The sequence below is a fragment of the Streptomyces sp. 142MFCol3.1 genome, from assembly GCF_000424945.1.
In the GTDB taxonomy this organism is placed as follows: Bacteria; Actinomycetota; Actinomycetes; order Streptomycetales; family Streptomycetaceae; genus Streptomyces; species Streptomyces siamensis.
Window position 1 is genome coordinate 1 of the sequence record NZ_AUKV01000004.1, and the last position, 56,132, is coordinate 56,132.

General features: G+C 71.4%; 55 protein-coding genes, 1 tRNA gene and 1 pseudogene (1 of these 57 running past the window's edge). 31 read left to right on the forward strand and 26 right to left on the reverse strand.

The window, feature by feature from the left end:
* Positions 1-463: pseudogene (locus tag H305_RS0106360) on the reverse strand (lytic transglycosylase domain-containing protein); the annotation flags it as partial.
* A gap of 864 nt (positions 464-1,327) precedes the next feature.
* On the opposite strand from H305_RS0106360, the gene H305_RS0106365 reads away from it, so the two are divergent.
* From H305_RS0106365 to H305_RS0106420, 11 genes are all read left to right on the forward strand, one after another.
* Positions 1,328-2,254 (forward strand): GNAT family N-acetyltransferase, encoded by a 927-nt coding sequence (locus H305_RS0106365; RefSeq protein WP_037762797.1) that lies wholly within the window; start codon positions 1,328-1,330, stop codon positions 2,252-2,254.
* A 185-nt stretch (positions 2,255-2,439) separates the two neighbouring features.
* Positions 2,440-4,782, forward strand: a complete 2,343-nt coding sequence (locus H305_RS0106370) for a molybdopterin cofactor-binding domain-containing protein (RefSeq protein WP_028799684.1) — start codon at positions 2,440-2,442, stop codon at positions 4,780-4,782.
* Positions 4,783-4,790: 8 nt separating this feature from the next.
* Positions 4,791-5,267: a (2Fe-2S)-binding protein gene (locus tag H305_RS0106375; RefSeq protein ID WP_028799685.1), complete on the forward strand. Its 477-nt coding sequence runs from the start codon at positions 4,791-4,793 to the stop codon at positions 5,265-5,267.
* Positions 5,268-5,459: 192 nt separating this feature from the next.
* On the forward strand, positions 5,460-5,882 hold the full coding sequence (locus tag H305_RS0106380) for a PPOX class F420-dependent oxidoreductase (RefSeq protein ID WP_028799686.1): 423 nt from the start codon (positions 5,460-5,462) through the stop codon (positions 5,880-5,882).
* Between the two features lie 285 nt (positions 5,883-6,167).
* Positions 6,168-7,205, forward strand: coding sequence for a sigma-70 family RNA polymerase sigma factor (locus H305_RS0106390; protein ID WP_420708027.1), 1,038 nt, complete (start codon positions 6,168-6,170; stop codon positions 7,203-7,205).
* A gap of 56 nt (positions 7,206-7,261) precedes the next feature.
* On the forward strand, positions 7,262-7,831 hold the full coding sequence (locus tag H305_RS0106395; RefSeq protein ID WP_028799688.1) for a dihydrofolate reductase family protein: 570 nt from the start codon (positions 7,262-7,264) through the stop codon (positions 7,829-7,831).
* A gap of 200 nt (positions 7,832-8,031) precedes the next feature.
* Positions 8,032-8,631, forward strand: coding sequence for a sulfite oxidase-like oxidoreductase (locus tag H305_RS0106400; RefSeq protein ID WP_028799689.1), 600 nt, complete (start codon positions 8,032-8,034; stop codon positions 8,629-8,631).
* On the forward strand, positions 8,601-9,356 hold the full coding sequence (locus H305_RS0106405) for a ferredoxin reductase (RefSeq protein WP_028799690.1): 756 nt from the start codon (positions 8,601-8,603) through the stop codon (positions 9,354-9,356). The genes H305_RS0106400 and H305_RS0106405 overlap by 31 nt, the downstream gene beginning before the upstream one ends.
* 1 nt (position 9,357) lies before the next feature.
* A complete protein-coding gene (locus H305_RS0106410; protein WP_028799691.1) occupies positions 9,358-9,642 on the forward strand; it encodes a DUF6510 family protein in 285 nt (94 codons plus the stop codon).
* 93 nt (positions 9,643-9,735) lie between these two features.
* Positions 9,736-10,716 carry a DUF1731 domain-containing protein gene (locus tag H305_RS0106415; protein ID WP_028799692.1) on the forward strand — a complete coding sequence of 327 codons (981 nt, stop codon included), beginning with the start codon at positions 9,736-9,738 and terminating at the stop codon, positions 10,714-10,716.
* Positions 10,717-10,923: 207 nt separating this feature from the next.
* The gene (locus H305_RS0106420; RefSeq protein ID WP_234020637.1) at positions 10,924-11,838 is read left to right on the forward strand and encodes a hypothetical protein; all 915 of its coding nucleotides are present in this window, start codon (positions 10,924-10,926) and stop codon (positions 11,836-11,838) included.
* 168 nt (positions 11,839-12,006) lie between these two features.
* Here H305_RS0106420 and H305_RS0106425 read toward each other — a convergent pair whose 3' ends face one another.
* Both H305_RS0106425 and H305_RS0106430 read right to left on the reverse strand, forming a co-directional pair.
* A complete protein-coding gene (locus tag H305_RS0106425) occupies positions 12,007-12,474 on the reverse strand; it encodes a hypothetical protein (protein WP_028799694.1) in 468 nt (155 codons plus the stop codon).
* 216 nt (positions 12,475-12,690) lie between these two features.
* Positions 12,691-13,365 carry a class I SAM-dependent methyltransferase gene (locus tag H305_RS0106430; RefSeq protein WP_028799695.1) on the reverse strand — a complete coding sequence of 225 codons (675 nt, stop codon included), beginning with the start codon at positions 13,363-13,365 and terminating at the stop codon, positions 12,691-12,693.
* A gap of 304 nt (positions 13,366-13,669) precedes the next feature.
* On the opposite strand from H305_RS0106430, the gene H305_RS56300 reads away from it, so the two are divergent.
* The gene (locus tag H305_RS56300; RefSeq protein ID WP_420708031.1) at positions 13,670-14,017 is read left to right on the forward strand and encodes a hypothetical protein; all 348 of its coding nucleotides are present in this window, start codon (positions 13,670-13,672) and stop codon (positions 14,015-14,017) included.
* On the opposite strand, the gene H305_RS44645 is transcribed toward H305_RS56300, so the two are convergent.
* Positions 13,927-15,126, reverse strand: coding sequence for a PP2C family protein-serine/threonine phosphatase (locus tag H305_RS44645; RefSeq protein WP_234020638.1), 1,200 nt, complete (start codon positions 15,124-15,126; stop codon positions 13,927-13,929). The two genes, H305_RS56300 and H305_RS44645, sit on opposite strands and share 91 nt — an antisense overlap.
* 314 nt (positions 15,127-15,440) lie before the next feature.
* Entirely contained in the window at positions 15,441-16,457 is a 1,017-nt protein-coding gene (locus tag H305_RS44650) for a SecDF P1 head subdomain-containing protein (RefSeq protein WP_051370396.1), read from the reverse strand.
* Between the two features lie 252 nt (positions 16,458-16,709).
* On the opposite strand from H305_RS44650, the gene H305_RS53240 reads away from it, so the two are divergent.
* Complete coding sequence (locus H305_RS53240) at positions 16,710-16,862, forward strand: hypothetical protein (protein ID WP_158690479.1); 153 nt, start codon at positions 16,710-16,712, stop codon at positions 16,860-16,862.
* 75 nt (positions 16,863-16,937) lie between these two features.
* Here H305_RS53240 and H305_RS0106455 read toward each other — a convergent pair whose 3' ends face one another.
* From H305_RS0106455 to H305_RS0106465, 3 genes are all read right to left on the reverse strand, one after another.
* A complete protein-coding gene (locus tag H305_RS0106455; protein ID WP_028799696.1) occupies positions 16,938-18,626 on the reverse strand; it encodes a multicopper oxidase family protein in 1,689 nt (562 codons plus the stop codon).
* 144 nt (positions 18,627-18,770) lie between these two features.
* Positions 18,771-19,271, reverse strand: coding sequence for a cysteine dioxygenase (locus tag H305_RS0106460; RefSeq protein WP_028799697.1), 501 nt, complete (start codon positions 19,269-19,271; stop codon positions 18,771-18,773).
* A 40-nt stretch (positions 19,272-19,311) separates the two neighbouring features.
* The gene (locus H305_RS0106465) at positions 19,312-20,202 is read right to left on the reverse strand and encodes an amidohydrolase family protein (RefSeq protein WP_028799698.1); all 891 of its coding nucleotides are present in this window, start codon (positions 20,200-20,202) and stop codon (positions 19,312-19,314) included.
* A gap of 144 nt (positions 20,203-20,346) precedes the next feature.
* On the opposite strand from H305_RS0106465, the gene H305_RS0106470 reads away from it, so the two are divergent.
* Complete coding sequence (locus tag H305_RS0106470; protein ID WP_028799699.1) at positions 20,347-21,351, forward strand: LacI family DNA-binding transcriptional regulator; 1,005 nt, start codon at positions 20,347-20,349, stop codon at positions 21,349-21,351.
* A gap of 187 nt (positions 21,352-21,538) precedes the next feature.
* On the opposite strand, the gene H305_RS0106475 is transcribed toward H305_RS0106470, so the two are convergent.
* Both H305_RS0106475 and H305_RS0106480 read right to left on the reverse strand, forming a co-directional pair.
* On the reverse strand, positions 21,539-22,021 hold the full coding sequence (locus H305_RS0106475; RefSeq protein WP_028799700.1) for an HIT family protein: 483 nt from the start codon (positions 22,019-22,021) through the stop codon (positions 21,539-21,541).
* 95 nt (positions 22,022-22,116) lie between these two features.
* Entirely contained in the window at positions 22,117-22,788 is a 672-nt protein-coding gene (locus H305_RS0106480) for a VOC family protein (RefSeq protein WP_028799701.1), read from the reverse strand.
* Positions 22,789-23,010: 222 nt separating this feature from the next.
* On the opposite strand from H305_RS0106480, the gene H305_RS0106485 reads away from it, so the two are divergent.
* Both H305_RS0106485 and H305_RS44655 read left to right on the forward strand, forming a co-directional pair.
* Positions 23,011-23,406: a hypothetical protein gene (locus H305_RS0106485; protein ID WP_028799702.1), complete on the forward strand. Its 396-nt coding sequence runs from the start codon at positions 23,011-23,013 to the stop codon at positions 23,404-23,406.
* Positions 23,407-23,773: 367 nt separating this feature from the next.
* Entirely contained in the window at positions 23,774-25,219 is a 1,446-nt protein-coding gene (locus H305_RS44655) for a S28 family serine protease (protein WP_078628904.1), read from the forward strand.
* Here the strand turns inward: H305_RS44655 and H305_RS0106495 are convergent.
* The 4 genes from H305_RS0106495 to H305_RS0106510 form a co-directional block, all read right to left on the reverse strand.
* The gene (locus tag H305_RS0106495; protein ID WP_028799703.1) at positions 25,183-25,833 is read right to left on the reverse strand and encodes a hypothetical protein; all 651 of its coding nucleotides are present in this window, start codon (positions 25,831-25,833) and stop codon (positions 25,183-25,185) included. The two genes, H305_RS44655 and H305_RS0106495, sit on opposite strands and share 37 nt — an antisense overlap.
* A gap of 59 nt (positions 25,834-25,892) precedes the next feature.
* Complete coding sequence (locus H305_RS0106500; RefSeq protein WP_028799704.1) at positions 25,893-26,450, reverse strand: hypothetical protein; 558 nt, start codon at positions 26,448-26,450, stop codon at positions 25,893-25,895.
* Positions 26,451-26,651: 201 nt separating this feature from the next.
* A complete protein-coding gene (locus tag H305_RS0106505; protein ID WP_028799705.1) occupies positions 26,652-27,836 on the reverse strand; it encodes a GDSL-type esterase/lipase family protein in 1,185 nt (394 codons plus the stop codon).
* A 313-nt stretch (positions 27,837-28,149) separates the two neighbouring features.
* Positions 28,150-28,722 carry a TetR/AcrR family transcriptional regulator gene (locus tag H305_RS0106510; RefSeq protein WP_028799706.1) on the reverse strand — a complete coding sequence of 191 codons (573 nt, stop codon included), beginning with the start codon at positions 28,720-28,722 and terminating at the stop codon, positions 28,150-28,152.
* A gap of 71 nt (positions 28,723-28,793) precedes the next feature.
* On the opposite strand from H305_RS0106510, the gene H305_RS0106515 reads away from it, so the two are divergent.
* Together H305_RS0106515 and H305_RS0106520 are read left to right on the forward strand one after the other, a co-directional pair.
* Positions 28,794-29,285, forward strand: a complete 492-nt coding sequence (locus H305_RS0106515; RefSeq protein ID WP_028799707.1) for an FBP domain-containing protein — start codon at positions 28,794-28,796, stop codon at positions 29,283-29,285.
* A 144-nt stretch (positions 29,286-29,429) separates the two neighbouring features.
* Positions 29,430-29,783 carry a DUF1330 domain-containing protein gene (locus tag H305_RS0106520; RefSeq protein WP_028799708.1) on the forward strand — a complete coding sequence of 118 codons (354 nt, stop codon included), beginning with the start codon at positions 29,430-29,432 and terminating at the stop codon, positions 29,781-29,783.
* Between the two features lie 191 nt (positions 29,784-29,974).
* Here the strand turns inward: H305_RS0106520 and H305_RS0106525 are convergent, their stop codons facing one another.
* A complete protein-coding gene (locus tag H305_RS0106525) occupies positions 29,975-31,192 on the reverse strand; it encodes a saccharopine dehydrogenase family protein (RefSeq protein ID WP_028799709.1) in 1,218 nt (405 codons plus the stop codon).
* A 117-nt stretch (positions 31,193-31,309) separates the two neighbouring features.
* On the opposite strand from H305_RS0106525, the gene H305_RS44660 reads away from it, so the two are divergent.
* Entirely contained in the window at positions 31,310-32,044 is a 735-nt protein-coding gene (locus H305_RS44660; RefSeq protein WP_037762699.1) for a TetR/AcrR family transcriptional regulator, read from the forward strand.
* A gap of 322 nt (positions 32,045-32,366) precedes the next feature.
* On the forward strand, positions 32,367-32,987 hold the full coding sequence (locus H305_RS0106535) for a TetR/AcrR family transcriptional regulator (protein ID WP_028799710.1): 621 nt from the start codon (positions 32,367-32,369) through the stop codon (positions 32,985-32,987).
* 177 nt (positions 32,988-33,164) lie between these two features.
* On the opposite strand, the gene H305_RS44665 is transcribed toward H305_RS0106535, so the two are convergent.
* Positions 33,165-34,328 carry a YbfB/YjiJ family MFS transporter gene (locus H305_RS44665; RefSeq protein WP_051370432.1) on the reverse strand — a complete coding sequence of 388 codons (1,164 nt, stop codon included), beginning with the start codon at positions 34,326-34,328 and terminating at the stop codon, positions 33,165-33,167.
* A 335-nt stretch (positions 34,329-34,663) separates the two neighbouring features.
* Positions 34,664-34,966: a muconolactone Delta-isomerase family protein gene (locus H305_RS0106545; protein ID WP_028799711.1), complete on the reverse strand. Its 303-nt coding sequence runs from the start codon at positions 34,964-34,966 to the stop codon at positions 34,664-34,666.
* 167 nt (positions 34,967-35,133) lie between these two features.
* Here H305_RS0106545 and H305_RS0106550 point away from each other — a divergent pair, with 167 nt between their 5' ends.
* The 3 genes from H305_RS0106550 to H305_RS0106560 all read left to right on the forward strand — a co-directional run bounded on the left by H305_RS0106550 (position 35,134) and on the right by H305_RS0106560 (position 37,532).
* A complete protein-coding gene (locus tag H305_RS0106550; RefSeq protein WP_028799712.1) occupies positions 35,134-36,057 on the forward strand; it encodes a LysR family transcriptional regulator in 924 nt (307 codons plus the stop codon).
* 282 nt (positions 36,058-36,339) lie between these two features.
* Positions 36,340-37,053 carry an SDR family NAD(P)-dependent oxidoreductase gene (locus H305_RS0106555; RefSeq protein WP_028799713.1) on the forward strand — a complete coding sequence of 238 codons (714 nt, stop codon included), beginning with the start codon at positions 36,340-36,342 and terminating at the stop codon, positions 37,051-37,053.
* A 113-nt stretch (positions 37,054-37,166) separates the two neighbouring features.
* Positions 37,167-37,532 carry a hypothetical protein gene (locus H305_RS0106560; RefSeq protein ID WP_420708028.1) on the forward strand — a complete coding sequence of 122 codons (366 nt, stop codon included), beginning with the start codon at positions 37,167-37,169 and terminating at the stop codon, positions 37,530-37,532.
* A 204-nt stretch (positions 37,533-37,736) separates the two neighbouring features.
* Here the strand turns inward: H305_RS0106560 and H305_RS53245 are convergent.
* From H305_RS53245 to H305_RS0106570, 3 genes are all read right to left on the reverse strand, one after another.
* Positions 37,737-37,805: transfer RNA gene (locus H305_RS53245), tRNA-Ser, on the reverse strand.
* Positions 37,806-37,885: 80 nt separating this feature from the next.
* Positions 37,886-39,457, reverse strand: a complete 1,572-nt coding sequence (locus H305_RS44670) for an MFS transporter (protein WP_051370397.1) — start codon at positions 39,455-39,457, stop codon at positions 37,886-37,888.
* 424 nt (positions 39,458-39,881) lie between these two features.
* Complete coding sequence (locus H305_RS0106570; protein WP_028799715.1) at positions 39,882-40,520, reverse strand: TetR family transcriptional regulator; 639 nt, start codon at positions 40,518-40,520, stop codon at positions 39,882-39,884.
* 172 nt (positions 40,521-40,692) lie between these two features.
* On the opposite strand from H305_RS0106570, the gene H305_RS53930 reads away from it, so the two are divergent.
* Positions 40,693-41,271, forward strand: a complete 579-nt coding sequence (locus tag H305_RS53930) for a hypothetical protein (RefSeq protein WP_051370398.1) — start codon at positions 40,693-40,695, stop codon at positions 41,269-41,271.
* Between the two features lie 313 nt (positions 41,272-41,584).
* On the opposite strand, the gene H305_RS0106580 is transcribed toward H305_RS53930, so the two are convergent.
* Complete coding sequence (locus tag H305_RS0106580; protein WP_158690480.1) at positions 41,585-41,746, reverse strand: hypothetical protein; 162 nt, start codon at positions 41,744-41,746, stop codon at positions 41,585-41,587.
* A 125-nt stretch (positions 41,747-41,871) separates the two neighbouring features.
* Positions 41,872-42,774 (reverse strand): helix-turn-helix transcriptional regulator, encoded by a 903-nt coding sequence (locus H305_RS0106585; RefSeq protein ID WP_028799718.1) that lies wholly within the window; start codon positions 42,772-42,774, stop codon positions 41,872-41,874.
* Between the two features lie 219 nt (positions 42,775-42,993).
* Here H305_RS0106585 and H305_RS0106590 point away from each other — a divergent pair, with 219 nt between their 5' ends.
* The 6 genes from H305_RS0106590 (at position 42,994) to H305_RS44675 (ending at position 48,357) form a co-directional block, all read left to right on the forward strand.
* Positions 42,994-43,971, forward strand: a complete 978-nt coding sequence (locus tag H305_RS0106590; RefSeq protein WP_028799719.1) for an aldo/keto reductase — start codon at positions 42,994-42,996, stop codon at positions 43,969-43,971.
* Positions 43,972-44,022: 51 nt separating this feature from the next.
* A complete protein-coding gene (locus tag H305_RS0106595) occupies positions 44,023-45,051 on the forward strand; it encodes a zinc-binding dehydrogenase (protein ID WP_028799720.1) in 1,029 nt (342 codons plus the stop codon).
* A gap of 37 nt (positions 45,052-45,088) precedes the next feature.
* Positions 45,089-45,940, forward strand: a complete 852-nt coding sequence (locus H305_RS0106600) for an aldo/keto reductase (RefSeq protein ID WP_028799721.1) — start codon at positions 45,089-45,091, stop codon at positions 45,938-45,940.
* A gap of 90 nt (positions 45,941-46,030) precedes the next feature.
* On the forward strand, positions 46,031-46,729 hold the full coding sequence (locus tag H305_RS0106605) for a flavodoxin (protein WP_028799722.1): 699 nt from the start codon (positions 46,031-46,033) through the stop codon (positions 46,727-46,729).
* Positions 46,730-47,421: 692 nt separating this feature from the next.
* Positions 47,422-48,018 carry a nucleotidyltransferase family protein gene (locus H305_RS0106610; RefSeq protein WP_028799723.1) on the forward strand — a complete coding sequence of 199 codons (597 nt, stop codon included), beginning with the start codon at positions 47,422-47,424 and terminating at the stop codon, positions 48,016-48,018.
* A 99-nt stretch (positions 48,019-48,117) separates the two neighbouring features.
* The gene (locus tag H305_RS44675) at positions 48,118-48,357 is read left to right on the forward strand and encodes a DUF937 domain-containing protein (RefSeq protein ID WP_051370399.1); all 240 of its coding nucleotides are present in this window, start codon (positions 48,118-48,120) and stop codon (positions 48,355-48,357) included.
* A 114-nt stretch (positions 48,358-48,471) separates the two neighbouring features.
* Here H305_RS44675 and H305_RS44680 read toward each other — a convergent pair whose 3' ends face one another.
* A complete protein-coding gene (locus H305_RS44680) occupies positions 48,472-49,131 on the reverse strand; it encodes a hypothetical protein (RefSeq protein WP_051370400.1) in 660 nt (219 codons plus the stop codon).
* A 783-nt stretch (positions 49,132-49,914) separates the two neighbouring features.
* Here H305_RS44680 and H305_RS0106625 point away from each other — a divergent pair.
* On the forward strand, positions 49,915-54,018 hold the full coding sequence (locus H305_RS0106625; protein WP_028799724.1) for a discoidin domain-containing protein: 4,104 nt from the start codon (positions 49,915-49,917) through the stop codon (positions 54,016-54,018).
* A gap of 141 nt (positions 54,019-54,159) precedes the next feature.
* Here the strand turns inward: H305_RS0106625 and H305_RS0106630 are convergent, their stop codons facing one another.
* The 3 genes from H305_RS0106630 to H305_RS0106640 all read right to left on the reverse strand — a co-directional run.
* Entirely contained in the window at positions 54,160-54,720 is a 561-nt protein-coding gene (locus H305_RS0106630) for a CGNR zinc finger domain-containing protein (protein ID WP_028799725.1), read from the reverse strand.
* Between the two features lie 114 nt (positions 54,721-54,834).
* The gene (locus tag H305_RS0106635) at positions 54,835-55,731 is read right to left on the reverse strand and encodes a class I SAM-dependent methyltransferase (RefSeq protein ID WP_051370401.1); all 897 of its coding nucleotides are present in this window, start codon (positions 55,729-55,731) and stop codon (positions 54,835-54,837) included.
* Between the two features lie 53 nt (positions 55,732-55,784).
* A protein-coding gene (locus H305_RS0106640) for an alpha/beta fold hydrolase (protein ID WP_028799727.1) crosses the window boundary here: on the reverse strand, positions 55,785-56,132 show its end. 726 nt of this gene lie beyond the right edge of the window; the window shows 348 of its 1,074 coding nt (coding positions 727-1,074); its start codon lies beyond the right edge, outside the window; it ends in the stop codon at positions 55,785-55,787.

Consider the following 56,132-nt stretch of genomic DNA (forward strand, 5'->3'; position numbering starts at 1 on the left):
CCATCGCCTGGATCTGCGCAACGGTGTACGAGCTCTGGACGGAGAAGCTGGAGGCGTCACGCGTCGCGGAGCGGCTGGCCGCTTCCTGCGCCGCCTTGCGCTCCTTGGCTTCCTTCTCCGCCTTCTCCGCCGCCTTCTCCGCTGCCTGCTGCTTCGCGACGGCGTCCTCGGCGGCCTGCTTGCGGGCAGCCTCCTCGGCGTCCTTCTTGGCGCTCGCGTCGGCGGCGATCGCCTGCGCGTCGGCCTGCTGGGTCAGCGATGCGGTCTGCACCTGGGCCTGCTGGCCCGCGGGTATGTCCGCGAGGAGGGTCGAGTCGCTTGCCGTCGCCTCGGCGTCGTTCGAGGGCTGAGCGGTGCTGCCCGAGGCAACTCCGACGACGCTTCCGACAGCGGTGACCGCGGTGGCCGAGGCCACTGCGAATCCCCGGACCGAAATCCGGCTCACACGGTTTCCTTCCAGCATCGCCCGCTTGGGTGACCCTCGCGGACGCAATCGTGCCGCTTGGTTGCCCCTTGGTGCCGGCCTCCCAACTGCGGGGTCACGGGAGGCACGGGCCCGGTGGGCAACTCCCGCGAGGGGAGCGCCGCGTGGTGCGTGGGCGGCATACGACGGCTCTATGGAGTTCTGGGGTTCCTGTTGTGCCGTACCGCTGGGGGTACAGGTGTGTCGTATGCGGGGCCTGACAGGAGTGAGACTCTGCCGTAACCGGATGTTGCCATGCAATTGTGTGTTGCGTGTGAAAGCTCACACCTCGTTTGCCCCGGAAGTTTTACGGAAACGATCACCCGCCAAGACGCCGCCCGGCTAGGATTTTTGCCTTTGCCGGAGGTGCTGAAGCGGCTGGAGGTGTCGGCAGCGCGCTGACGGCCGGAGTCGTTCTCCTCGTGACCGATACGCCGCGCAAGGCCTTCAGGAACCGGTTTCGACGCCGAGGCGCACAAGCAGCGCGACGCACTGCGTCTGCGGTGGAGGCCACCAACAGGGTTCAGCCGATGGCGTCGTCAGCGTCAGCCGCTGCCGGACGGCGGCGAAGGGGCGGCACGGACGGCAGGGTGTCGGGGCGACCGGCCGGCACACACCCATAGCCGCGCCCCACGCACCGGGCCGCCGAAACTCCGTTGCGGGCACCACCTGCGTCGGCTACAAGTGATAGCCGGATCCCGGCCGGCAGGGCCGAGGATCGTGACGACGAGAGGAGGGATAAGCCGATGAATCCCATGACCATCGCGCTTGTCGTCTCCCGGGGCACGCGACGCGGCTGACCCCAGGACGGGACAGGCACTTTCACCGGAGTGTGCCGAGACCGTGGAACCGAACGAACCGACCATGCGCCCGATCACCGGACGCGAGGAGATCGACCTCTTCAACCGACTGCCGTACACCCTCAACGACGAACTGGCGGACGACCTGACCCACGGCCGCCGCCGGCCCGAATGGATGTGGGTCGCGCTGCGCGGCGACCGACTGCTGGCCAGGACCGCGTGGTGGAGCCGCCCGGGGAGTGACACACCGCTCCTTCTCGACCTCGTCGACGTCGACGACGGCCTCCCGGACACCGACCGGGTCGACGTCGGCGTCCGCCTGTTGCGCACCGCGATGGCCGCCACCCTGCCCGAGGGCTCCCGCCCGCCCGAGTACACACGCTACGTCCCGCCCGGCTGGCGCGACGGGGGCGACGCCGCCCGGAGCGTCGTCGAGGACCGTATGACGATCCTGGAACGCGTCGGTGCACGGCTCTTCGTCGAGCGGCTCCGCCTGGAGTGGCGGCCGGGCACCCCGGTCCCCGAGCCGAGCGGACGACTGGTGTTCCGGCCGGTCCGGGACGGCGAGGAACTGCTCGCCCTGATGACCTCGGTGCTGGAGGGCACACTCGACGCGCACAGCCGCGACGACCTGACCCGGATGTCCCCGCGCGAAGCCGCCGTCTCGCACCACGAAGGGGAACTGGCCAAGTACGCCAGCCCGAAGGACTGGTGGCGCGTCGCCACCCTGCCCGGGGGCGATCCGGTGGGATTCGTGGTCCCGGCCCACAACGGCTACAACCCGATCATCGCCTACCTCGCCGTCCTGCCCGAACACCGCGGGCGCGGCTACATCGACGACATCCTCGCCGAGGGCACCCGCATCCTCGCCGGGCAGGACGTCCCCCGCATCCGGGCCTCCACGGACCTCGGGAACATCCCCATGGCGAACGCCTTCAGGCGCGGCGGATACGCCGACTTCGGAGGCGAGATCAACATGACCTGGCGATGAGAGGAGCCCGGCAGGCGGGGCCGCGAGGCCCAGCCTGCCGGGCAATTCCAGGAGCTTCACGTATGCGGCACCTCATGGTCCTTGCGTGCGGAAACACGCGAGGGATCTTCCGCATCGCCCCCCGGCCGTGCACAGTCGGGAGCCGTCGTGAAACGGCGTGTGCTACTTCGTCGGGAGGACGGTTGATGGGAGCTCACCACCGCGCGCGGGCGGCATCGGAGGCGGCGGGGCCCGCGGCGGACGGGATCGGCCGTCGAAAATTCCTGGGCTATGTGGTGGCCGCGTCGACGCTGACCGCCGCCGCCCAGCTCGGGGAGTCGGTCCTCGCCCCCGACGAGGCCGCGGCCGTGGTCCCCTCGGTGCCGGGTCCGGCGGAGATCTACGACCTCAACGACATGCTCACCCATGCGACGCTGCCCACGGCGAACCTGATCACGATACGCGTCGAAGCCGACGGAACGGTGTCCTTCGCCCTGCCCCGGGCCGAGGTCGGGCAAGGCATCACCACGTCCAGCGCGATGCTCATCGCCGAGGAACTGGACGTGCCGCTGGACCGCGTCCGCGTGACGCTCGCCGACGCGCGCCCCGAGCTGCTGTTCAACCAGCTCACCGGCGGGTCGAACACCACCGTCTCCACGTTCACCCCGATCCGGGTGGCCGCGGCCGTCGCCCGCGAGCGGCTCCTGAAGGCCGCCGCACTCGAACTCGGTGAGGCCGTCGGCGTCCTGACCACCAAGGCGGGGGCGGTCATCTCCTCCGTGACGGGCAGGAGCCTGAGCTACGGCGAACTGGCGGTGAAGGCAGCCTCGGTGAGCACGGGTCAGGTGTCCGTCGCGCTCAAGAAGTCCGCCGAGTTCAAGGTCGTCGGGACCGCCCAGCGGCGCATCGACGCCCTGGAAGCGGTCACCGGCCGCAAGAAGTTCGCCATGGACCTGCACGTCCCCGGCGCCCTGCCGGCCATGGTGTGCCGACCGCCGACGATCAACGGCACGGTCCGGTCCGTGGAGAACCTCGACGAGGTCAGGTCAATGCCCGGCATCACCGACGTCGTACCGATCTCCAGCGGTGTCGCCGTCCGCGGCCGCACCTTCGGCCAGTGCATCGACGCGGTCCGCGCGCTCAGGGCGAGCTGGGGCCCGGGTACCGCCGACGGCGCCTCCGACGACACCGTCCGCGACGAGCTGCGCCGGGCCGAACTGCCGCTGCCCGCGCTTAACTTGCTCACGAAGGCCGTCGACGCGCGTTTCACCTTCCACTTCGCCAGCAACAGCGCCCTGGAGCCCAACTGCGCCGTCGCCGACGTCCGCGCGGGCTCGGCGGAGATCTGGGCGAGCCTGAAGTCCCCGATCGTGGCCCAGGAGGAGATCGCGCTGAAGCTCGGTCTGCCCGTGTCCGCGGTCAAGGTGCATGTCACCGAGGGCGGCGGGTCCTTCGGGCGGAAGCTCTTCCACGACGCCGCCGCCGAGGCCGCCGAGATCTCCAAGGCGATGGGCAAGCCGGTCAGGCTGATGTGGCACCGCACCGACGACTTCCGTCAGGGCCGCACGCATCCGATGTCCACATCCCGGGTGCGCGCCACGTACGCGCTCGGTGAGGTGCTCGCCTACGACCAGCGGCACACCTCCGTGGCCACCGACTTCGGGCACGGCGTCGGCGAGATCATCACCGCCGAGGCCGCCCGGCTGCCCGTCGGCGACCTCACCTTCTCCGAGACGATCTTCACCCTCACCCAGCAGACCCCGTACCATTTCGGCCTCGTCACCCAGCTGCTGAGCGAGACCGACAAGCGTTTCAACACCGGCTCCATGCGCAACATCTACTCGCCCAATGTGCGGTGCGCGCAGGAACTGGTCGTGGACGAGCTGGCCAGACGCATGGACAAGGATCCCTACCGGTTCCGCCGGGGGCTCCTGAAGGACGAGCGGGGGCGGGCGGTCCTCGACAAGGTCGCCGAGGTGGGGCGCTGGGGCCGGAGCATGCCCGCAGGCACCGCACAGGGCATCGCGATCCACCCCGAGTACCACTCCTACGTCGCGGTCCTCGCCGAGATCGACTGCCGGCCGGAGACGACCGGCCGGCGGATCCCCGACGCCTTCACCGGACCGCGCGTCACCAAGGTCGTCTGCGCCGTCGACGTGGGGCTCGCCGTCAACCCCCGCGGCCTGGAGGCCCAGATGATGGGCGGCATCATGGACGGCATCGCCATCACCCTCACCTCCGGACTGCACCTGGAGAACGGTCACTTCCAGGAGGGGAGTTGGGACAACTACTTCTACACCCGTCAGTGGAACACGCCTCCGCAGCTGGAGATCGTCGTGATGCCCCCGACCAGCGGTGAACCGGGCGGCGCCGGGGAACTCGCCGTCGCGGGCGCGATGGCGGCGGTGGCCTGTGCCTACGGCCGTGCGACCGGCAGCATGCCGACCGTCTTCCCGGTCAACCACGCGGGGCCGCTCGGATTCGAACCGCTGCCCACCGCACCGCCGATCCCCGCGTCCCCCACCGACGGCCTGAGCCGCGCCTTCTAGGAGTCACCGTGCCCGAACGCACCTTCATCCTCAACGGCAAGCCCGTGACCGTCGACATCGAGGACGACGTCCGCCTGCTGTGGGTGCTCCGCGACGTCCTGGGAGTCACCGGGCCCAAGTACGGATGCGGGCTCGGCGTGTGCCAGGCCTGCACGAGTCACATCAACGGCAAGGCGTTCAACCCCTGTTCGGTGCCGGTGAGGGACATCGGACCGGACGACGAGATCACCACCATCGAGGGATTGCCCGCCACCGTCGGCAAGGACCTGCATCCGATGCAGGAGGCCTGGCTGGAGTACGACGTCGCGCAGTGCGGCTACTGCCAGCCCGGCCAGATCATGACCGCCGTCGCCAAGGTCCGCCAGGCCAGGGAGGAAGGCCGCGACATCTCGGAGGCGGACCTGGACGAGATCCGCAACATCTGCCGCTGCGGCACCTACCACCGCATTCGGGAGGCGATCGTGGCGGGTGCGAAGCGGTATTGAGCCGGCGGCCGACGGGCGACCGCACGGCCCCGGCGTGCGCAGGTGACGGAATGCGCGTACTCGGATGCCCAACAGCCGTGGCGCGGGGACCTGTTGGGCCAGGAGTGTGGCAGCGTGGGGTCATCGCCCCGTGGATCACAGGGGGCGATCCGCCACCACGCGGACCGGAACACGACGACGAAGAGGTGACTCATGTCGAAGCCCCCCTTGCCCGAAGGTGCCGTAGAGATGCTGAAGAAGCCCAATCCGGCCGTCATCGCCACGGTACGGTCCGACGGGCAGCCGGTGTCCGCCGCCACCTGGTACCTCTGGGACGACGGCCGGGTGCTCGTCAACATGGACGAGGGCCGCAAGAGGCTGGAACACCTGCGCAACGACCCCCGCGTCACCCTGACGATCCTCGACGCCGACAGCTGGTACACGCACGTCACCTTGATCGGACGCGTCGTGGAGATGCGCGACGACGAAGGACTGGCGGCCATCGACCAGTTGTCGCAGCACTACGTGGGACACCCGTACGTGCAGCGGGGGCGCAAGCGCGTCAGCGCCTGGATCGAGATCGACCGCTGGCACGGCTGGGGCGGTTTCCGGGACAGCGGACAGGTGTCCGGCTGAGACCGGCGACGGGAGTTCCGCTCGTCAGCGCGGCGAATCCGGCGGAGCCGGAGAACGGCCCCTCGCCGAGCCGACCTCCCGGGCGCCGGGACCGGGCCCGGAGGCCGCTTCGAGTGACCTCCGGCTTGAGGTATGGTTGTTCCAGAGCAGGTCACCGCAACTGTCGGTGACAGGCCATGCGTTGGTGGTCCAAGGAAAGACGTCCCGCTTCCTGCGGGGAGATGCAGGTGCAAGGCCTGCCCGGCGCTCCAGAACACACCCCACCGTCCGACAGGGCGGTGGGGTGTGTGCGTTGCGGCGACGGACGCGGCACCCGGACACCCTCGCCGCACCCGGCGGCCCGCCGCCGGCCCCCCTCGCCCGGCCCAGGGCATGATGTGTGCCGTGGAATTCGAACCGTACCGGGGTGAGTTGGTGGCGTTCTGCTACCGGATGCTGGGCTCGTTCCACGAGGCCGAGGACATGGTGCAGGAGACGCTGCTGCGTGCCTGGAAGGCCCGTGACCGGTATGACCCCGCCCGCGCCTCGATGCGGACCTGGCTGTACAGGATCGCGACCAATGTCTGCCTGACCTCCCTGGAGGGCCGCGGACGGCGGCCGCTGCCCTCGGGACTGGGCGCGCCGGACCAGGACCCGGAGGCGCCGCTCACGCCCGCGACCGACATCCGCTGGCTCCAGCCGTTCCCCGACGGACGGTTCGACACGGAGTCGCGGGCCGATCTGCGGCTGGCCTGGATCGCGGCGACCCAGCTGCTGCCGGCGCGCCAGCGCGCCGTCCTCGTCCTCCGGGACGTCCTGGAGTTCACCGCAGCCGAGGTCGCCGGGCAACTGGACACCACGGCCGCCGCGGTCAACAGCGCGCTGCAACGTGCCCGCGCCGCCCTCCGCGACGTCCGCGACGCGGCCGCCGTCGGCGAACCTGCCGACCCTGAGGTGCGGGCGGTGGTCCAGCGATACGTGGCGGCCTTCGAGGCGGCCGACGTTCCCGCGCTCGTACGGCTGCTCGCCGAGGACGCGGTGCTGGAGATGCCACCGGTGCCGCTGTGGTACCGAGGGAGCCGGGACTACGGCCGGTTCATGGAGCGCGTGTTCCGGATGCGCGGCCGGAGCTGGGCCGTGCGGCAGCTGACCGCCAACGGACAGCCCGCCCTCGCCGCCTACGTCGCGCAGCCGGGCGGCGGACACCTGCTGCACACGGTGCAGGTCCTCACCGTCGCCGGGGGCCGCGTCACGCACAACGTCGTGTTCGCCGACCCGGGCGTACTGGAGACCTTCGGCCTGCCCCCGCACCTTCCCGCCGGCCGATCGCGTCCGCGGCGATGAATCGGGCCGGTGTCGCCGGTACGTACTGGTGACACCGAATCGAAGGGCTTCGCACCATGAGCGTCATCGTCATCGAGTTCATCACCCTGGACGGAGTCGTGTCCGACCCGGACGGATCCGCGGGCACGCCGTCGGGCGGCTGGGCGTTCCGGTACGGCCCGGAACCCGTCGCCGGGGACAAGTTCCGTCTCGGCAGCGCGCTGGACGACGGGGTTCTGCTGCTCGGGCGCCGGACCTGGGAATTGTTCTCGCGTCTGTGGCCCGGCCGGGACGACCCGTTCTCCGCCCGAATGAACGCCGTACCGAAGCTGGTCGCGACCCGCACGCTCACCGAGGTCTCCGCGTGGCAGAACTCGCGGGTCCTCGACCAAGACCTGGCGGACGCCGTGCGGTGCGAACGGCGTGACGTCGTCGTCACCGGCAGCCTCGGCCTCGTGCGCCGGCTGATGTCCCACCGACTCGTCGACGAATACCGGCTGTTGACCTTCCCCGTCGTCCTCGGCACCGGACAACGCCTCTTCCCCGCCGACGGGCCGCCCGCGGAGCTGGAATGCGTGTCGGTGGAACAGGTCGGCGCCGCCGTCCTCACACGCCACAGGAGCACCGGCCGCCCCCTCGCCCGGTAGAAGGCCCCACGAGCCGCGCCGGACCGCCCGCGTCCAGTCACCTGACGGATTCCGCGCCGGTGCGGATCCCTCCGCTGTCGACGCGGGCGGGAACCGCGCCCCTGCGCGAAGGGGCGCGGTGGAGCGCTCAGGAAGCAGCCCGGCACGGTGCGGGTGGACAATTGGGGCAGAGCACCGCTCCGGAACGGAAGGGGAAGCACGTGGCCATCGTCTCCCGCGGCTTTCACGGACGACCGACGCCCCAGGCCGGGCGGCTGCCACCGGGTCAGTACGAGACGCACGACTTCCCGGTGCTCTCGGCGGGGCCGACCCCCCGGATCGAGCAGGACGCGTGGGAGTTCACGGTCACCACGGAGGCCGGTGAACGGCACCGGTGGAGCTGGGCCGACCTGATGGGGCTCCCGGCCGAGCGGCCGACCGTCGACCTGCACTGCGTCACCAAGTGGTCCAAGTTCGACACCACGTGGCAGGGCGTGTCACTGGACCTGCTGCTGGAGGACGTGGAGACGGCCGCCGACTACGCCCTGGTCCACTCCTACGGCGGCTACACCACCAACCTGCCCCTGGAAGACCTTCTCGACGGGAAGGCCTGGATCGCCTACGGCTACGACGGCGACGACCTGCACCCGGAGCACGGCGGCCCGGCCCGCCTGCTGGTCCCGCACCTGTACCTGTGGAAGTCCGCCAAATGGGTGCGCGGCATCCAGCTGCTGCTCGACGACGAACCGGGCTTCTGGGAGAGCGCCGGCTACCACGACTACGGAGACCCATGGCGCGAACAGCGGTATCGGGGAGACTAGGCGACCGTCTGCGCTGGCGCGTGGGCACGCTCGTCGAACGGCGCCCGGAGACGCCCGCCGCGCGCACCCTCGTCCTGGACGTGCCCGGCTGGCCCGGCCACCTGCCGGGTCAGCACGTGGACGTACGGCTGACCGCCGAGGACGGCTACAGCACGCAACGCAGCTACTCGCTCGCCTCTGCGTCGGACACCGGCCGCATCGAACTCACCGTCCAGCGCGTGCAGGACGGAGAGGTCTCGCCGTATCTGGCCGACGACTGGGCCGTCGGCGACGCGGTGGAACTGCGCGGACCCGTCGGGGGCTGGTTCGTGTGGCGCACCGACCAGAAGGAGCCCGTCCTGCTGGTGGCGGGCGGCTCCGGCATCGTCCCGCTCATGGCGATGATCCGCACCCGCCGTGCCGTGGGCAGCCGGGTCCCCTTCCGGCTCGTCTACTCGCTGCGCACGCCCGAGGACCTGATGTACGCGCGGGAGCTGCGCCGGGGCGATCCCGGAGTGGACACCGCGTACGTCTACACACGCAGCGCACCGGACGGCCTGCGGCGCCCGCCCGGGCGGCTGGACATCCGGGACCTGGCCGCGGCGGGCTGGCCCGCGGAGTTCGAACCCGCCGTCTACGTCTGCGGACCCACCGGCTTCGTGGAGCACGCCGCGGATCTGCTGGTCGACCTGGGCCACGACCCCGGGCGCATCCGTACCGAGCGCTTCGGCCCGAGTGGAGGCTGACATGGACGCAATCCCCGGCTCCGACGCCTACCAGGACGGGAACGTCCTGGCCGGGCCCCTCTCGGAGATCTTCACCGTGGACCTGACCGCCGCGACCGGCCGTTGCGCCGGCTGCGGCAGCACCGGTCCGCTGGCCGAGCTGCGGGTGTACGGGCCCGCCCCGGGCCTGGTGGCCCGCTGCTCGCACTGCGAACAGGTCGTCCTCCGCCTGGTCCGCGGTCCCCAGGAGGCCTGGCTCGACCTGCGCGGCGCGGTCTCCCTGCGCATCCCGCTGCCCGACGTCTGACCCCCTCGGCCCGCGGCGCGCTCCTTTCGACGAAGGATTTGAACGTGTTCAAGTCTTGGGCGTAGGCTCGCACCGTACAGGGAGGGGAGGCCCGTGAAGGTCGTCATACCCGGTGGGACCGGGCAGGTGGGTACGGTCCTGCGGCGCGCGCTGAGCGCCGCAGGACATGAGGTGGTCGTCCTGACGCGACGGCCGACGCGCCGGGGCGAAGTCCCGTGGGACGGAAGGACCCTCGGGCCCTGGGCCGACGTGATCGACGGCAGCGACCTCGTCATCAACCTGGCCGGGCGCAGCGTGAGCTGCCGCTACACCGCGCCCAACCTGCGCGCCATGATGGACTCGCGCGTGGACTCCGCCCGTGTCGTGGGAGAGGCCATCGCCGCGGCCGCCGCGCCTCCCCGCGTCTGGATGCAGATGAGCACCGCCACCATCTACGCCCACCGCTTCGACGCGCCCCACGACGAGCGGCGCGGCGTACTGGGCGGAGCGGAACCCGGCGTCCCCGGATACTGGGCCTACAGCGTCGACATCGCCAAGTCCTGGGAGCGGGAGCAGGAACGGGCCGAGACCCCCGGCACCCGCAAGGTCGCCCTGCGCTCGGCCATGGTGATGAGCCCCGACCCGGGCGGCGTCTTCGACGTGCTGCTGCGGCTGGCACGGCTCGGCCTGGGCGGCCCGGTCGCCGGCGGCGCGCAGTACGTGTCCTGGATCCACGACCGCGACTTCGTCCGCGCGGTCGAGTTCCTGGCCGACCGGGAGGACATCGCCGGACCGGTGAACCTCGCCTCCCCCGCCCCGCTGCCGCATCGCCTGTTCATGCACGCGCTGCGCACCGCCTGGGGCGTGCCGGTGGGCCTGCCCGCGACCAGATGGATGGCCGAGATCGGTGCCTTCGTGCTCCGCTCGGACACCGAACTGCTGCTCAAGAGCCGGCGCGTCGTCCCGGGCCGCCTCATGGAGGAGGGCTTCACCTTCGACCATCCGGAGTGGCAGCCGGCCGCCGGCGATCTCGTACGACGGGTACGCGGCCGGCGCGGCGTCGGCGTACGACGGCCCGGCGCGGCCGCACGGTGAGCCCATCACCACGTGCCCGGTCCGGCGCCTCCCACGGTGCGCGGGCCGGGCCGAGCACGCGGGCGCGTCCCGGCGGGCGAAGACCCGGCCGCCCGATACGTCAGCGCAAGCGCTCGACGCGCCGTGACTCCGCTCGCTACGGCTCACACGCGCCACGACGACCGGGACATGGCACGCTCGAACAGGGGCGTCCGCGCGTGGAGAGGGATGCCGGTGGAGCTGGACGCGATCGCCGACGAGCTGTACGGCCTGCGGCCGGAGGACTTCGTGGCCGCCCGCGACGCCCGCGCGGCCGAGGCGCGCAAGGCCGGAGACAGAGCCCTCGCGGACGCCGTCCGCGCACTGCGCCGCCCCGGCCTGTCGGCCTGGGCCAGCAACCTCCTGGTGCGCGAGCACCCCGACGAGATCGAACCGCTGCTCCGGCTGGGCGAGACGCTGCGGCAGGCGCACCGCGCACTCGACGGCGCCCGGCTGCGCGAGTCGAGCCGTCGGCAGCGGGTACTGGTCGGCGAGCTGGCGCGGCAGGCGCAGCAGTTGGCCGCACGGACGGGCCACCCGGTCGGCGAGGACGTCCGACGCGAGGTCGAGGACATCCTGCACGCCGTCCTCGCCGATGCGCAGGCCGCCGAGGAGTGGCGGACAGGCCGGCTCGTCAGACCCTTCGGCCAGGTCGTCGGCTTCCCCGCCGTCGGCGAAGCGGCCGTACCCCGTCCCCCGGCCCGACCTGCCGCCGCGACGCGGCACCGGGTCGGGGACGACAGCGACGGCGCCGCCGAGGAGCGTCGCCCTCTCGCTGAGGCACGCAAGGAGGCGAAGGCGGCCGAGCGGGAGCTGCGCGCCCTGGAGGGCGAGGCGGCCACGGCGGCGCGCGCGGCGGACGAGGCGGGAGCGCGCGCCGACCGGCTCAGGCACCGCGTCGCCGAACTGACCGCGGAGCTGAAGAGCCGTAAGGACGAGGAGCGACAGGCCCGCGCCGTCGAGCGGAGGGCGTGGGAAGAGGCGCGCGCGGCCGACCGTGGCCTGCGCTACGCCCGGCGGCGCGCCGAGGACGCCACGGCGCGGGTGGCACAGCTGGGCGGAGGAGGTCGTGGAAGCACGGGTGCGAAGCGCCGGCGGACGTGACGCCGAGCCGCCCCCGCCTCGGCGTCAGCGGCGACCCCGCTCGGCGGCCGGCACTGCTTCAGCCCTTCGCGATGGCTCGGACGGAGGCACGGCGGGCCGTGACGGCGCGGATTCCGGTGGCGCCAACGCAGCCCCGGCGGGGACCGTCCCGCAGAGAGGGCACGTGGGTCAGTTCCACAGGGGGTACGTCATCACCTGCGTGTAGCCGTCCGGCCGGCTCTCGGGGTAGTGCAGGCTCATCTTCGTGTAGTGCTGCATCTCCGGCTGCTTCTTCCACGACCGCGGGTTCTCCAGACGCACGATCACCTCGTAGGCGTGGAACTTGCCCGCCGCGCAGTACGGCTTGCAGTCGTTCACCATGTTGAGGCCCTTGGCCGTCGCCGAGTTCGCGTCCCACTGGGTCCAGCGGAGCGAGGTGAGACGGCTGTTGCCGTCGCCGCAGGCGAGGATGAAGTCGGCGGGGCGCACCTGGGGCTGCCAGAAGCAGTCGACGATGACGGGCCGGGTCGGCGGCCGGCCCGTGGGGCTCGCCGAGGGAGACGGCTCCGGTGCGGCGGCGGAGGCCGTCGCCAACACCGCGACCCATGACGCGGCGGCACAGAGCGCGGCCGCTGTCCTTGCTGTGTGTCTGCGCATCCGTACACTCCCGGCCGTTCGTCCTTGGCCCCCTGGCCGGTGTCCGGTCCCGCGGTCGCCGGCCCCGTCGACCTCTGTGCGGGCCACCGTGCGGGGCGGACTCCGGGCAGCCCTGCCGCCCTCGTTCGCCGGCGATCGTCTCTTTGTCGACGCTACGACCACGTCCTGTGATGCGCCACTCGTACGGAGTAACTATGGCGTGACGCCGCGTGAGGATCAGACCCCGTCGGTCCGGACGGTCTGGGTGACCCGCCACAGACGGCGCGGCAGGTCGCCCTCCTCGAAGGCGTGCACCTCGTCGAGGGTCCAGCCGTCGGCCAGGGCGTCGACGAGGACCTGGTCGAAGAAGTGCACGGCGAATCCGCCGTGTTCGAAGACGTCGTCGCCGTGGGCCGTGCCGGCGCCGAAGTGGGCGTCGCCGGTGTGGCGGACCGTGTAGACCAGGACGCCGCCGGGCCGCAGCACTCGGCGGACCTCGTCGACGACCGCATGGATCTCCTTCGTGGACAGAGCCATGCACAGCAGCATGTGCGCGAAGACGGCGTCGACACACGCGTCGGGGAGGGGGAGCGGCTCTCGGACGTCGTGAAGCGTGGTCGTCACACGTTCCTCCATCCCCTGTCCCCGGGCGGCAGCGCGCAGCTGCTCGAGGCCGGCGGCGGAGAAGTCGGTGGCGCGGACGGTGAAGCCTTCACGGGCGAAGTACAAGGTGTCACGGCCGTGCCCCGCGCCCAGTTCGAGCACGTCCCGGGCACCCGCTGCCCGGAACGCCGCGGCGGCGTGGACGGCGGGTGCGGACGGGGCCTCGCCGTACATGCCGGGATGATCGCTGTACGTCCGCTGCCAGTGCCGTCGCTGCGCGTCGCCCAGTCCCTGCGGGTCTGCTGCCACCTGCGGTCCCTTCACCTCGTGCGGCCCGGCGGCCGCACGTCACCGTCGCTGAGGTCAGCGTAGGCGAGCTGCCTGAGGCCGGCCGCCCCGCGTTGTCGGTGCCGCCTCGTACAGTGGGGGACATCCATCAGCCCATGCTGGCTGCGTGAGCTGGACCGCCCCGTCCCGGCGTGATGCACCGGGACGGGGCGCGGTACGGCGACGCGATCGACGCGCTGCCGGCCGACGCCAGGCAGGAGGTTCCACTGTCGCCCGCCGAGGCGCGGCGGCCCTGCGCGAAGAGCTGAACCTCTCCCGCACCCAGGTGGCGCAGGCCCTCGGCGTCAGCCCCTCCACGGTCGGCGGCTGGGAGTCGGGGCGAGGCCCGAGCGGCGAATTCCGCGAGAAGTACGCGTACTTGCTCGAAGGCGCGCGGGCCAGGCTCCACGCCCGGGCCGAGGAGGCGGCGCCGTCACGAACTTCGGGTTCGCGGCCCGGCAGCCCAGCGGCCCGACAGCTCGCCGGCCTCTTGACGCGGCGGCCGTGTACCCCGGCAGCCCGACCGCCACAGCGGCGCCCCCCTCAGCGCTCGCGAAGGCCCGTACCGTCCTCGGCCTCCGCATGGTCGGGGAGGCGATACGCGGTGAGGGCGGCAGTGTCGTCGTGTAGGTGATTGTCGCTGTGGACGAGCAGATCGCGGTGCAGCCGCTCCAGGAGCCGGTGGGGCGGCAGCGGGCCCCACGAGCGGATGCGATGGACGAGGGGATAGAAGGTTCCCGAGGCGTCGCGGGCCTCGGTGACACCGTCGGTGTAGAGCAGCAACTGGTCCCCGGGACCGAACGGGTGCTCCTCGACGTGGTAAGTGTCCCCGAGCAGCATGCCCAGGTTCAGGGGTGGTGCGGGGTCGTTCGTCTCCAGCTCGACGACCTTGTCGCCACTGATGAGGACGGGCGGCGGATGGCCGCAGTTGACGATGCGCACCACGGAGTCGCCGTCGGGGATCTCCGCGAAGACCGCCGTGACGAACCGCTCCGCCATGTCGCTGCCGGGGAGCTCGGCGGCCCTGCGGCTCATGCTCGTCTCGACACGGCGCGCGAGGTCCGCGAGGTCCGCTTCGTCATGAGCGGCCTCGCGGAAGGCACCGAGCAGCGTCGCGGCCGTCTCCACCGCGAGCAGGCCCTTGCCGCGGACGTCACCGATCAGGAGACGGAGGCCGTGCCGGGTGGGCACGGCCTCGTAGAGGTCGCCGCCGATCCGTGCCTCGGCCGCGGCCGCCAGGTAGAAGGTGTCGACCAGAATGCGTCCGATGCGCTGCGGGACGGGCCTGACCAGGAGCCGCTGCGCGATCTCGGCCACGAAACGCACGGTCGCGAGCGTCCGTTCCCGTCGCTCCCGGTGGGCGGCGAGGATCGTGCCGAGTGCGCCGACGACGGCGGTGCACACATAGGTGGCGACGTAGTGGCGGTCCCATAGGTAGCCCACCTCGCGGCCCGCGCAGCAGGGAGTGCCGGCCAGGATCCCTTCGAGTCCGATCGCCGCGAGAGTGATCGCGGCGACGGCGATGGGGCCGTGGGCGAAGGCGGCGATGACCGGGAGGGCGATGATCAGGAAACTCACCGGCCACTGCACCGGCGTGAGGGGTTCGAGGATCAGGACGAACGCGACGTAGAGGGCGGGCAGCCAGCGCATCCACGCCGGTGGTGCGGGCACCCGGAGCCGGTCGATGCCGCCGGGCTGGGCCGAGCCGGGCGTCGCGGTCCCGGCGCGTCCCCGCCACCTCACAGCCCCCTCCGGCGGGGGGCGGACATGAGAAGAAGGGGCACCGCCGCACCGGTCGGTTCCGCCCGGGCGTGGCCCGCGTGTCCACCGCACCCGGGACGGCTCCACTCTTGTGGCCTGTGCACGCGGACTCCCGGCGAGAAGTGATCAGGGCGACCAGCCTGCTGCGCCCGGCCGCCGCATCGCCTTGATTGCTCCAGATCAGGGCATGTCAGGCGCCGTACGGCCGTCATCGAGTACGGATGTCCCGGGGCCCGGTGGCTCGCCCCGGGCCCCGCGGCGCTCGCGGGGCGGTCCGGGGCCGGTCGCTCGGGGCGTCAGCCCGCAGGCAGGGTGGACACCTCCGACACCTTCAGGTCGACAGGCAGCGCACCGGTGTCGAGTGTGGCGGCGAGCTGCTCGGCCGAGCGCCGGTCGAAGCTGCCGGAGATCTGGGCCTTGCCGCCGGTGATGCTCTGGGAGACCGAGGGGGCGCTCACCACCGCGCCGTCCAGGACGATCGCGAACCGGTTCTGCGGCGCCTGTTCGGCGGAGAGCCGGGCGGTGACATCGGCGAACTTGGCGCTGCCGGCCGAGGTGAAGTCGAGCTGTACGAGCCATCCGGAGGAGCTGTTCTTGTCGAACTCCGCCTTCGCCGACTTGACGTCCGCGCCGCCCAGCGCGGCAGGGCCGAGCAGGTACTTGGAATCCCGGCCGGTGGCGTCGTCCTCGTCACCGCAGGCGACGACGGAGGCCTGAGGGCGGTCCTCCCGGTCCTCCCGGTCCACCGGGTTCTGCTTCCCGGAGCAGTCCAGTGCGGTGAACCGCTGCTGGAGCGCGGCGTCGGCCGCCCCGCTCGCATCCGCCCCGGTGCTCGGGACGGCCGAGGGATCGGTGCGCAGACCCAGCCCCCGGGTGAGGGCCCGGCCCTGAGAGGGGGTCGGACTGCCGGACGGCTGAGGCAGGCTGGGGACGTCCACGGCCAGGACAGGGCGGAAGAGGAGTTCACCGGTGTCGCCCAGCGCTTCCAGACGTGTCCTGTCGGCTGCTCGCCCCGTGACGACGATGGAGTCGCCCCGCTCCTCGATCTCGGCGCCGACGAGGTGTTCGGCGCGCTTGCGCATGCGGTCGGCGGCCTGGCGTACCGCGCCGGTGTTCAGTGGTGACGTCCCGGTGAAGGTGACCACCACGCGTCCGCCGCCCGCCGTGTCCGACGGCAGAGCGCTGCCGGAGCGTGCGGGGCCCGCAGCGGAGGCCCCGTCCTTCGAGCCGGTCGCGGATCCGGCGCAGCCGGAGAGAGACACCATCGCGACACAGGGGATGACGGCCGCATGCCAGGGACGAAAGGGACGCATGCGCGGATGGTCTCAGGACCGGAATACCCGATGTGCCGGAAGTCGCAGATTGTTCCTTTTCCTTCTGTGGCGTTTCCGCGGCTCGCTTTGTGTCCGAGTGCCCGAGCGCCGAGGTGGCCTGGGACGTTGCGTTTCGATCACCGGGCGGACCGCACGGGGAAATCCTCTTTTACCGGGGGAGGACCGCATGATCAGCTCTCCCTTCGTCATGTCTGCGACCTCTGGGGAGGGGTCGCGAGGGAGGGGAATTCCATGCGGACCGCCGCAGGAGAGACGGCACAGCCGTGCCCGGAGTGCGGGGCCGAGATACGTTGCGACAGCCGGTTCGCCGTCTGGTGCGCCGCCTGCGACTCGGCGCGCACCGCGGTGGCCCGACGGCTGATCCGTGACGGCTTCGACGGCTGAGGCACTCCTCGCCGGGCGCCCGCGCAGGTTTGCGCGGGGCGTCCCGGGCCACCTCGGCGGCCCGGGACGCGGCCGTCAGGTGCGGTATCCGAGGATGGTCATCATGCCGCTCTCGGAGTGGTACTGGTTGTGGCAGTGCAGCATCCACAGGCCGGGGTTGTCGGCATTGAAGTCCACGACGAGCTTGCGGTGCGGGTGCACGATCGCGGTGTCCTTGCGGGCCCTGGCGGAGTCGATGCCGCTGACGGCGAAGGTGTGGCCGTGCAGATGCAGCGGGTGCCACATGTTCGTCGCGTTGATGAGGGTGATGCGGACGCGTTCGCCCTCACGCACGGGGTGGCGTTGCGTGATCGAGTAGGGGTGGTGGTCGAAGCCCCAGTTGTACTGGCGCATGTTGCCGGTGAGCGTGATGCGCATCTCCCGGTCCGGCTTGCGGTGGCACAGGGCGACCGAGTCGTCGGGCACGAGCCGGCGGGCGGGCACGATCCGTCCGTCGAGCTCCTTCGGGTGCACGTCGGCCTCCGGCAGGGACTTCCTGCCCTGCCCCGTGCGCAGTACGGCAAGGGCCCTGGCCTTCTTGCCCTCCGCGAGCGCGACCAGCGGGAACACCCCGTCCTTGACGGTGACCAGGACGTCGTACCGTTCCGCCATGCCGAGCAGCAGGGCGTCCGTGGTGGTGTGCTGGACGGGGTAGCCGTCCGTATGGGTGATGGTCATCTTGTGGCCGCCGAGCGCCACCCGGAACGGGGTCTCGGCCCCGGCGTTGATGATCCGCAGCCGGATGCGCTCGCCGGGACGGGCCCGGAAGACCGAGGGAGCGCCGGGAAGGCGCCCGTTGATCAGGTAGAACGGGTAGTCGATGCTGCCGCCCTCGCTCTCCAGGATGCGGCTGTGGCTGCCGTGCAGGAGACGGTCGGGGCCGCTCGACCGGTCGCCCTCCCCTTCGTGGCCCGAGTGCTCGTCCCCGCTGCCGGTGCCCATGTCCATCGGCGCCCGTTGTTCGTTGCCGTGCAACTGCCTGAGCACCTTGTCCGGGGTGGAGCCCTGCACTCCGTCGAGCCAGTCGTCCAGGACGACGACCCATTCCTTGTCGTAGGACAAGGGCTCTCGCGGGTCCTCCACGATGAGCGGGGCGTACAGGCCGCGGTCGAGCTGCATGCCCGAGTGGGAGTGCAGCCAGTAGGTGCCCGGGTGGTCCACGGCGAAGCGGTACCGGAAGTCGGCACCGGGCCGGATCGAGTACTGGGTGAGCCCCGGTACGCCGTCCATGTCGCAGCGCATGCGCACGCCGTGCGAGTGCAGGGTCGTCTCGGTCGGCAAGTGGTTGGCGAGGGTGAGGTCGAGGATGTCGCCCGACTTGATGCGCACCTCTCTGCCCGGCAGATCGTCGCCGTACGCCCATGTTCTGACCGATCGTCCGCCCAGGTCGACGGTGGTCTCGGTGGCGGTCAGCCGGAAGGTGCGGACGGGACCCTGCCCGCGCCGCTTCTCCGCGGCGATGACCTCGGGACCCGACGGGTCCACGTATCCACGTGGCCCCTCGGGGACGAAACCGCCACCGCCGCGTTGGGCGGATCCATGGCCGTCACCGGTTCCCGGCTGTGAGGTGGGTCCCGGGCGGGCGACGGTCCTCGGTGGTGACGCGGGCCTCGGACTTTCGACGGTCTGCGGGCGCGAGTCCGACCCGGAACAGGCGGCCAGGGCTCCCGACGTGGCGGCCGCGATCGAGGCACCGAGCACGGTGCGGCGCGAAGGTGTGTGCATGGGTGAATAACACACTTTTTGGCATGATATATGCGGGAATTCCGACGGCGCGTCTGATGAATCACGCGCGGTGTGCGACGAATGGCCCGGTTCGAACGTGTGTGTTTCACCCTGACGCGCCGGTCGTCGCGGCGCGGACGGGTGTCAGGCGGCCGGGTTGCCCAGGGGGCGCAGCTCGTCCGCGTACGAGACGGAGATGCGACGCATCAGGCCGTCCTCGGTGATGTCGTACTGGCCAAGACGCCACAACGGCGGCGAGTACGCGTGGATGGACACCGCGTCGTCCGTGGCCCCGGTGAGCCGGTGGATGTGCTCGGGGCCGAAGCAGAAGGACTCACCGGCCCCGACGGTGACGGACAGATGACTGCCGCCTATGCGCGGATTGGACTCGCTCAGTGCGCCCTGCACCACGCTGACCGCTCCGGACGAGATGTCGTGGTCGTGCCAGCCGGTGTCGTTCGCCCGGGTCCAGCACAACAGCCACACGTCGACGTACTCGTCACGGTGCAGGGAGGCGTAGTGCCGTGCCTCGTCGGAGAAGGCGACCTGCTCGCGCCAGAGGTCGGGGCGGGCCGCGAGGGTGTCGACGAGTTCCTGGAGCTCGCGCTTGTCCAGTGTGCGGTCCGGGAGGGAGTCGTACGTCATGGTGTTCCTCCTTCGAGGTGTCGTCCGTCCCGCGCGGGGCTCAGGAGCTCCCGTGCAGCAGACGGAGGGGGTTGGTGGTGCGCAGGGCGTGCCGTGCGGCGTCCGCGCCGAGGTCGGGTACGACGGGCGCGGCGTAGGGGCGGTCGCTGCCGTTGACGATCACGTCGATGCCGACGGCCCGGACGAGGGCGTCCACGGCGCGCGTGCCGTACGAGGACGTCTCGTAGAAGACGCCGAAGTCGACCTCGCCGCGCCCGCCCCCGCGCGACGCGAACCGTTCGCCGTGCAGGGGAGCCAGGCCGGCCAGTGCGGCGAAGCAGACACGCAGGCGCGGATGGCGCGCGCGGCCGAAGGCGCGGAAGGCGAACCAGGAGGCGTGCATCTGCTGGAGGTACGGGACCAGGGCGGGCCACCAGGGTGGGGCCTCGGCGCCGGGCGGAGCCTGGCCCGGGTGGACGAACAGGGGTTTGTCCAGGCGGACGAGGGTGTCCAGGAGCGAGGCGCGCTTCCGCCAGCCCGCCGCGTCGAGCAACGCGGTGGCGGGCAGCTGGAGACCGACGCAGCCGCGGCGCAGCGCGCGCTCGACGGCTTCCGGGTCCGGGTCGGAGATACAGGCCGAGGCCCAGACGCCGAAGGGTGCGGGCAGGGCGAGGGCGCCGTCGTGGAAGGCGTCCAGCAATGGCGTGGCCTCCGCCGGCGGCAGCTGCTCGATGCCCAGCGGGCTGGAGAGCGAGACCAGCGCCAGATCGAGGCCGTCGGCGCCGGCGAGAGCGGCGCGGGTCGCGAGGTCGTGATCGGCCGGGGCGACCTCGTACGGCGGCTCGCCCGTCAGGTGCAGGGTCCAGCCGTCGAGGCGCGGTGGCGTGGTGCGGGCCCGCAGCAGCTCGACGAAGGCGGGCGGCCAGAAGTGCTGGTGGACGTCGATGAGCACGCTGGATCCTCGGGAAAATCCTTGCGGCGGCCGGGTGAGAGGCGAGGTTAAGCGCTTCAGTGATGCGTTTAACTTAATCGCTTAACAAGAAGGCGTGTCAAGCCTGCGCCCACGGATCGGACAGGTCCCGGTAGGCTTCCCGGCATGGCCAGGCCCAACAAACGCACCACCCTCAGGGAGGTGGCCGAGGCCACGGGCCTCTCCACCGCCGCCGTCTCCTACGCCCTGCGGGGCCAGCACGTATCCAAGGAGACCGAGGAACGGGTGCGCAGGGCCGCCGCCGAGCTCGGTTACGAGGCCGACCCCATCGCGCGCGCCCTGGCGAGCGGCCGTACCAGCATGGTCGGGGTCCTCGCGGGTGACCTTCAGGACCTCTGGCAGCAGCAGTTGATGGCCGCCATCGGGCGGGAGCTGCTGGTCGGCGACCGGTACGCGCTCATCGTGGACGCGGGCGGCGACCCCGACCGGGAGCTCGCACTGGCCAAACAGCTGCGCGACCAGCGCGTGGACGCGCTGCTCGTGTCTCCCGTGAACCCCTCGGCGGAGGACTGGGCGGCGATCGCCGACGCGCTGCCCGTGGTGGCCGTGGGGGATTCGCTGAGCCGGGCCCGTACGGCCGGGCAGGTCATCTTCGACAACAGGGCCGGCATCGACGCCGTACTGGAGTATCTGCACCGGCTCGGCCACCGCAGGGTGACGGTGCTGACGCCCACCCGGCCGAGCACACCGGACCGGCCCGCCGACGTCTATGTCGGCGAGGCGGCCGACCGGCTCGGTCTGGAGGCCGAACTGGTCCCTTGTCCACAGGAGTTGAGTGAGGCGACGGCGGTGGCGCGGGGCGTCCTGGACGGGGGGCGGCGCAACACCGCCGTCTTCTGCTTCTCCGACTCGCTGGCCTACGGGGTGTACGCGGCCGCGGCGGAGGCCTCGCTCACGGTCGGGCGGGACGTCTCCGTGGTCGGCTTCGACGATCACCCCGTCTCCCGCGTGCTCACACCGCCGCTGACCACCGTCGACTGGGGGCTGGCCGAGATCGCCGCGGAGGCGGCACGGCTGACCGTCGCGGCGATCGAGGGCAAACGGGTGCGCCGGAAGCGGATCCTGTGCGCGCCGCGGATGAGCGAGCGGGGCTCTGCGGTACGGGCGTGAGGAAGGCCCGGCGGCGGTCCTGACCGGGCGCGGCCGGGTCGTGCCGTACCTGAAGGCTGTCCGGGGTTGCCGGATCTGATCCCCGTCCGGTGGTGCCGGACCTGGCCTCGTCTACGGCGGCGGACCTGATCATTGCCTGACGGCGGCGGACCTGGGCTGTGCGGGGCCGGTGGTGCGGGCTCGGTGCTCAGCTGGGCGAGGGTGCCAGACGGTCGAGTTCGTCACCGATCGCCTCGCGCAGGTCGGCGTGCCGCGGCCCGAGGGCGTAGTCCCCTTCGCTCCACATCTCCCGCGGGTAGAGCCACACCGGCAGGCCCACCAGGTCCGCGGGCTCCCACTCGAACCGCGGCCACACGTGAGCGTGCAGGAATCCGTCGGTGTTGCCGAGGATCTCCAGGTTCACCCGGCGGAAGGCCGGGTCCAGCCGTCGGCAGGCACGCTCCACGGCCTCGCCGAGACGGTCCATGTCGGAGAGGAAGGCCAGCCGCCTGCCCTTCGGCAGGTCCGACAGCCGCTGCACCGCGGGATCGTCCGCCAGGAGCACCGAGTATCCCGGCAGGAACTGGACGTCCCCGATCACCGCGAATCCCGCGTCCAGCCGTCGCAGTACCGCGGGGTTCTCACCCCGCAGTGCGCTGCCGATCCGGTCCTTGCGCCACTCGTCACCCATGTGCGGCGACTCTACCCACAGGCCGGTGCCGTACCGGGTGACCGCGGCGGTCGGTGCGAGGAACGGCCAAGGTGCCCGCGCGTCTTTCGCGGGACCTAGTCGCGGTCGAGAGCGGTGCAGACACACACCTTGTTGCCGTCGGCGTCGGCGAGCACGGTGAAGGACGGTGCTTCGGAGGCGTCGACCACCGTGCCGCCCGCGGCGACGGCGGCCGCGATACGCTCCCCGGCGACCTCCGGAGCCAGCCACAGGTCGATGTGCCAGCGCTGGCGCGGGGTGTCGTGGGCGTCGGTCCGCTGGAACCACACGTTGGGCACGCGGTTCGTGGGGTCGAGGACCGTGTCGAACACGAGGTTGTCCGGGTCGCCGGTCAGGAGCGCGGACCAGAACGGGCCCACAGCCGTGTCGTCGGCGGTGTCGAGGCCGAGTTCCACCTGCGCCACCGCACCCGGGGTGGCGGTGAGGTCGTGCTCCTGGGCGATCCTGCTGATCGCGCGGGCCAGTTCGAGGTCCTGCGCCGTGATCCACCGACCGCCCCGGGTGTCGTCCCTGGACGACAGGGCCACGTCGACGCATCCGTGGCCCAGCCGCACCTCCGGGTCGCGCCCCGCGGCGACCGCCGCCTGCGCGACGGCGGTCACGAACGCGGCTCCTCGAACGATGTCCGCGACCGGATAACGGGTGGTGAGGGACTGGGCCAGCTTGCGCCAGTCGCCGAGTCCGTCCGCGATGGCGGCGAGCACGGCCGGGGTGCTGAGCGTCTCCATGGCGTCGATGATCCCAGTGGGGGCGCGCGTACACCATGTCGGTAAGGGCGGATGCGGTCGTGACCTGCTGCTGTGCGGTGGGGTGGGAGGGGCTGTCGGAGGTGCCGAGGATGCCGGGCGGAGAGAGGTGCGGCGGGCCCGAGGTGTCTCGCCGCGGCGGACACCGGGTGTGCGCTCGGCGGACCGGTGACAGTGGGCGGTGTGCCGTGAGAGGGTCCGGGGGTGACCGATGCTGCGGGTGGGGGAGCGACCTCGGGACGACCGGACGACCGGACGGCGTCCGTGCTGCGCTTCGCGACGGAGATCGTCGCCTGGGTGGCGACCCCTTGGGCGCTGGCGGGTCACTCCTGGCTTCTGGCTGTGGTGTCCGTCGTCGTGCTGATCGGTCTTCCGACGGTGTTCTCCACCCCGGGCGACAAGGCGAACGTCATCGTCGCGGTGCCGGGTCCGGTCACCATCCTGCTCGTGCTCCTCCAACTGGCCGCCGCCGTCGTATCGTCCTGGGCGGCCTGGCCTCTCTGGGCAGCGGTCCTGGTGAGCGCGATGGCAGCGGCCACGCTGCTTACGGAGCGTGGACGCTGGCGGTGGCTGATCTCGCCCGAGCGGGGCGCCGCCTGAGACGGCGCCGATTCGGTACGGCCGCCACTCGCCCGTCCTCACGGCCGGGTCGGCGCGGAGCGACCGGCCGACGCGGTTCGGGCGAGAGCGCGTCGAGCCGAGGCGCACGGCAACGCCGTCGAGGCGGAGGCGCGCCGAGACCGAGGCGCTCCCGTCACCCCGGGTCGTCCGGCGTGCGTTGCGCAGCCGTGCGCTCGTGGCCGGTGCGGCGGCGCCGTCTCCCCCGTCAGGGGGAGGCACTTCCCCTACGAGCGGGATCTTCGCGCACCGGTCCGGCGGATGTACTGAAGCGGTCGGCGACACAGACCGTGGCGCCGCGCCGGGGAGTCGGTGACACCGGCGCTGCCCCGCTCGGGAAGGACTCAGGATGCGTACGTGGACGAGACGGCATCTGCTCGCTTCGACGGCCTCCGCGGCGGCCCTCACCGCCGCGGCGACCGTGACCGCGAACCAGGCGGTCGCGGCCGCACGCCCGGCCGGTCGCACGGACGACGGGGTACTGGACGCCCTGCGGGCCCTGCCGGGACTCAGGGTGATCGAGGAACCGGCCGGGGCGGAGCCGGGCTACCGCTTCTTCGTTCTGGGCCTGCGCCAGCCCGTCGATCACACGGACCCCTCGGCAGGCACCTTCGAGCAGCGCCTCACGCTCCTGCACACCTCGGTGGACCGGCCCACCGTGCTGTTCACCACCGGCTACGAGGCCGTGCTCAAGCCCCGGCGGACGGAGCCGGCCGCACTGCTCGGCGGCAACCAGATCCAGGTGGAGCACCGGTACTTCGGCACCTCGCGCCCGGCGGCACACGGCTACAAGTTCCTGACCATCCGTCAGGCTGCTGACGACCATCACCGCGTCGTGCGCCTCTTCCGCGGCCTGTACCGCGGAGCGTGGATCTCAACCGGTGGCAGCAAGGGCGGTATGGCCACCGTGTACCACCGCCGGTTCCACCCCCACGACGTGGACGGCAGCGTGGTCTACTCCGCCCCTGACAACGTGGACGACCGCGAGGACTCGGCGTACATCCGCTTCCTGGAGACCGTGGGTACCCGCGAGTGCCGCGACGCCCTCAAGGAGGCGCAGCGGCAGATCCTGCTGCGCCGCGAGGACATGGTCGCCCGGTACGAGGCCTGGGCCGCCTCCACCGGCAGGACCTTCCGTATCGTCGGTAGCGCGGACAAGGCCCTCGAAACCGCCGTCCTGCGGGCGCCGTTCATGTTCTGGCAGTATTCCGACGCCCCGGACGCGGCCGACATCCCCACCGCGACCGCGACCACCGACGAGTTGTACGCGTGGCTGGACGACGTCGCCGGGCTGGCCCTCTACACGGACACGGTCGCACAGGACTTCATCCCGTACTTCTATCAACTGGGCACCCAGCTCGGCTACTTGGACGTCCCGCAGGAGCATCTGTCCGGTCTCCTCCGCCACCCCGGCGCAGTCGAACCGCGCAATTTCGTCCCCCGTGACATCCCCATGACCTTCGACGCCGAGGCCATGCCCGACATCGACCGCTGGGTCCGCCGTCACGGCACCCGTCTGCTCTTCGTCAACGGCACCCAGGACCCCTCCGTCGCCGAGGCCTTCCGCCCCGGCCCCCGCGACTCCCGCGTCCTGTGGGCTTCCGGCGGCAACCATCACGCGACCATCGCGCAACTGTCCCCGGCAGACCGGGCCGATGCCACCGCCGCCCTCTCCCGCTGGGCCGGCACCCCTCGCACGGGTCGCCCCGGCGACGCGGGGGCCACGGGGCACCCGCGTCGCCGAGGCGACGGGACGATTCAGGCGGCCAGGAGACGGTTGAAGAACGAGCGGTAGTGGCGCAGGGCCAGCCGCAGATCCTCGGTGTCGGCCTGCTCACCCCGATTCCACTGGTCCTCAAGCTCCCGCTTGTGATCGGCGAACGTCGAGGCCAGCTCCTGCATCACGTCGGCCACGAGGGCGTCCGCGCTGTGCACGGCATCGCGCGGGTCGTCGACGAACTGACTCTGGGTCTCCTGCCAGCGCGCGCGGAACCCTTCCTCGTCCCGCGGGCTCAGGAGCTGTACGTCGTCGTCGCCCCGGGCGTCGCCGCTGGGTGCGTGTGTCTCTTCGGGCTGCGTGCGGGTGTCGGGGCGTGCGGCAGGGTCCGTCGCCGTGGGCGCGGTCCCCGAGTCCGCCGCGTCCGTCCCGGAGCCCGGGGTCCTGTCCGCCGCGGTGTCCGGGGGCGTGCGCGTAGGTGTTTCCGAGCGCGTGGCGGCAGGTGTGTCCGAGGACCTGCCCGCCGGGGTGCCGGGGGCGCTGCCCGCCGAGCCCGTGCTCTCACCGGGGAACATGGGCGCGTCGCGTCGGGCGTCCGTCGCCTCCTCGGCGTTCCCTTCGCGGGGCCTGGCGAGATCCTCGGTCGACAGACCGCTCTTTCGGGCGCTGTCAGGTTTGTGTGCGCGTCGCATGTCTTCTCCGTTCCACAAGCCTCGGTGTCTCGGACGGTGGCGGGCCGTGCGGCGGGTGCTCAGACCCGGGCGTGGCGGGCGCCGCCGCCGTCGGAGAGCAGCTCCTCGAACAGGGCGCGATAGTGGACCATTGCGCCCCGCAGTTGTTCGGTGGTCGCCCTGTGCTCGGTGCTCAGCTCGTCGACCTCGTGAGCGGCCCGGTAGTGCTCGAGTGTGCGCCCGTGTTCGACCGAGAGGTCCTTGAGCTGCTGGTCGAAGTCCTGGGTGGGGTAACCGCGTTCGTGCATCAAGGACGTCACCAGGCGGTCGGCGTCGTGCACGGAGTCCTCCGGACGGTCCACGAACTCCTCCTGCACGCTGGTCCAGTCCCGCGCGTAGCGGTCCCGGACGTTTCGGTCCAGGGGCTTGATGTCCAGCGAGTCGTGGCGCTTCTCGCGGGCCTTGAGCTCGCGCTCGGCGGCCGTGCGGCTGTCGGCCTCCTCCACCGTGCGTTCGTACTCCGGGCCGAAACGCTCGCGCAGCCGGTTGCGGCGCATGAGCATCGACACCACCACGGCGAGCAGGGCGATCACCACCACCACGGGAATGACGATGGCGAGGATTGTCCCTGTTGACATGGGGTCGCACCTCCCTCTTGGTGTCCCTGATGTCCGACTTGTAACGACTTCCCAAGGGTCTCCGGCTGAAACACGGGCGGCGCACGGCCGGGCCGACCTCCGCTCGCCGACGGCGCGGCACGGAGTTCCGGAAGCCCCGGCCCGCACGGGACGCCGCGCGCGCGACGCGGAGCCGAACGCGTGATCGACGGCCCGCCCGTGTCAGGCGGTGCCGTCCGCGAAGGCTCCGCCGCCGGTGAAGGCCTGCCGGGCGAAGCGCTCACCGATGAGCCGATGCGTGGCGGCGTCCGGGTGGAGCCGGTCGGGCAGGGGCAGTTCGGCGAAGTCGGCCTCGCCATAGAGGTCACGACCGTCGAGGTAGTGCAGATGCGGGTCCTCGGCCGAGCGTTCCCGTACGATCCGCGCGAGTTCCGCGCGGATGACGGTGAGGGTCAGCTTCCCGCTCGCCGTCTCCGCCGGGTCTCCCATGGCCGCGAACCGGAGCTGTCCGGTGCCGAGCGTGCTGAGGTCCGGGGCGCACGGGCCGGGGGTGTCCTCGTGGATGGGGCACAGGATGGGCGAGACGACCAGCAGCGGTGCGGTGGGGTGACCCTCCCGGATCGTGTCGAGGAAGCCGTGCACGGCCGGGGTGAACGCGCGCAGCCTCATCAGGTCCGCGTTGACGACGTTGATGCCGATCTTGACGCTGATCAGGTCCGCGGGGGTGTCCCGCAGGGTGCGGGCGGTGAAGGGGTCGAGCAGCGCGCCGCCGCCCAGACCGAGGTTGATCAGCTCCACCCCGCCGCGCGCGGCGGCGAGCGCGGGCCAGGTGCCGGTCGGGCTCTGCGCGTCGGAGCCGTGGCTGATCGAACTGCCGTGGTGCAGCCATACCTTGCGGCCCGCATCCGGCGCCGGCTCGACGGGGGCGTCGCTGCGCAACGCGACGAGTTCGGTGCTCTCGTTGTGCGGGAGCCAGATCTCGACGTCCTTGACGCCGTCGGGCAGTCCGGTGAAGGCGAGCGTTCCCGCCGCGCCGGGCCGGTGTCGGACGGTTCCGGTGGTCAGGTCGATGGTCAGGACGTTGCCGCCGCTCACCGACGCCTGACTCGTCAGGCGTCCGTCGACGAGCAGGTCGTACACCCCGTCCGGACGGGCCGGGGCGCCCGTGTACACCCGCTTGGTGGGCAGGACGTCCAGCTCCAGGGCGGTGGCCCGGGTGCGCAGGGCCAGCCGGACGCCGGACGGCTGGGACTCGGCCATGGCGAGCTGCCCGTCCGAGCACTGGGCACGGGCCCAGCCCGGCAGCCGGTGAGGCAGCACACCGTGCGCGGTGTGCTCAAGTTCGAGGGCGCCGCGCACGATCTCCGTGGTGATGGGCGTGGTGATCCAGTGGTGCTCGCTGTTCATGGTTCCTGCTCGGTGGTGTGGATGTCGGGATCTGCGGCACGGCACGGCACGGCGCGGGGCGGGCGCGCGCTCGGGGCGGCGGGTGACGGCGGTGCCGCGCGGCGCCGCACCGAGCGGCACGAGGAGGGCCCGTGCGGCTTGCGGGCGGGGTCCGGGTCCGGGGTGCCGGAGCTCCGGGGCGTTACGGGGCAGGGTCGGCTCCGTGGCCCGGTCGCGCCGGATCGGGCAGACCCCGGCCCGGCTCCGGGACCGGGACCGGTCAGGAAACCGGTCGGCTCCGGGACCGCTCACGATGGGTCGGCTCCGGGACCGCTCACGAAACGGGCCGGCTCCGCAACAGCCCGTCGAGGTGGTCCAGCACCCATGACCAGGACTCCTCGGAGTCGGGAGCACTGTGGCTGAACCCTCCGGCCATCTCCAGGCTGACGTAGCCATGGAAGACACTGCCCATCAGCCGCACCGCGTGCGTCTGTTCAGGCTCCGTGAGGTCGTAACCGCGCAGGATCGCCCGCATCATCTGCGCGTGCTTGACTCCGGCGCTCGCCGCCGCCGTCGCCGGGTCGAGCCGCAGCTGAGCGGCGGCGTACCGGCCGGGGTGCTCGTGGGCGTAGTCGCGGTAGACGTTCGCGAACGCGGCCAGCGCCTCCCGGCCCGCGCGCCCGGCCAGGGCATCGGCCCCCCGCTCTGCCAGCTCCTCCAGGGCCAGCAGGGCGATCTTGGTCTTGAGGTCCTGCGAGTTCTTCACATGCGAGTACAGGCTCGCGACCTTGACGTCGAACTGCCTGGCCAGCTCCGAGACCGTCACCTGGTCGAAGCCTTCCCGGTCGGCCAGTTCCGCCCCCGCCCGGACCAGTCGTTCGGTGGTCAGTCCTGCACGTCCTGCCATGACTATCCCTTCACTAGCCTGAGGTCATTATGCATTTGCCTAAAAGCTTTAGGCAAATTAGCGTGCCTCTTATGAAGCCCCTCACCGAGCAAGAGATCCGCGCCGCGTTCGTGAACTGCACCAAGGGCGAGGCGAAGCGGCTGTCCGTCCCCCGCGAGCTGGCCGAGACCCCGTGGGACGACCTGGACCACCTCGGCTGGCGGGACCCACAGGCCCCCGACCGCGCCTACCTCGTCACCGAACTCGACGGCCGGCCCGTAGCCGTCCGGCTGCGGGCCGGCGGCCCCGCCTCCGGGCAGACGCGGCGCAGCATGTGCTCGATATGCCTGACCGCCCACACCGGAGGCGTCTCCCTGATGGTCGCCCCCAGGGCGGGCAAGGCCGGGCAGCAGGGCAATTCGGTGGGCATCTACATGTGCAGCGACCTCTGCTGCTCGCTCTACGTACGGGGCAAGAAGGACGCCGGAATCGGTGCCAGGTTCCACGAGTCGCTCACGCTGGAGGAGAAGATCGAGCGGACGGTGATGAACCTGGCCGCGTTCATCGCGAAGGTGACCGGCTGACTTCGGCGTCCATTACCCGCCGGGTAATCGACCCGCGCCCTACGAACCGGCAGTGTCGTCCGTGCGGAGCGGCAGCCAAGTGCCGCGAACCGCACCGGACTTCGGTGCTCAAGTGCGGAGCGCCGTGAACAAGAGGAGACTTGCGTGCCTGCCTACGCCATCGCCAACCTGCGCCCGTCCGCCGAGCCCCACGACGAGGTCCTGACGTACATGGAGCGTGTGCAGGACACGCTCGACCCGTTCGGCGGCCGGTTCCTCGTCCACGGAGCACCGGAACGCGAGGTCAGGGAAGGCAGCTGGCCGGACGCGATCGTCATCCTCGTCTTCCCCTCCTTCGCCGACGCGCGGGACTGGTACGACTCGCCCGCGTACCAGGAGCTGCTGCCCCTGCGTACCCGGCACATCGACGGCGACCTCCTGCTGGTCGACGGCGTCGCGCCCACGTACCGGGCCGCGGAGACGGTGCAGCACCTGCGGGCCGCACGTACCGCTTCGTGAGGCCTGGGCAGGCGCCCGTGGCCGCCGCGATCACGCCACGAAGCGGGGGCCGCATCCCACCGGACGCCTGGGGGCACACTGCGCGCCCCGCCGACTCGGCGCGACGCCGCCGAGGCCTTCCTGGGACACCACCGCAGCGGACGCCCGGCCCTGCCGGACGTCCGACCGCCGGCTGCCACCGCCCGTACGGGTCACTGCTCGCGCATGCCCCACGGAGAGCCGTACGCCGTCAGCAGGTCCAGGAAGGGTCCGGCCGGGAAGGCCTCCGGACCGAGGACGCCCGAACCGGTCCAGGCGCCGGTGGCGACGAGTTCCAGGGCGACGACCGGATTGACCGCCGTCTGCCACACCACCGCCTGGCAGCCGTACTCCGCCATCGACCACTGGTTGTCGACCACGTGGTACAGGTACACCTCGCGCGGCGCACCGTCCTTGCTGCCGCGCACCCAGGTGCCCGCACAGGTCTTGCCGTGCATCCGCTCGCCCAGCGTCGCCGGGTCGGGCAGACAGGCCGCCACGACGTCCCGGGGCGACACGGCGACCGGGCCGTCGGCGCCCGGCACCGTCACCGGTTCCGTGCGGTCGAGCCCGAGCAGGTGGAGCGTCTTCAGCGTCTCGATGAACTCGCGCCCGAGGCCGTACTTGAAGGTGACACGGCGGGCGTCGACCCAGCGTGGCACGAGCAGCACCTCCTCGTGCTCCACGTTCACGCACTCGACCTCACCGATGCCCTCGGGGAAGTCGAACACCTCGGGTTCGCTGAACGGCGCAGTGGTGAACCAGCCGCGCCCGGCCTCGTACACGACGGGCGGGTTCAGACACTCCTCGATGGTCGTCCAGATGCTGAAGGACGGCGCGAAGTCGTAGCCGTCCACGGTGAGGTTCGCGCCGTCGCGGACGCCGATCTCCTCGATGTCGTCGAAGAGTTCGTCGGCCGCGTACCGTGCGAACACATCGGACAGGCCCGGCTCGACGCCCATGCCGACGAGTGCGAGCGCGCCCGCCTTCTCCCAGTCGGCGGCCTCCGCGAACTGGGCGTCGCCGAGCTTGACCCCGCACTCCTCGTACGGCCGGTCCGGGTGCGGCCGTGACAGCGACATCGCCATGTCGAGATAGGTCGCGCCACCCGCCCGCGCCGCCTGGAACAGCGGCATGACGAAGCGCGGATCGGTGGCGTTCAGCAGCACGTCGCAGCGGTGCCGGGCCAGCAGCTCGGCGACCGCCGCGGTGTCACCCGCGTCGACACGGGCGGCCACGAACCGGCCGTCGTCGCCCACGGCCGCGACCGCGGCCTCGGCTCGGCCCGGATCGTAGTCGGCGACCACCATCGCCTCGAAGAAGGTGCGCCGGGCCGCGATCCGGGTGATCGCGGTGCCCACGCCACCGGCGCCCACGAGCAGTACACGCATGGCAAGAACTCCCTGTCGGTCCTACGGAACGAGGCGCGCCCCTCGCGGCAGATACAACGCCCCGGCGTCCCGTAAGGTCAATGGCGTTGGCATAAGAGGTCCGGTGAGGAGGCCGCCGTGGCGAAACCCGTGGTGCCCGAGGAGAAGCGGCGACGCCGCCGACCCACTCGGAGCGGCACCGTGCTGTCCGAGCGGCTGATCGTCGAGACCGCGCTGCGCATGCTCCGCGAGCACGGCAGCGCCGGCTTCACCGCGCGCCGCCTCGGCCTGGCACTCGACTGCGACCCGAGCACGCTCTACCGCTACTTCCGGGGCATGGACGACCTGACCCTCGCCATCGGCGACGCCCTCGTCGGGCGGGCCCTGCGGGGCTGGCGGCCGACGGGGGAGTGGCGGGCCGACCTGCGCGCCGTGGGACTGCGCATCCACGCCGCGTACGTCGCCCACCCCCAGGCCGCCCAGCTGACCGCCAGCCGTGTCAGCGGCCGGGCCAACGAGCTGGCGGCCGACGAGGCGGTCCTGGAGGTGCTGCGCACCGCCGGGTTCCCGCTGCCCGACACGGTGCGGATCTACCACGCCTTCATCGACCAGACGCTCGCCTTCGCCGCGCTCGACGCCGCCTCCCTCGCCCTGCCCAGCGCCGCACTGCGCGCCGACGAGGCCATGTGGCGCTCCACGTACGCCGGACTGCCCGCCACCACCCACCCCCGTATCGCCGAGGCCGCACCTCTGCTCGCCACCCGCATGGTCACCAGCGCCTATCCGACGGCCCTGGACATGCTGCTGGACAGCGCCGCCGCCCAACTGCCGCAGGGGTTGCCCCCGCGGCAGTTCCACGACCAGGACTCGTGAGGTGACCGACGACGCCGATGCCTCCGACATAAGGTCGCGAGCACACCGTCGCCGACGCGGACCTGCGCACGTTCCTGGAGATCACCGCCGCCAACGAACTCGACGTACTGGCCCACGACGAGGAGCTCGCCGACCGGTACGGCCCCGCTCTGCACCGGTCGTTCGACGGTGCGGGCTCCTTGCTGTCCACCGCGGCCCGGGACGCCTGCGCCCGGCAGCTCGCCCCGCACGGCCCGGCGCCCGGTGCAGGGATCACCGGGCGCGACCCGGGAAACCGACGGACGACACGTCGGCGATAGACGACCGGTCGTACACTGCTCTCATGGGACGCACCAGCGATGCCAGGAACAAGATCCTCAGTGCCGCGCAGACGCTCATCGAGCTGCGTGGCTACTCGGCCCTGGGTGTGGCCGAGATCTGCAAGGCGGCCGGTGTGCCGAAGGGCAGCTTCTACTACTTCTTCGATTCCAAGGAGGTCCTCGCTCTCGCCGTGATCGACGAGCACTGGGCCGACCAGAAGCAGGCCTGGACGCGCATCCTCGGCAGCGACGCGGAACCGCTGCAACGGCTCCGCACGCTGTTCGAGGAGACGGAAGCCACCCAGCGCGCCGGACAGCAGAGCTGCGGCACCGTGTCGGGCTGCATGTTCGGGAACCTCACGCTGGAGATGAGCAACCAGACCGAGTCGATCCGGGAACGGCTCCAGGAGATCTTCGAGGCACAGGTCGACATGGTCGAATCGGTCGTCGCCGAGGCTCTCGCCCGCAAGGACATCACCGTGACCGACACGCGGGAGGCCGCACGAGCGGTGGTGGCCCAGCTGGAGGGCCAGGTCCTGTTCGCCAAGCTCTACAACAGCGCTCAGCGGCTCAGCCCCCTGTGGGCGAACTGCCTGGCGCTGCTCGGTGCCGCCGCGCCCCGGGAGGCCGTGGCCGCGGTCTGACGCGGTCACGCGGCGACCGCGACAGGCCACGCGGTGCGGTCACCGCGAACCGGTCACGCGGCGCCGTGCCCGCCAGGGGGCCAGGACGCGGGTGCCTCGCCCACCGGCCCGGCCCCGGCCGCGGTCCCGGCCCCGGGTCGGCGGGTGCCTCGCCCGCCGTCCCCGGCCCCGGTTCGCTCAGGCACCGCTCCCGTCCGGAGCCGGAACGCGCTGGGCGCCTCCAGAGCGCCCCTCGGGCGTGCCCTGGTGCACCACGACGACGTGGTGCGGGAACCCGCTGCGCAGGATCGCCGCCGCCACCGCCGCCGCGAGGACCACGCCGGCCGCAAGGAGCAGCGCCTGGTGGTAACCGTGCCGGAGCAGGGGTGCGACGACGAGGGGGCCGAGGATCTGACCGACGGAGTATCCGGCGGTCAGTAGGGCGACGGACCGCGGGAAGCGCAGGTGCGCGCCCGCGGCGAGGGCGAGAGTGCTGATACCGATGAAGGTCGCCCCGAACAGGACGGCCGAGACCAGAGCGGCCGTCACGCCGTCGAACAGCGCGGGCAGCGCGATGCCGACCGCCTGGATGACGAGCGCGGCGAGCAGCAGGCCGGGACGCGACCAGCGGCGCCCGAGCCAGGCCCACAGCGCCGACGACGGCACGGCGGCCACGCCGACCAGAACCCAGGCGCCGCTGCCGATCCAGCCGGGTGAGCCCTGCTCGATCGCGGCGACCAGGAACGTACCGGCGACGATGTAGCCGATGCCTTCCAGGGTGTAGGAGGCGAAGAGGGCGGTGAACCAGCGCCCGGTCCGCGCCCTCGGTTCGTGTTCCCCGGCGGTGGCGGGTTCCGCCGGTGCGGATTCGGGGCGGAGGTTCCACGCCATGACGGTGAGGAGCGCGGCGAGTGCGGCCGAAGCCCACCAGGCGGCCCGCCAGTCGGCGAAGGAGCGTACGGCGAGGACGAGCAGTCCGGACAGCGCGATTCCCGCGCCGACCCCGCCGAACGCCCAGCCGGGGAGATGGGCCGGATGCTCCCGCAGGTGGCTGAGGAGGGAGCTGACCGCGATGACGAAGATCAACGCGCTGGCCACCCCGGCCTGCAGTCGCAGTGCGATCCACACGGCCGTGCTGTGGGTTGCGGGCATGCCGGCCAGACTGGCGACCAGCACCACCAGGCTCGCGCGCAGGAGGGCGGGGGAGCGGACCAGGGCGGGACACAGGATGCCGGCGAGTGCGCCGACGAGGTAGCCGATGTAGTTGGCGGTGGCCAGACGGGCGCCCGCGCCCGCGGACAGCCCGGCCTGGACGTGCATCAGGGGGACGATCGGAGTGAAGACGAACCGGCCCACCCCCATGCCCGCGGCGAGTGCCGCGGCGGCTTGGGCGACGTGGCCCCAGGGAGAGTGCGGCGCGGCGCCCTCCCCGGCGAAGGAGGCACGCAAGGGCCGTCGGAGTGGCATGAGGAGTCCTTGGAAGGCGGTGCGGATCACGAACTGTGCGGATCACGAAGGCGTGCGGATCGTGTACCGGCGGAGGGCTCGCCGCCGGGTGAGCATTCGGAGGGATGGCGGGCGCCGGGTGACAGGCGGCGCCACGTGGTCAGTGCCCGGCGGTCACGCCGCGCACCCACGTCGGCAGCGACGGACGCGCCCGCGCCCCGCCGCTCCGACGCGACCCGCCAGCCGGCGGCTCAGGCCGTGGAGTCGGTCCGGCCCGGGTCGTTGGGGTGGGATTCCAGCGGGGTGATGCCGAAGGCCATCCACGGGCTCAGCGGAAGCGTGCCGAGCACCTTCTCCCGGAGGTCCTCCTCGTCGGCGGCCCGCCAGATGCCGATGCTGCGCAGCTCCCCGACCGGGCGCCACAGCCGTGCCAGACGGCCGGTGGCGGCCAGCTCCCGCGCCCGCACGGCTTCGGCGGCGCGCCGCCGGTCGACCTCTTCCTGCGGGGTGCCCTCGGGAACGGTCGTGGTGATCTCGACCAGGAACTCGCGCATGGTCCTGCTCCGTTCGATGAGGCGTCCGGTCGGTGAGACGTCCTGCGGTGGGGCGGGCGTGTCGCCCCGCCGTCGGGCATTCATGCCCTCATGGTCCGCTCGCTCCCGGCCGGGCGCCACGACCGGCTGACTCCCTGCTGGTAGGCGCATCCTCCCAGCCACGTAGCATGACCAGCGTGGAACTGCGCCAGCTGCGGTACTTCGTTGCCGTCGCCGAGGAACTGAACTTCGGCCGGGCCGCCGAGCGTCTACTGATCGCCGGCCCCTCCCTGTCCCAGCAGATCAAGGCGCTCGAACGCGACCTCGGCGTGCGTCTGTTCGACCGGGACCGCCGCTCGGTGGCGCTCACCCCGGCCGGTTCCGCCCTGCTTCCGCACACCCGCGCCCTGCTGGAACGCGCCGACGACCTCCAGCTCCGCGCGCGCAGGCTGTCCGGATCGGAACCCGTCCGCCTTGGCTACGTCAACTGGCTTCCGCCGGACCTGACGGCGCGTACCGCACCCGTGGCCCAAGTGCATGTCGACGCATGGGTCGCACCCTCGCACACCCAGGCCGCACGGGTCGCCGACGGCGGTCTGGACGTCGCGGTCTGCTGGGTGCCCACCGGCTCCCTGGAGGAGCGCGGCCTGCGGGCCCGCCTCGTCGGCGCCGACCGGCTGTACGCCGTCGCCGTCGGCGATGCCACGGGGGACGTGGCGGCCCAGGACACCGACGTGCTCCTCGACGACGACACCACCTCCTGGTCGTCCTGGAACGCCTACGCCGAATCACTGGCCAAGAGCACCGGGGCCCGCGCGGTACGCATCTCCGACGGCGGCATCACCGGGCCCGCGTTCTTCGACCATGTCCGCCGCAGCGGCAGACCGGTGATCAACTCGCCCAAGGGGCAGACCACACCGCTGCCGTCCGACCTGGTCAGGCGTGCCGTGGTCGGGCCCGAGATCTACTGGACCTGGTCCCTGGTCTGGCGCCGGAACGAGGTCCGTTCCTCCGTCCTGGCCGCCGTCGACGCGCTCTGCGACGGCGTCGGCGACCTCGGCATCCATGCCCCCGGCGCCTGGCTTCCGGACTGCGATCCGTACCGGCGGTAGCGGCTTCCTGTCGCGGGGCCGGCGGCCCGGGGCCTCCTCGGCCCGGGTGAGGGCCCCGACCCCCGCGCTCCTTCGACTCGCGAACCGGTACGTGCCGCTGACCTGTGCTGGGAGCCTGCGCCTACCAACTGAGAGGAATTCGGTCCCGGACGGGGACCCGTCCACCTTTGACGATTGCCCCGCGACACCGTACGTTCAAATAGTCGACCGGTCGGCTAGTGGATCGTTCGGCGGTCGTCTCCCACCGGGACGGTCGTTCCACCTATCACGGAGAAGATCATCATGAGCACTCAGGACCAGAAGGTCGCAGTCATCACCGGCGCCTCGCAGGGCATCGGCGCGGACCTCGTCGCCGCCTACCGCAAGCAGGGCTACGCCGTCGTCGCGACCTCGCGCACCATCGCTCCCGCCGACGACGCGGGCGTTCTGACGATCCAGGGCGACATATCCGACCCCGCCACGGCGGAGCGCGTCATCGCCGCGGGCATCGAGCGGTTCGGCCGTATCGACACGCTCGTCAACAACGCGGGCATCTTCGTCGCCAAGCCCTTCACCGACTACACCCAGGACGACTTCGCCGCCGTGACCGGGGTGAACGTCGCCGGCTTCTTCCGCATCACCCAGCTGGCCATCGAGCACATGCTCGCGCAGGGCGGCGGTCACATCGTCAACGTCACCACCAGCCTGGTCGACAACGCCGATGCCCGCGTCCCGTCCGTGCTGGCCTCGCTGACCAAGGGCGGCCTGCAGTCCGCCACCAAGTCCCTCGCCATCGAGTACGCCACCCGCGGCATCCGCGTCAACGCGGTCGCTCCGGGCACCATCAAGACCCCCATGCACCCCGAGGAGACCCACGAAGTGCTCGCGGGCCTGCACCCGGTCCGCCGTATGGGCGAGTCCAGCGACATCACCGACGCGGTGATGTACCTGCAGAACGCCCCGTTCGTGACGGGCGAGATCCTCCACGTGGACGGCGGAATGAGCGCCGGCCACTGACGCGCCGGTCACCCCCTTGCGGGGCGTGGGACGGGTTTCCCCTACGCCCCGCGCGACACGCGCACCGGCAGATCCCAGCCCGCCCGAGCACCAGGAGCACCCTGATGGACACCATGACAGAAAACAGTGAAGCGATCCTGCGTGACGTCCTCGACCGGTGGAAGACCGCCGTCGACGCCCACGAACCGCAGCAGGTGGCCGCCCAGTTCACCGAAGACGCGATCTTCCAGGGACTGCACCCCTACAGCACCGGACGGCCGGGCGTGGCCGCCTACTACGACGCGCAGCCCCTCGGCCTGGCGGCCGCGTACCGCATCCTGGAGACCCGACGCCTGTCCGAGGACCTCGTCCTCGGCTACCTGGCCGTCGACTTCTCCTTCACCGACCGCCCCACCCTCGCGGTCAACCTCGGCGTCCTGGTGCGCCGTACGGCCGACGGCTGGCAGATCGCCCACTATCAGGTGTCGCGTCTCGCCTAGCGGGATCCCAGGTGCGGGCATGCGGGGCCCAGCCGCTCCGTGCGGCCGTGGGCGGGCGGCGACTCGAACGGGAGACCCTGTGCCCTGACAGGCAGAGCCGCCCGCCGTGTTCCCCCGTGGCGGGCGGCTCGTGCCGTGGATGTGCAGAGATCAGGGTCGGCGGCGGCTGAAGGTGTCCTGGGCCGCTGGACGACACCGGCGAGAAGCCGGTGACGGGATTCGAACCCGCGTTTCCCGCTTTGCAGGCGAAGTAGCCGCAGCCTGCGCACCTGCACGACTCCGACCTTAACGGCAGTGATCGCGCGGGTGCAGCTGGTTTTCGCGAGGCCACTCGGCCTCGCCGACGGTGGTGCTCAGCCGACGTCGGCGGGCTGCGGGATGCGCGCCCCGCTCACCTCGTCCTCGGCCTCGTCCACCGGTTCGCCCGGTTCCGCACCGGCTCGGCCCAGGAGGAGAGCGACCGCCACGGCGGCGACCCCGGCCGCGAAGGCCGCGCCCAGCAGGGCCAGTTGCATTCCGTCCATGAAGGCCGTGCGTGCGTGGCGGGCCACCGGTCCACCGATGGCGCTCGCCGCGGCCAGCGACGAGCGGGCGACGCCGGTGACATGCTCGGGCGCGCCCGGCAGGCTCAGGTGACTGCGGTAGGCGGCGCTGAGCAGGCTTCCCAGGACGGCGATGCCCAGCGCCCCGCCCAGTTCCCGGGACAGGTCGTTCATCGCCGAGCCGACGTTCTGCAGCGAGCGCGGCAGGGCATCGGTGATGGCCGTGGTGGCCGGCGTCATCGCGAGGCCCATGCCCATGCCGAGCGGCACCAGACCCGCCGCGATCAGCCAGTACGAGCTGGTGGTCTCCAGCCGGGACAGCACGCCCATGGCCAGGGCCACGGCCACCAGACCCGTCACCCACGGACCCCGCGCGCCGAATCGCGCGACCAGCTTCGGCGTCAGCCGCGACACCGGAATCATCGCCAGCGCCATGGGGAGCATGGTGACCGCCGCCATCAACGCACTGTCGGAACGCACCAGTTGCAGGTACTGCATCATCACGAAGATGAAGCCGAAGAAGACGAAGAACTGAAGCATGATGGACAAGGACCCGGCGGCGAAACGGTGATTGCGGAACAGCCTTGGGTCCAGGAGCGGATGACGGCGGCGCAGTTCGAAGAGGACGAAGCCGGCGAGGACCAGCAGGCCCCCCGCGATGCCCGTCAGAGTGAGCGGGTCGTCCCAACCGCGGGTCGGCGCCTCGATGACCGAATAGACCAGCGCCACCAGACCCACCGTGGCCAGCAGCGCGCCGACGACGTCCAGCCGGGGCTGGTCGGAGTCGGCGGATTCGGGGACGAAGAGCACGGTGCCCGTCAACGCCACGGCGGCCAGCACCACGTTCAGCAGGAACACCGAGCGCCACGACCACGCCTCCAGGAGCGATCCCGTGGCGAAGATGCCGACGATCGCGCTCGCACCGGCGACCGCCGCCCACACGCTCACCGCCCGAGCCCGCTGGGCGCGTGGGAACGTCCCGGTGATGGTGGACAGCGTGGCCGGCATCACCATGGCCGCACCCACGCCCAGCACACCGCGCAGGGCGATCAGCGCGTCGGGGTCCGTGGTGCAGGCCGCCGCCACCGAACCGCCGCCGAACAGGGCCAGTCCCGCGATCAGAGCCCTGCGGCGGCCGAACCGGTCGCCCAGCGCGCCGGCCGGGAGCAGCAGCGCCGCGAAGACGAGACTGTAGGCGTCGATGATCCACGACAACTGGGTCTGGCTCGCGTGCGTTTCACGCGCCAGGTCGGGCAGGGCGACGTTGAGCGACGCCATCGCCGCGACCACCGCGCCGAGCGCGAGGCATGAGATCGCGAGGACCAGATTGTGGCGTACGGCCCGGGCGGGCGCCGTGGCGGGAACGACTTGGGTGGTGGGCATCGTAGGCATCTCTTCCTGGCGACGACCCGGGGTGGGCCGGCTGTGTGTGCTCCAGGGTGGGAACCGCGCACAGGTCATTTCCAGGGCGATGAATTAACCGCGCCGGTCATCACCGGCCTGCCATGCGGCACCACCTGGGCGAACTAGGCGGTGACCTGCGTAGAAGCCGACCTTCCGGTGCGGGTCGTCGAGCGGTGCCGGGGGATTGGCGATCGGTGATGAATTCCTGCCGAGGTCTTCGTGAACCGGACCGGGCGGGCGCACCGGGCCGCGCGGGCCGTGATGAAGGGGTCGGAGCGCGCGAGCCGAAGTTGCCGGGATGAGGGGGCCGGAGCGCGCGAGCCGGACGGTCCCGGAGCGAGCGGGGTCGAGCCGATCCCGGCCGGGCACAGGGAGGTTGGCCGGTCCGAGGGCGCCGGGCCGATCAGCCGGACGCGGACCTGGACCGTGCCGTTCCCCGGTGGCTGCTCCCGGCCGAGAGGGCCATCCGCAGTTGCGGACCGAAGACACGCACCAACGCGTCGGGTTTCATCGACGCGACGGGCTCCAGCCGGAGCATGTACCGGGCGGTGATCAGCCCTGCCATGACGGTCGAGAAGGCCCCGGCCCGCCGCAGCCGGTTCGGCCCCGTGAGCCGGGCGGCGATGCGGTCGATGACCTCGCGGCCCAGCATCTCCTTGAGCAGGGCCGCGAACGTGTCATCGGCGGCGGCCTTCTTGAACGTGGCCAGCAGGATGGGTCCGGAGACCGGGTCGTCCCACACGTGCAGCATGTGACGCAGGGCGCGCTCGGGGAAGGTGGCCGGGTCGCCCTCTTCCAGCAGGCGGTTCACCAGGTCTGCCGGGTTGGCCGGCAGCGCCAGTACCGCGCCGAACAGGCCCTTCTTGGACCCGAAGTAGTAGCTGATCAGGGCGAGATCGACATCCGCGTCGGCCGCGATGTCCCGCATGCTCGCCTCGTCGTACCCCTGGGTGAGGAACCGTCGTCGTGCGGCTTCGAGGATCTGCGCGCGGGTGTCGGGCTTGCCGGGCCGGCGCCCGCGACGGGGCGCGGTGTTCGTCACCGTACGCAGTGTAGGACGTGACACGGCACGCGACCTGCGGCGGGAGCCGGACGCCGCGGTGTGCGAACGACCGGGCGGCCGCCGCCCGGCAGCGACTCGACGGGCCACGTCGCCACCGCACATGAGTACGAGAACTCATGACGTCACGTGTGCCCCGGGGGAGGATCGGACCATGACGAAGATCAGGAAGACGGCGGTGCGTTCGGCGATGCTGCCGGTGGCGGTGCTGGCCGTACTGGTGGCGGGATGCGGATCGCAGCGGCCGGGCGACACCACCGGCGCCGGTGCGCCCTCGCGGACCCCTGCGGCGACGCCGAGCAAACCCGCCGACTTCCCCTGCCCCGGCGAGAACCCGACCCCGACCCCGACGCCCAGTGCTTCGACGTCGGGCCCGGCCGTGCCGCCCACCGACCACTACGCCGAGAACCACGGTTTCATGGTCCCCATCCCGCTGCACGGCGAGCGCCGCTGTGAAGGACTCGCCGTCGTCCGCCGTGTCGAGGACGCGCTCGAACCGCTGCGCAGGCGCGGTGACTTCGCCCCGGAGAACACCCGCAGCGCACTCACCGCCCTCGGCTACTCGGCGGGGAACGTGCAGTCGTACCAGAACGGCTCCACCGGGGTCGGTTTCCTCATCGACGCCTCTCCGCTGTGCGTGGAGGGCACGATGAACCTCGACTCCACCAAGGCGGACGCCTTCGCCGGTTATCCCGACCACACCGGCTGCGACCGGCCCAGCGGCGGCCACTGAGTCCGGACGGTCCGAGCGTCCGGCCCGGCCACGACCGACCCGGTTCGAACCTTCGACCGCCGTGGGACACGATGCGAGTGATCGGAGAGAGGCCTGGCCCATCTGCCGGCAGCCTCGGACGGTGCGGCCGTGCCCGTGACCGTGGCCGACGGCCCGGTCGCGGGCACGGCCGGCCGCGCTCTCGCCACACTGCTCCCCACGGGCCCGCCGGAAGGGACTGCGGCCCCGGCAGGTCCGGCCATGACTTCGTCCGGGCCCGCCACCGGCATCGTGTCCGGAACCCCGGTTTCTCGGCCAGCTCCGGCCGGATCACCTAGACCGCGACGGCGCGTCCGCCGGGTGAGTGCGAGAGGAAGACACGGCCCATGCCGCCGGACCCGAGTCGCGCCACCAGCACATAGCGGACGGGCACATGCGGATCACCGTCCTCCAGCGGCTGAAGACTCCCCTCGTCCGGCCCTCCGATGCTCAACACGCCCCACTCCGCCCCGAGATGTGGGATCTCACCGCCTATGGCATGGGCCATGCCCCTGACCAGTATTCCTTCGCCCGTCTCACGTTGTGTCCTGGCCGCGCTGTCTCAGGAACGCGGCCATCGCCTCAGCTGTTTGAGGAATGCTGCGTTCCGGTGGCCCTGAGGGCGGGTCGTGGTGCGGTCATGTCGAGGAGGAGCAGGGCGTCGTGGTCGGGAGTGCCGGGTTCGGCGGTGTAGACGCCGATGCGCTGGCCGGGGGTGCCTTCGACGTGCAGGGACTGGGAGGTGAGGGTGAGGGTGCCGACCTGTGGGTGGTGGAAGGTCTTGTGGGTGGGTTTGCGTCCGGTGACTTCGTAGCGTTCCCAGAGTCCGGCGAAGTCGGGGCTCTTGAGGAGGAGTTCGCCGACGAGGTTGGTGAGGTCGGGGGCGTCGGGGGCGGTGCCGGCGATGGCGCGCAGGCGGGCGACGCAGGCCGTGACCTGCCGGTCCCAGTCGGGGAGGAGATCGCGGGCGGCCGGGTGGAGGAAGAGGTAGCGGGCGAGGTTGCGGTGCTTGACGGGCCAGTCGTCCAGGCCCGCGTACAGGGCGAGGCCGCCGGGGTTCGAGGCGAGCATGTCCATGCTGCGGCTGATGACGTAGGCCGGGTTCGGGCGCAGCGACTCGAGCAGCAGCTTGAGGTGGGGGCGCACGGTGCGGCTGGGAGCCGGTGGTGGTTCGCCGACGTAGCGGGCGGCGCGGGCGGCGAGCTCGCGCAGGTGCTGGTGCTCCTGGTCGTCCATGTGCAGGGCGCGGGCGAGGGAGTCGAGCACGGCGGGGCTGGGGCGGGTCTCCTTGCCGCGCTCGAGGCGGACGTAGTAGTCGATGCTGATGCCGGCGAGGGTGGCCAGCTCCTCGCGGCGCAGCCCTGGGGTGCGGCGGACGCCGGCGCCGGGAGTGAGGCCGACGTGCTCGGGGCTGGTCTGGGTCCGGCGGGCGCGCAGGTAGCGGCCCAGCTCGGCGCCCTCGCTGTGCGCGCTCTGGGATGCCATGACCCCAGTCTCACGCGCCGTGCACCTGCCGCGCAGCCGGGAGGGGGGCCCTGTCATTACCCCCGAAGAGCCCGCCCTGCCACACCGCCGCAGTCCGGGCGAAGGTTGATGAGCAAGACGCCGACATCCTGATCACTTCGCCGGTCCAGCAGAGGCACGCTCTGCTGGACCGGACGACGATGAGGGTGCCGGGCGACGCCACGATGCGAAGAGGGCGAGATGCGGTACATCAAGCTGCGTGACCTGGAGGTTTCCCGGATCGGGCTGGGCGCCATGGGCATGTCCCACGGCTACACCGGCTCTGGCACCGACGACGCGGAGTCGATCAGGACCGTGCACCGGGCGCTGGAGCTGGGCGTCACGCTCATCGACACCGCCGAGATCTACGGCCCCTACACCAACGAGGAGCTGCTCGGGTGCGCGCTGAAGGGTCGCCGGGACCAGGTGGTGCTGGCCACGAAGTTCGGCCTGGTTTCCCACGGCGGCGACGGCGCCTGGAACCTGGACTCCAGCCCCGCCAACATCCGCACCGCTGTCGAGGGTTCCCTGAAGCGGCTGGGCACCGACCACATCGACCTGTGCTACCAGCACCGGGTCGACCCGGACACGCCGATCGAGGAGACCGCCGGTGCAGTCGCTGAGCTGATCGCTGAGGGCAAGGTGCGTGCCTTTGGGCTCTCGGAGGCCGGCCCGGACACGATCCGCCGCGCCCACGCCGTCCAACCGGTCACCGCGGTCCAGTCCGAGTACTCCCTGTTCACCCGCGGTATCGAGGACCGGGTCCTGCCTGTGCTGCGGGAGCTGAACATCGGGCTGGTGCCGTTCTCCCCGCTCGGCCGGGGCGTTCTGACCGGCACCGTCCGCTCCACCGACCAGTTCGACGAGAACGACTTCCGTCGCGGCAACCCGCGCTTCACCGGCGAGAACTTTCAGCGCAATCTGGCGCTCGCCGACGAGGTCAAGGCCCTGGCCGACGAGGCCGGTGCCACGCCCGGTCAGGTGGCACTGGCCTGGCTGCTGGCCCAGGGCGACGACGTCGCCCCGATCCCCGGCACCAAGCGCGTGGCCCGGGTCGAGGAGAACACCGCCGCCGACGCCGTCACCCTCACCACCGAACAGCTCGACCGGCTCGCCGGCCTGCCGCCCGCCGCCGGCGCCACCCACACCGAGGCCCAGGCCCGCATGCTGGAGCGCTGACCCCCCACCGTCGCGGCCCCTCCCCACCCCCTGTTTGGAGCAATCCCCCTCATGCGTGCAGCAGTCATGTACGGAGCCCGAGACGTCCGCGTCGAGGACCGGCCCGACCCGAAGATCGTCCAGCCGGCCGACGCCGTGGTCCGCGTGGTCGCCTCCTGCGTGTGCGGCAGCGATCTGTGGCCCTACGCGTCCATGCCCGCCACCGACACCGGCCGTCCCATGGGACACGAGTTCCTCGGCGTCGTTGAGGAGACCGGCACGGGAGTGACCGGCCTCAAGGCGGGAGACCTCGTCGTCGCGCCGTTCACGTACAGCGACAACACCTGCGACTACTGTGCCAAGGGCCTGCACATCTCGTGCCGCAACGGCGGCCGGTACGGACTCGACGGAGTGGACGGCGGTCAGGGCGAAGCCGTCCGTGTCCCGTACGCGGACGGCACCCTCGTGAAGCTGCCCGTGGCCGCAGACTCCGCGCTGCTGCCCTCCCTGCTGGCCCTGTCCGATGTCATGACCACCGGCCACCACGGCGCCGTCTCCGCCGGCGTCACCCGCGGCGACACGGTGCTCGTGGTGGGCGACGGCGCGGTCGGCCTGTGCTCGGTCATCGCCGCCAAACGGCTCGGCGCCGAACGGATCGTCCTCGCCGGCCGCCACACACCCCGCACCGACCTGGGCCGCTACTTCGGTGCCACCGATGTCGTCGCCGCCCGCGGCGAGGAGGGCATCGCCCGGATCCGCGAGCTGACCGGCGGCGTGGACAAGGTCATCGAGGCCGTCGGCACCCGCCCAGCCCTCGACACGGCGCTCGGCGCGGTCCGCGACGGCGGCACCGTCAGCCGCCTCGGCGTCCCCCAGTACGAGCAAGGGCCGATCGGCCCGGCCCAGTTCATGCGCAACATCACCCTGACCGGCGGCACCAGCCCCGCCCGCGCCTACATCGAGCAGCTGCTGCCCGACGTCCTGGACGGCACCATCGCCCCCGGCCGCGTCTTCGATCAGACCTTCACCCTCGACCGGACACCGGACGCCTACCAGGCCATGGCCGACCGCCAGGTCCTGAAGGTCCTCCTCCGCCCCTGAACCCGAACTCCCCGTGCCCGGCAAAGGACTTCCGCTCATGCAGTACGTGACCCTGAACAACGGCGTCGAGATGCCGCTGCTCGGCTTCGGCGTCTACCAGATCCCCGCCGAGGACACCGAACGCGCCGTCTCCGACGCGCTGGCCGCCGGCTACCGGCTGCTGGACACCGCCGCCGCCTACGGCAACGAAGAGGCCGTCGGCCGCGCCATCAAGTCCAGCGGCATCCCGCGTGAGGACCTGTTCGTCACCACCAAGCTGTGGGTCCAGGACGCCCCGGCCCAGGACAACACCCGCCGCGCGTTCGAGACGTCCCTGACCAAGCTGGGCCTGGACCACCTCGACCTGTACCTGATGCACCAGCCCTTCGGCGACGTCTACGGGCAGTGGCGCGCCATGGAGCACATCAACCGCGAGGGTCTCGCGACGGCGATCGGCGTCGCCAACTTCTACCCCGACCGCCTGATCGACCTGATCGTCAACAACGAGATCACCCCGGCCGTCAACCAGATCGAGACCCACCCCTTCTTCCAGCGAGCCGACTACCAGAACCTCATGCGCGACCACGGCGTGCAGATCCAGTCCTGGGGCGGCTTCGCCGAGGGCAAGAACGACCTGTTCACCAACCCCCTGCTCGCCGAGATCGGCAAGCAATACGGCAAGTCGGTCGCACAGGTCGTGCTGCGCTGGCTCACCCAGCGCGGAGTCATCGCCATCCCCAAGTCCGTGCGCGCCGAGCGCATGGCGGAGAACATCGACGTCTTCGACTTCGGGCTCACCGACGAGCAGATGACCCGGATCGCCACCCTCGACACCGGCAGCTCCCTGTTCTTCGACCACCACGACCCCGAGATCGTCACCTGGCTCGCCAAGCGCCGCCTCGACGCCTGAACCGCGTACCGGGAAGGGGCGGGCGACAGGCCGGTCCGGCCTGTCGCCCGCCCCTTCGCCGATTCCGGAACCCTCGCGAAGGGCCCACCCGTGAACCAGCCACACCCCACATCTGTCCGGCGCCGCACGCTCCTGCGCGCCGCACTGCTGACCGGAGTCACCACCATGACCGCACCCCACCTCACCGGCTGCTCACCCGCGAACGATCAGCAGCCCGGCCGGCAGACATCGCCGAGCTCAGCCCGCAGCGGTACGGCGCGGGGCGACGCGCTGCTGGCCTACTTCTCACGCCCCGGCGAGAACTACTACTACGGGGACCGCACCAACCTGAAGGTCGGCAACACCGAGGTCATGGCCCGCACCATCCACGACCTCATCGACTGCGACATGTACCGCATCGAGCCTGCCGATCCCTACCCGGACAGCTACGACGCGACCGTCAGACGCAACGTTCGCGAGCAGGAAGACGACGCCCGCCCCGGCATCAAGGGCTCGCTGCCCGACCTCGGCAGATACGACACCGTGCTGCTCGGCAGCCCCGTCTGGAACGTCCGCGCCCCCATGATCATGACGACGTTCACCGAGCAGCTCGACTTCACCGGCAAGACAGTCGTCCCCTTCACCACACACGCCATGAGCGGCCTGGGCACCACCGAACGCGACTACACCGCGTCCTGCACAGGCGCGACCCTCGCCGAGGGCCTGGCGGTCAAGGGCGAGGAAGCCGGCGAAGCCGAGGGAGACATCGCGGCCTGGCTGCAGCGTGTCGGCTTCTCCGTCTCTGGGTGAGGCCGGGCGCGCGATCCCGAAGCCAGCTCAACGCCTCCTCGGAGGCCCTGGGGGAGGAACCGGCCGGACGTAGCGAGACGTCGTGCTTGAGGAGCGCCAGACGCACCGTGGCGAGGCTTGTTCCTTCGCGGTCGGCAGCATCCGAGCCCGAGCGCCGTGATTGCTGGGGAAGCGGGTGGAGGGGACGGCGGTCCGGTGCCGCAGGCGCGCTACCGGCATCAGCTTGGTCTCCAGACTGCATCGCAGGGCTGCGTGGAGACCCGGTGAAAGGTTGCCGCCCAGCGCGCCGGGATGATCCCAGCTCCGGGCTCCCCGAACGGAACCCCGTGAGCAACTCGCTTACGTGCTCGGCACGTTCCAGCACCTGACGCCGTTCGCCTTCATGCAGCTGGTCAAGAATCACCGAGGCGATCTCCTGGTCATCCCCTGCGGAAGGGCCTGCCTCCTCGCAGATCACCCCCGCTCGACCGGAGAACACGAGCTCGCTCAGCGAGAGGCGCATGAGGCGGCCTCGCCCGTCCTTGAGGACGACCTCGTTTCCAGAGATGGTCGATGCCATCTCGACCACCTCGACAGTCTCGCCATCGAAGCGCAACCTGCACGAGATCCGGTGTGGCCCCGTTGGATCACGGTGCCTTACGGATCTTCACGCGGCCGTGACGCTCCGGAAGCGATCGTGGTAGGCAGGGCGGATGCTTCGCCGACTTCCTCTCGATGAGCAACTCGACGGCCTGCGGGCCGTGCTCTCCCGCAACGAGATCCTGACGGACGTGATGACCAGGGCGGCGACACTGGAGCTGCCCGGCTGGTACGTGACGGCGGGATGCCTGTTCCAGACGGTGTGGAACGTGGTCACCGACAGGGACCCGACCCACGGCATCCGTGACTACGACCTGTTCTACTTCGACGACGGCGACCTCTCCTGGGAAGCGGAGGATGCCGTGATCCAAGCGGGTCGGACAGTGTTCGCCGGTCTCCCGGTCGAGGTGGAGATCCGGAACGAGGCCCGCGTGCACCTCTGGTACGAGCAGAAGTTCGGGGTGCCCTGTCCACCGCACGAGTCCACCGAGGCCGCGATCGACAGCTTCGCGGCGACCACGTGCTGTCTGGGCGTCCGTCTGGAACCCGACGGACACTGGCGCGTGTACGCACCGCACGGGCTCTCCGACGTGTTCGGCCTCGTCCTTCGGCCCAACGCGGCCCTCGCTCCGCGGGAGGTCTACGAGGCCAAGGCGGCCCGTTGGAAGGACGCGTGGCCGGAGCTCACCGTCCTGCCGTGGCCGCACTGAGCCGCTCGCCTCGACACGTGGAGCGCGCAGGAAGCGCAGGAGCAGTGACCGTACGGCCGCGCTGTTCAGCCCCTTCTCGGCGGCGGAATGACGGCCGGGGTGCTGTCCAAGCTGAGCAGACCGATCGCCACGAGCGTGTCCAAGAAGACCGGCATCCCGGTGGCCACCGTCACCCGGGCCGTCGAGGTGATGGTCCCGGCCCTTGTGACGGTCCTCGCCGAACGCGCGTCCGCCGAGCGCGCAGGAGCCGGTTCCCCGGCATCCGGAGCCCAGCCCGCCGGTGGCGACCTCGGCGACCTGCTCGGTTCGATCCTCGGAGGCGGCAAGAAGCAGCAGTGACCCGGCTGCCCGCACACCCGGCGCCGTATGCGCCGGCGGCCACTTCGCGCTGAACCGACCCGAGACCGCCGCCTCGGGCGTCGAGGCGCGCCAGGACGAGGCGGCGGAGCCGCCTCAGCCCTCCGTCTCCGGTGTGCCGACGTCCGGGGCCGTGGCCTGCTGCCCCTTCCCCTCGGCGAACGTGTACATCACCGACCTCTCCCGCTTGTGCCGCTGGATGCGGCCCTTGGCGACGAGCGCCTCCAGGGTGTTGCGCACGACCTGCGGTGTCGGTGTGCGGTCGGTGTGCTTGCGCAGCAGTTCCTCGCGCAGCTCCTTGGCCGGCCGGGGCTCGTCGTGCGTGCGCAGCAGGCCCAGCAGGACTTCTCCGAGGGACTGTTGTGGCTGCGCCTTCGTGACGGCCTTGGCCGTCTTCTTACTAGGCCGGGGAGTTGCGGCCCTGGACCGGCCGGGGCGCTTGGACGCTTTTGTGGGCGGCGCGGGAGCAGCGTCGGCCTCGGGGGTCTCGACCTCCGGGCCGAGCGCCTCCGGCGCCTCGGCCGCGGGTTCATCCTGCGGTTCGGTCACGGCAGCGGGCTCGTCCGTCGCCTGCTGCGGCACCCGGACGTCGAAACGTTCCGCGACCTTCAGGATGTCCAGCAGGAGTGTCTCCTCCTGTTTCAACACCTCAAGGGCATCGATCAGTTCACGCTGTCGGCGGCGGTTCTCCTCCAGGTCCGAAGCGGCTTGTTCCTCATACCGCGTTCGGAGCGTGGCGGCTGACTGGCTGGACACAACCGTTCACTCCCTCGCATTCGGGTGACGTTGCGCATCGTACCCACGCGGATGACATGTGCCGCAGTGTTCGGCGCACACGATGCCCGCGGACTTCGGCGACAGGGGCCGCCGCACCCGCATCGGTGCTCCGGCCGGAGGCGTCGTGGCGACCCCGGACCGTCCGACGGGCAGGAGCGGTCAGGGGGGATGAGGACGCGTGCGGTACGAGGCCGGTCCTGCGGGGTGTGACGTCACCGGTGTGCACATCCGTGCAGGTGAGATGGCCTGCGGTCGCACACGGAGCGATGGTGGAACCGATCGGCGACGCACACGTGTGGGGCGCCGACAGTCTGCCGGCACAAGCGCCCACTTCCTCGTCGAATTCAGTGACTTGGGCAGGGCCCGTCACTGGCCGACCCGACATGCGTGCCCATGCCTTCGGCGCGGTGATCCGAACCGCGTGCGAGCGGAGCCGAGTTGACGGACGGCCCCGCATGGCCGGGTCACGCGGGAGTTCGGCCGGGGGCTGCCCGAAGAGGCGCCGACGGCTGGCCGACGTGCCGACAGCCCCCGGCCCTCCGTCGGCGTACGACGCGGCGGCTGCCGAGCGCCACCGTGGTCCGCCGGGCCGGGGGTGCGCCGTCCGCCCCGTCCGCGGCGCCCGGACCGTAGTGCGCAGCCCGAAGCCTTGACAGGAACGGTCGCCCCGTCACAGCCTATGGCAACGTTGTCATGCCGTCGGGGTCGCGCCGCACCGAGCCGCTCGACCCCGGTACCGTCTTGTGATTGGACGTCTCCTTCATGGCCGATCAGGCGAGTCCGTCGCGCCCTCCTTCTCGGCGCTCCGTCGTCACCACCGGCTCGACGCTGCTGGCCGGCTTCGGGCTGGGCGCAGTTTTTCCCACCGCCGGCGTTGCCGCCGAGCCCACCGGCGCCGGGACCGAATCAGCGACCCCGAGCGCGACTCCGGGGGAGATCGCCGCCTTCCGCCCCGTCGAGGTCTCCTCGCAGGCCTACGCGTCCGCCGCGGCCGAGTTCGTGGTGGACGGCATTCCCGCGAAGGGTGTGCGCGGCACCGGCTGGAGGGCCGGGGCGGGCGATCCCCAGTGGATCTCGGTCGACCTCCAGGCGGACTGCGAAGTCAGCTGGATCCGGCTGACGTTCGAGGCCGACGGTGCCGATCCCGTCTTCACCCCGCCGTCGAGCGGGAACTGGGCGCAGGGCACCACCGGCAAGGAGATCCTGTCGAGTTACGCGACCGAGTTCGTCGTGGAGACGTCCCAGGACGGTGTCTCCTGGTCCAGCGTGTACCGCACCACGGCGGGAACCGGGGGAGTGGTGAACATTCACCCCGCCCGTCCGGTGACCGCCCGCTGGGTGCGCATGACGGCCCGCAAGCGGTCCAACCCCAACCCGCTGGGTCTCAACGGCTTCGAGGTGTACGGCACGGCCCGCGGGCATCGCCCGGACGCCACGGGCTGGACGGACTGGGGAACCCACCACTCCAAGGCACCGAAGCTGGCCGTCGCCGACGACGGGACCGTGCCGCTGGAGTCGGGCTGGACCCTGACCATGGACGACTGGGCCGACGGTACGGGCAAGGAGCTTTCGGCGACGGGCGTGGACACCAGCCGTTGGCTGCCCGCCACCGTGCCCGGCACGGTCCTCGGCTCGCTCGTGGAACAGGGCAAGCTGCCCGATCCCGTCGAGGGCCTGAACAACCTGCACGTCCCGGAGGCGCTGTCCCGCCACTCCTGGTGGTACAAGCGGGACTTCGAGCTCCCCCGCGGCCTGCGCACCGGTGCCGAACGGCACGTCTGGCTGGAGTTCGACGGCATCAACCACAGGGCCGAGATCTGGCTCAACGGGCGCAGCGTGGGCGACCTGACCTTTCCCTTCGCCCGGTCCGCCCACGACGTCACCTCCCACCTGGCCGAAGCCGACGACGGCCGGCACGCCCTCGCGGTGAGGATCACGCCGATGCCCGTGCCCGGCAGCCCTGGCGACAAGGGACCCGCGGGTGAGGCCTGGGTGGATGCCGGCGCGAATCAGATGAACCTGAACTCGCCCACGTACCTGGCCTCTTCGGGCTGGGACTGGATGCCCGCCGTCCGTGACCGCGGCGCGGGCATCTGGAACCACGTGAGGCTGCGTTCGACCGGACACGTCGTGATCGGCGACCCGCGCGTGGACACCGTCCTGCCGAAGCTGCCCGACCTGTCGGTCGCCGAGCTGACCGTCACCGTCCCGGTCCGCAACGCCGACTCCGCCGACCACCGGGCCACCGTGTCGGCCTCGTTCGGCTCGGTGCGGGTGTCCAGGACGGTCACCGTCCCGGCAGGAGAAGACATCGTTGTCACGTTCGCTCCCGACTCCTTCGAGCGCCTGCGGGTCCACAACCCCGAACTGTGGTGGCCGAACGGCATGGGCAGCCCCCGCCTGCACGACCTGACGCTCGTCGCCGAGGTCGACGGCACCGAGAGCGACCGGCGCTCCACCCGGTTCGGCATACGGCAGTTCGGCTACGAGTATGACGTTCCGCTGCCCTTCGTCGCCTCGGGCGACGCGTACACGCAGTCCGTGGACGTCGCGGCGCAGCAGGCCCGGCACATCAGGATCAAGTGCCTGACCCGGGCCACCGACTGGGGCAGCTCGCTGTGGACCGTGTCCGTGTTCGACGGCGCGCGTCCGGGCATCGACCTCGCCCTGCACGCCCAGGCCGACGCGTCCACCGTCGACGAGGACGGCCACGGCGCGGGCAACGTCACCGACGGGGACCCCGCGACCCGCTGGTCCTCGGCCTACCAGGACGGCGAATGGATCAGCGTGGACCTCGGTTCCGTGCAATCCTTCGACCGCGTGGACCTCGTCTGGGAGCAGGCGTACGCGCTGACCTACGTCGTCCAGGTGTCCCAGGACGGCAAGCAGTGGACGGACGCGAAGGCCGTGGACAACACCGCGGTGCCGCTGCCCTTCAACAGCGGTGACGCGAGCCTGCGCGTGGAGGACTTCGAGGCGAGAACCGCCCGCTTCGTGAGAATCGACTGCGGTGTGCGCAACACCAGTTGGGGCAACTCACTGTGGTCCCTGGCCGTCGTCGACAGCTCGGCACCGGGCACCGATCTCGCCCTGCGCAGGCACACCACCGCCTCCACGGAGGAGTCCGACCACCCGGCCGGGAACGCCACCGACGGCAACCCGGGCACCCGCTGGTCCTCCGCCTACGAGGACCACCAGTGGATCCAGGTCGACCTGGGCTCCGCCCGGCGCTTCGACCGCGTGGCCGTCCTCTGGGAGCAGGCCTACCCGAAGACCTACACCATCCAGGTCTCCGACGACGGCGACGACTGGACCGATGTGAAGACGGTGTCCAACACCCCCGATCCGCTCAAGATCAGCGTCAACGGGGTCCGTGTGCTGGTCCGCGGCGGCAACTGGGGCTGGGACGAACTCCTGCGCCGCATGCCCGCCGACCGGATGGACGCGGCGGTGCGCATGCACCGCGACATGAACTTCACGATGATCCGGAACTGGGTGGGCAGTTGCAACCGCGAGGAGTTCTACGCGGCCTGCGACGAGCACGGCATCCTGGTGTGGAACGACTTCCCCAACGCGTGGGGCATGGACCCGCCGGACCACGACGCCTTCGACTCCCTCGCGCGGGACACCGTGCTGCGGTACCGCATCCATCCTTCCGTGGCGGTGTGGTGCGGTGCCAACGAGGGCAATCCGCCGGCCGCGATCGACAAGGCCATGCGTGAGGCCGTGGAACAGCAGGTGCCCGGCATCCTGTACCAGAACAACTCCGCGGGTGGCATCGTGACCGGCGGCGGCCCCTACGGGTGGGTCGAGCCGGAGCGGTACTTCGATGCGGGTACCTACGGCAGCAAGGACTTCGGTTTCCACACCGAGATCGGGATGCCTGTCGTCTCGACCGCCGCCAGTATGCGCAACCTCGTGGGTGACGAACCGGAGTGGCCGATCCGGGGTGCGTGGTACTACCACGACTGGAGCGAGCACGGGAACCAGGCTCCGCAGAACTACAAGGCCGCCATCGAGAGCCGTCTCGGTACGGCGAGCGACCTCGACGACTTCACGCGCAAGGCGCAGTTCGTCAACTACGAGAACATGCGCGCCATGTTCGAGGCGTGGAACGCGAACCTGTGGGACAACGCGAGCGGTCTGATGCTGTGGATGTCCCACCCCGCCTGGCACAGCACCGTGTGGCAGACCTACGACTACGACTTCGATGTCAACGGCGCCTACTACGGCGCCCGCTCGGCCTGCGAGCCCCTGCACGTCCAGGCCGACCCGGTGAAGTGGCAGGTCCTGGCGGTCAATCACACGCCCGTAGCTCTCAAGGGCGCGACGGTCACGGCACAGACGTACGACCTGTCGGGCCGTCCGCTGGGGAAGGCCAGGAGCACCCAGGTCGACGTGAAGGCCGCGTCCACGGCCAAGGCATTCACGGTGGAGATGTCGCAGGACCTGCCCGAGCTGCATCTGCTGAGGCTGACGCTGCGGGACGGCACGGGCGAGGTGGTGTCCCGCAACACCTACTGGCGCTACCGCACTCCGGCGGCGATGAAGTCGCTCAGTGCGGTAGACCGGGTCCGGCTGTCGGCCTCCGTCACCGGCGTGTCCGGTACGGGGGACCGCAGGAAGCTGACCGCCACGATCCGCAATCGCGGCTCCGCCGTCGCGGCGATGCTCCGGCTCTCCCTGCTGGACGACAAGGGTGCCGCGCGGGTCCTGCCGACGCTGTACGAGGACAACTATCTGTGGCTGCTGCCCGGCGAGAGCCGCACGGTCACCTTGTCCTGGCCCGCCGAAGCACTGGCCTCGGGGCGGCCGGCCCTGCGGGTGGAGGGCTACAACGCACATCCCGTCACGGCCCGGCCGTGAGATGACCGCTCGCCGCCCCGGCCGTCCGCACGGCCGGGGCGGCCGTGCGGCCGAGACGGCCCCCGAGGGCATGCCTGTCCGGGGCGGTGAGCGGCGGCCGACGTCAGTGGGCGGCTGCCTGGACGGTGAGCGGCGGCCGGATCAGCGCGCGGCTGCCGGAGCGCTCTTCTTGCGGGCGCGGTAGGCAGCCGCCTTGATCTTGTTTCCGCAGGACTCCATGTCGCACCACTGCCGGCGCGTGCCGCGGGAGCGGTCGATGTAGATGCGGGTGCACTCCGGGTTGCCGCACTCCTTGAGCAGCGGTACGTCCGGTCCGCTGAGCAGCTCGATCGCCTGGCGCGCGACCGTGGACAGCGCTTCCTCCGGTGTCGCCTCGGTCCACCGCCCGGACGGGGTGAGCTGCGGTGTCGCCGGGGGCTTGCGGGCCGCGCCGTTCAGGACGGCCAGAGCCTGGACGTTGTAGTCCTCACCGAGCCGGCGGGCGGTGATCAGCTCGTAGAGGGCCTCTCGCACGGTCGTCGCCTGCTCGACGTCGGACTCGTCGCAGGGGGACACCGCGTCGACGATCCCCGACTCCAAGTACCACGCGTCCAGCCTGTCCGGTGACGCGAACATCTCGAACCTGGCCGACCTGCGCGCGCGCAGGGTCGCGGCGAAGTCGAGGGCGGGATTTCCGCATACGAAGGCATGATTCAGGTTCACATCACCATTTTGACAGGTGACAAGTTCTGCTGCAAGATTCGTCACTCGCCAAAGTGGTGTCCGTCCGGTGCCGGGCCGGTGAACCATGCTGGTCGAGCGAGGGCGGGACAGGTCTCAGGGCCGGGTGGCCGGCCTCCGCCAGACGAAGACCTCGGTGCTGGGCGGGCGTTCGGAGAACCGGCCGGCTGCGGAGGCGTCCCGCAGGATCCGGCGCAGATCGTTCTCGAAGGCCGCGCGGCGCGTGCCGAACAGGTGGGGCGCCGACGACGACATCGAGAACACCCAGGCGACGACGTCGTCCTCGCTGCGTTCCAGTGCCTGTCCGGCGGGCACGACATGTCGCTCGGGTCCGAGGAATCCGGTCCGGCGGAACACCTCGGCCTCGCCCCCGGGAGTGCCGTGCGGGAGCATCCCGCGGCCGGCCCGCCGCACCGGCCCCAGGTACTCCTTGACCAGCGCTTCCATCGCGGCGTAGGGCACGGCCGGATGCGGCAGCCCGGCGACGCCGGGGATGTCGCTCTTGAGGTCCGAGATGTGCACCAGCGCCCCGCCGGGACACAGCATGGTCATGATGGTCGCCGCGACCAGGTCGCGGTCCATCCAGTGGAAGGACTGGCCGAAGACGGCGACGTCGAAGCTGCCGAGGCCCGCCGGAAGATCCTCCGCCCGGGCCCGCACCCACCGGGTCTTCGTGCCGGCTCCCGCCTCGGCGGCCCGGCGCCCCGCTTCGGCGATCATCCCGCCGTCCGGGTCCACGCCGACCAACTCGCGGAACACGTGGGCGAAGGCCAGGGCCAGGATGCCCGGCCCGCATCCCACGTCGATCAGGCGTCCACGCGCGTCGAGACCCAGGGTCTGTGTCAGCACCTCCGCCAGTCCAGGGGCGTAGGGCAGTCTCCCGCGCTGGTAGTAGGGGGCGGATCCCGAGAACAGGGTCTCGTCCCACTCCCAGCCGTCGATCACTTCGGCTCCCGCCCTTCGCGAAGCTGTCTCTTCGTCGGAAGGGCCCATGCTTCCACGGTTCGGCCGGCCGCAGGGCTTCCTGGTCCGCCCCCGAGATCACGTCAGAGGCGGTCGACTTCGACGACGGCCTGGGCGAACGCCGCCGGAGCCTCCTGCGGCAGGTTGTGGCCGATGCCCTTGAGGGTGCGGTGGTCGTACTTGCCGGTGAACCTGTCCCGGTACGCGGAGCCGTCGCCGGGCGCCGTGAAGGGGTCGCGCTCGGCGTCGAGGGTGATGGTGGGCACCGTGATGACCGGACGCGCGGCCAGCTGCTTCTCGTAACGGTCGTAGCGACGCTCGCCGTCGGCGAGGCTCAGCCGCCAGCGGTAGTTGTGCAGCACGATGGGCGTGTAGTCGGGGTTCTCGAAGGCCGCCGCGGTGCGCTCGAAGGTGGCGTCGTCGAAGTCCCA

Bases quoted from the DNA above. Each gene is read 5' to 3' on its own strand.
- H305_RS0106370 (WP_028799684.1), top strand. From the start codon at position 2,440: ATGGGAGCTCACCACCGCGCGCGGGCGGCATCGGAGGCGGCGGGGCCC.
- H305_RS0106555 (WP_028799713.1), top strand. From the start codon at position 36,340: ATGAGCACTCAGGACCAGAAGGTCGCAGTCATCACCGGCGCCTCGCAG.
- H305_RS0106500 (WP_028799704.1), bottom strand. From the start codon at position 26,450: ATGTCAACAGGGACAATCCTCGCCATCGTCATTCCCGTGGTGGTGGTG.
- H305_RS0106515 (WP_028799707.1), top strand. From the start codon at position 28,794: ATGAAGCCCCTCACCGAGCAAGAGATCCGCGCCGCGTTCGTGAACTGC.
- H305_RS44650 (WP_051370396.1), bottom strand. From the start codon at position 16,457: ATGCGTCCCTTTCGTCCCTGGCATGCGGCCGTCATCCCCTGTGTCGCG.
- H305_RS0106595 (WP_028799720.1), top strand. From the start codon at position 44,023: ATGCGTGCAGCAGTCATGTACGGAGCCCGAGACGTCCGCGTCGAGGAC.
- H305_RS0106405 (WP_028799690.1), top strand. From the start codon at position 8,601: ATGGCGCGAACAGCGGTATCGGGGAGACTAGGCGACCGTCTGCGCTGG.
- H305_RS0106590 (WP_028799719.1), top strand. From the start codon at position 42,994: ATGCGGTACATCAAGCTGCGTGACCTGGAGGTTTCCCGGATCGGGCTG.
- H305_RS0106425 (WP_028799694.1), bottom strand. From the start codon at position 12,474: ATGCGCAGACACACAGCAAGGACAGCGGCCGCGCTCTGTGCCGCCGCG.
- H305_RS0106550 (WP_028799712.1), top strand. From the start codon at position 35,134: ATGACCAGCGTGGAACTGCGCCAGCTGCGGTACTTCGTTGCCGTCGCC.
- H305_RS0106470 (WP_028799699.1), top strand. From the start codon at position 20,347: ATGGCCAGGCCCAACAAACGCACCACCCTCAGGGAGGTGGCCGAGGCC.
- H305_RS0106635 (WP_051370401.1), bottom strand. From the start codon at position 55,731: ATGGGCCCTTCCGACGAAGAGACAGCTTCGCGAAGGGCGGGAGCCGAA.
- H305_RS0106365 (WP_037762797.1), top strand. From the start codon at position 1,328: ATGCGCCCGATCACCGGACGCGAGGAGATCGACCTCTTCAACCGACTG.
- H305_RS0106455 (WP_028799696.1), bottom strand. From the start codon at position 18,626: ATGCACACACCTTCGCGCCGCACCGTGCTCGGTGCCTCGATCGCGGCC.
- H305_RS0106625 (WP_028799724.1), top strand. From the start codon at position 49,915: ATGGCCGATCAGGCGAGTCCGTCGCGCCCTCCTTCTCGGCGCTCCGTC.
- H305_RS53930 (WP_051370398.1), top strand. From the start codon at position 40,693: ATGACGAAGATCAGGAAGACGGCGGTGCGTTCGGCGATGCTGCCGGTG.
- H305_RS0106420 (WP_234020637.1), top strand. From the start codon at position 10,924: ATGCCGGTGGAGCTGGACGCGATCGCCGACGAGCTGTACGGCCTGCGG.
- H305_RS0106410 (WP_028799691.1), top strand. From the start codon at position 9,358: ATGGACGCAATCCCCGGCTCCGACGCCTACCAGGACGGGAACGTCCTG.
- H305_RS53240 (WP_158690479.1), top strand. From the start codon at position 16,710: ATGCGGACCGCCGCAGGAGAGACGGCACAGCCGTGCCCGGAGTGCGGG.
- H305_RS0106380 (WP_028799686.1), top strand. From the start codon at position 5,460: ATGTCGAAGCCCCCCTTGCCCGAAGGTGCCGTAGAGATGCTGAAGAAG.
- H305_RS0106395 (WP_028799688.1), top strand. From the start codon at position 7,262: ATGAGCGTCATCGTCATCGAGTTCATCACCCTGGACGGAGTCGTGTCC.
- H305_RS44655 (WP_078628904.1), top strand. From the start codon at position 23,774: ATGCGTACGTGGACGAGACGGCATCTGCTCGCTTCGACGGCCTCCGCG.
- H305_RS44665 (WP_051370432.1), bottom strand. From the start codon at position 34,328: ATGGGGGTGGGCCGGTTCGTCTTCACTCCGATCGTCCCCCTGATGCAC.
- H305_RS0106535 (WP_028799710.1), top strand. From the start codon at position 32,367: ATGGGACGCACCAGCGATGCCAGGAACAAGATCCTCAGTGCCGCGCAG.
- H305_RS0106510 (WP_028799706.1), bottom strand. From the start codon at position 28,722: ATGGCAGGACGTGCAGGACTGACCACCGAACGACTGGTCCGGGCGGGG.
- H305_RS44670 (WP_051370397.1), bottom strand. From the start codon at position 39,457: ATGCCCACCACCCAAGTCGTTCCCGCCACGGCGCCCGCCCGGGCCGTA.
- H305_RS0106600 (WP_028799721.1), top strand. From the start codon at position 45,089: ATGCAGTACGTGACCCTGAACAACGGCGTCGAGATGCCGCTGCTCGGC.
- H305_RS0106480 (WP_028799701.1), bottom strand. From the start codon at position 22,788: ATGGAGACGCTCAGCACCCCGGCCGTGCTCGCCGCCATCGCGGACGGA.
- H305_RS0106585 (WP_028799718.1), bottom strand. From the start codon at position 42,774: ATGGCATCCCAGAGCGCGCACAGCGAGGGCGCCGAGCTGGGCCGCTAC.
- H305_RS0106560 (WP_420708028.1), top strand. From the start codon at position 37,167: ATGACAGAAAACAGTGAAGCGATCCTGCGTGACGTCCTCGACCGGTGG.
- H305_RS0106495 (WP_028799703.1), bottom strand. From the start codon at position 25,833: ATGCGACGCGCACACAAACCTGACAGCGCCCGAAAGAGCGGTCTGTCG.
- H305_RS0106610 (WP_028799723.1), top strand. From the start codon at position 47,422: ATGCTTCGCCGACTTCCTCTCGATGAGCAACTCGACGGCCTGCGGGCC.
- H305_RS0106545 (WP_028799711.1), bottom strand. From the start codon at position 34,966: ATGCGCGAGTTCCTGGTCGAGATCACCACGACCGTTCCCGAGGGCACC.
- H305_RS0106525 (WP_028799709.1), bottom strand. From the start codon at position 31,192: ATGCGTGTACTGCTCGTGGGCGCCGGTGGCGTGGGCACCGCGATCACC.
- H305_RS0106460 (WP_028799697.1), bottom strand. From the start codon at position 19,271: ATGACGTACGACTCCCTCCCGGACCGCACACTGGACAAGCGCGAGCTC.
- H305_RS0106505 (WP_028799705.1), bottom strand. From the start codon at position 27,836: ATGAACAGCGAGCACCACTGGATCACCACGCCCATCACCACGGAGATC.
- H305_RS0106475 (WP_028799700.1), bottom strand. From the start codon at position 22,021: ATGGGTGACGAGTGGCGCAAGGACCGGATCGGCAGCGCACTGCGGGGT.